This window comes from Actinomadura sp. 7K507 (assembly GCF_004348425.1).
Lineage (GTDB): Bacteria > Actinomycetota > Actinomycetes > Streptosporangiales > Streptosporangiaceae > Spirillospora.
Window position 1 is genome coordinate 1 of record NZ_SMKK01000035.1, and the last position, 48,595, is coordinate 48,595.

Sequence of the window (48,595 nt, forward strand, 5' to 3'; positions counted from 1 at the left end):
GATGGGCCTGAACCTGGGTTTCGGTGGCGCGGATCGCCGTCATCGCCCCACCCGTGGGCAGGGCCTGCATCAACCGGCCCCGCGCCGCCACCAGCACCGCCGCATCCGCCAGCGACCACACCCCGGCGACGTGTGCCGCGGCCAACTCCCCGATGGAGTGCCCGGCCAGGTAGTCCGGCCGCACCCCCCATGCTTCCAGCAACCGGAACAACGCCACCTCGACCGCGAACAACGCCGGCTGCGCCCACCCCGTCTGCCCCAACCCACCGTCATCTTGACCGTCGTTCCACATGACCTGGCGGAGCAGTTCGGGGAAGTGAGTCATGACTTCGTCGAAGGCGTCGGCGAACACCGGGAACGCGGCGTACAGGTCTCGGCCCATGCCGATGCGCTGGCTGCCCTGACCGGAGAACACCACCGCCAACCGCCCACCAACAACCGAACGGCCAGTGACACCGTCCAACCCGGCCAGGAGTTCGTCGCGGTCGGCGCCCAGGACTGCTGCACGGTGCTCCAGATGAGCGCGTCCGGTGGCCAGCGAGAACCCCACATCGGCCGGGTCCCACTCACGGTCCGCCACATGCCCGGCCAGCCGCCGCGCCTGGGCGTGCAGCCCGGCCTCGGACTTGGCCGAGAGCACCCACGGCACCACCGGCAACTCAACCCGCAGCTCAGGCTCAGAGGCGGAGTGCGCAACGGGTGCTTCTTCGAGGATGACGTGGGCGTTGGTGCCGCTGATCCCGAACGAGGAGACACCGGCCCGCCGCGGATGCCTGTTGGGCTCCCAGGGCTGCGGCTCGGTCAGCAACCGCACCGCCCCACCCGACCAGTCCACGTGCGGACTGGGCTCATCCACATGCAACGTCCGGGGCAACGTCTCCGCCTGCATGGCCATGACCATCTTGATCACACCCGCCACACCCGCAGCCGCCTGAGCATGACCGATGTTCGACTTCAACGACCCCAGCCACAGCGGCCGACCCTCGGGCCGGTCCTCGCCGTAGGCGGCGATCAACGCCTGGGCTTCGATGGGGTCGCCCAAAGTGGTGCCGGTGCCGTGCGCCTCAACGGCATCGATGTCATCGGGACTGAGCCCCGCCCCGGCCAGCGCCTGCGCGATCACCCGCTGCTGTGACGGCCCGTTGGGCGCGGTCAAGCCATTGGAAGCACCGTCCTGATTCACCGCCGACCCACGCACCACCGCCAGCACCCGATGACCGTTACGCTCAGCGTCCGACAACCGCTCCAGCAGCACAACGCCGACACCCTCAGACCACCCGACCCCATCGGCCGACGCCGCAAACGACTTGCACCGGCCATCCGGCGCTAGCCCGCGCTGCAGGTTGAAGTCCAAGAACGTGTCCGGCGTCGCCATCACCGTGACACCGCCCGCCAGCGCCAGCGAGCAGTCGCCGCGCAGCAGCGCCTGGCCGGCCCAGTGCATGGCCACGAGGGACGACGAGCACGCCGTGTCGACCGTGACCGCGGGCCCTTCCAAGCCCAGGGAGTATGCGATGCGGCCGGACACGACGCTGGCCAGCGCACCCGTGCCGAGATATCCCGCCACGTCGAGGGGCGCCTGGCCACCCAGGCGGGCACCCCAGTCGTGGTACATGACTCCGGCGAACACGCCGGTCTGTGAGCCCCGCACCGACTGCGGGTCGATACCCGCCCGTTCGAAGGCCTCCCAGGATGTCTCCAGCAGCAACCGCTGCTGCGGGTCCATCGCCAGCGCCTCACGCGGGCTGATCCCGAAGAACCCGGGATCGAAATCCGCCGCGTCGTACAGGAACCCGCCCTCGCGGGTCGCGCTCTTGCCGGGTGTCCCGGCTTCGGGGGCGTAGAGTCCCTCGACGTCCCAGCCTCGGTCGCCGGGGAAGGCCGAGATGCCGTCCTCGCCCCCGGCCACGAGCCGCCACAGCTCCTCGGGAGATGTCACGGCGCCCGGATAGCGGCAGCTCATGCCGATGATCGCGAGCGGCTCGTCGGCGGGCGCCGCGGTCACCCGCGGCGGTGCGGTGTCCGCCGCCGCCGTGCTCAGCAGCCTGGTACGGACGTGCCGGGCCAGCGCGCGCGGCGTCGGATGGTCGAAGATCAGCGTCGCGGGCAGCCGTAGGCCGGTCGCGGTGTTCAGCTGGTTGCGCAGCTCGATCGCCGCGAGCGAGTCGAAGCCGATCTCGTTGAATGCGCGGTCGGGTTCGATCGCCCCCGGCTCGTCGTGCCAGAGGACGGCGGCGACGCGGGCGTTCACGAGGTCGAGGACGGTACGGTCACGCTCGGCCTCGGGCAGGCCGGCGAGCCGCTGGACGAAGGAGGAACGGTGATCGGCCGCATCGCCCGCTCGCGCCGCGTGCCGGTGCGGCCCGGGCACCAGCCCCCTCAGCAGCGCCGGGACTCCGTCTGCTCGCTCGCGCAGCGGTGCCGGGTCTATGCGCAGTGGCGCCACGACCGGCCGTGGCGTGACCAGCGCCCGGTCCAGCTGCGCGAGGTTCTCCGCGACGGTGAGCGCGGGCAGTCCCTGGCGGCCGATCCGCTGCAGGTCCAGTGTGCTGAGCCGGTCGCCCATACCGCCGCCGCCGGTCCACAGGCCCCACACCAACGACCGGGCCGCCAGCCCGTGCGCGTGCCGGTGCTGGGCAAGCGCGTCCAGGAAGGTGTTGGCGGCGGCGTATCCGCCCTGCCCGGGTGCGTCCATGAGCCCGGCGGAGGAGGAGAACAGCACGAACGCCGACAGATCCAGATCGCGGGTCAGCTCGTGCAGGTGCCAGGCCGCGTCGGCCTTGGGCCGCAGAACGGTGTCCAGGCGCTCCGGGGCGAGCGAGGAGATCACGCCGTCGTCCAGCACCGCGGCCGTGTGCACCACGGTCCGCAGCGGGTGCTCGGCGGGGATCCGGTCGAGCAGTTCGGCGAGGGAGTCGCGGTCGGACACGTCGCAGGCCGCTACGCGGACCTCGGCGCCCAGCCCGGTCAGTTCCGCCACCAGTTCGGCCGCGCCGTCGGCGGCGGGCCCGCGGCGGCTGACGAGGAGCAGGTGCCGGACGTCGTGTCCGGTCACCAGATGGCGGGCGACCAGGCCGCCCAGGCCGCCGGTCCCACCGGTGATCAGCACGGTGCCGGCAGGATCCCAGGGCGGCCGCACGGCGGACGCGGAGGTGATCGGCGCCAGGCGCGGGATCCACAGCCGGTCGCCGCGCAGCGCCAGCTCGGGCTCGCCCGATCCGAGGGCCCGCGCCAGCCATCCGGCCTGCTCGCCGGCGCCGATCTCGGCGCCGGCGTCGACATCGGCCAGGACGATCCGGCCGGGGTGCTCCGCCTGCGCTGATCTGGCCAGACCCCACAGCGCGGCGCTCACCGGGTCGGGGATCTCACCGTCGGTGACGGGCATCGCGGCACGGGTGACCACGACCAGGCGCGACGTGGCGAACCGGTCGTCGTCCAGCCAGGTCTGCAGCACTTCCAGCAGCCGGTGGGTGGCCGACCGCAGGCGGTCCGGCACCGCCTCCGGCCCGTCCGAGGGCGCGGTGCAGTCCACCAGCACGACGTCCCCCGCCTCGGGGGCGGCGGACGGCCCGTAGAGGCCCGCGACGACCGGCCGGTCGACCCGGGTGGCCGCCGCGGAGTTCAGCGGCCGCCACTCGACCTGGTGCAGGGGCAGGTGATCCGTACCGGCGGAGGCGTCGAGCTGCTCCGCCGAGACCGGCCGCAGCGCCAGGGACTCGGCCGAAGCGACCGGGGCTCCGAGCCGGTCGGAGATCTCCAGCGAAACGGTGTCCGCACCGGCCGGTGAGATCCGGACGCGTACCGCCGCCGCCCCCAGCGCGTGCAGGGACACCCCGGACCAGGCGAACGGGACGAGCGTCCCGGCGTCGTCGTCGACCGTGTCCAGGGTGAGGAAGTCGGTGGTGTGCAGCGCCGCGTCGAGCAGCGCGGGGTGCAGCCCGAACGCCGTGCCGTCGGCGGAGTCGGTGAGCGCGACCTCGGCGAGGACGTCGCCCTCGTGCCGCCAGGCGGCCCGTACCGCCCGGAACGCCGGGCCGTAGCCGTACCCCTGCCCGGCGAGCGTGTCGTACAGGTCGGTGACGTCGATCGGCTCGGCCTGCGGCGGCGGCCACTGCTGCGCGGACCGCGGCGCGGCGGGTGCCGGTGCCGCGGTGGTCAGCACGCCGGTGGCGTGACGGGTCCACGACGTCCCGTGCGGCGTGTTCTCGGGCCGGGAATGTATCTCCACCGGGCGGCGTCCAGCCTCGTCCGGACCCTCCACCAGCACCTGGAGGGCGATGCCGCCGCGTTCCGGCACGACCAGCGGCGCCTCGATGGTGAGCTCTTCGATGGTCGGGCAGCCGGTCCGCTCGCCCGCGTGCAGGGCCAGCTCCACGAACGCGGTACCGGGCAGCGGCACGGTACCGAGGATCATGTGGTCGGCGAGCCACGGCTGCCGCTGCAGCGACAACCGGCCGGTGCACACCAGCCCGCCCGACCCCGGCAGCGGGACCGCGGCGTCCAGCAGCGGATGGTCGGTCGGCATCTGGCCCAGCCCGGAGGCGTCGCCCGCTTCGGCCTTCGCGTCGAGCCAGTAGTGCTTGCGCTGGAACGCGTACGTCGGCAGCTCGACCCGCCGGGGCTTCAGGTCGGCGAAGACCTCCGGCCAGGCCGGGGAGACGCCGCGGACGTGGGCCTGGGCGATGGCGGACATCAGCTCGGGCTGTTCCGGCCGGTCGCGCCGCGAAGCGGGAACGGCGACGGTGCCGGTGTCCTCCGGAAGGCACTGGCGCGCCATGGACGTCAGGACGCCGTCGGGCCCGATCTCCAGGAGAGTGGTGACGTTCTCGCTGTCCAGGGTCTGGACGGCGTCGTTGAAGCGGACCGTCTCACGGACGTGCCGGACCCAGTAGCCGGGGTTGCAGATCTCCTCGGCGGTGACCGGTGCGCCGGTGAGGTTGGAGATCAGCGGGATGGCGGGCGGCTCGTACGTCAGCACCTGGGCGATGCGTCCGAACTCCGTGAGCATCGGTTCCATCAGAGGGGAGTGGAACGCGTGGGAGACCCGGAGCCGGGTGGTGGTCTCGAAACGTGCGGCGATGGCCTGCACGGCGGCTTCGGGTCCTGAGACGACGGTGCTGCGCGGGCCGTTGACGGCCGCGATGTCCACCTGATCCGTCAGATGGGGGCGCACCTCGTGCTCGGGGGCGTCGACGGCGATCATCGCGCCGCCCGCGGGGAGGGCCTGCATCAGCCGCCCGCGGGCGGCGACCAGCGCGGCGGCGTCTTCGAGGGACAGGACGCCGGCGGCGTGCGCGGCCGACAGTTCGCCCAGCGAGTGCCCGGCGACATGGTCCGGGACGATGCCCCACGACTGCAGCAGCCGCCACAACGCGGTCTGGAAGGCGAAAAGCCCGGCCTGGGCGTAGGCGGTCTGATCGAGCAGCGCCGCCGCGGCCGTGCCGGGCTCGGCCCACATGACCTCGCGCAATGGCTGATCCATCTGCAGGTCCAGGTAACCGGTGGCCTCGTCGAACGCCTCGGCGAACGCCGGGTGCGCCGCGTACAGGTCCCGGCCCATTCCCGGCCGCTGGCTGCCCTGGCCGGAGAACAGCAGCGCCAGCTTCCCGGTCCCGGGCACACCCCGTACCGCGCGCGGGGTGTCGGGGTCGGCGGCCAGGGCCTCCAGGCCCCGGACCAGCTCCGCGCGGTCCGCGGCCAGGACGACGGCGCGGTGCTCCAGCGCCGCACGGGTCGTGGCCAGCGAGTACGCGACGTCCACCAGGCCGCCCTCGTCCAGGAAGGACGTGAGCCGCCGCGCCTGCTCGCCCAGCGCCGGCTTCGTCTTGGCCGACAGGACGAACGGCAGGACCCCGTGGTCCGGCCGCTCCGCGGGTTCGCCCGGTTCACCGGGGCGGGCCGGTTCCCCGTCCGGGACCGGCGCCTCCTCCACGATCACGTGGGCGTTGGTGCCGCTGACACCGAACGAGGACACACCCGCCCGCCGCGGCCGCTCGTCGCGCTGCCACGGCCGGGTCTCGGTCAGCAGCCGCACGGTCCCCGCCGACCAGTCGACATGCCGGGTCGGCTCGTCCACGTGCAGCGTCCTGGGCAGGATCCCGTGCCGGAGAGCCATCACCATCTTGATCACCCCGGCCGCTCCGGCGGCGGCCTGGGGGTGGCCGATGTTGGACTTCAGCGAACCCAGCCACAGCGGCCGCTCCGCCGGGCGGTCCTTGCCGTACGTGGCGATCAGCGCCTGCGCCTCGATGGGGTCGCCCAGCGCCGTCCCCGTGCCGTGCGCCTCCACGGCGTCGACCTGATCGGCGGCGACCCGCGCGTTCGCCAGCGCCTGCAGGACCACCCGCTGCTGCGACGGCCCGTTCGGTGCCGTCAGCCCGTTGGACGCCCCGTCCTGGTTGACCGCCGACCCCCGCACCACCGCCAGGATCCGGCGGCCGTGCCGCCGCGCGTCCGACAGCCGCTCCAGCGCGAGCACGCCGGCGCCCTCGGCCCATCCCGTCCCGTCGGCCGCCGCCGCGAACGGCTTGCACCGCCCGTCCGGCGCGAGTCCGCGCTGCCGGCTGAAGGCGGTGAACACCCCGGGGCTGCCCATCACGGCCACACCACCGGCCAGCGCGAGCGTGCACTCGCCCTGCCGCAGCGACTGGCAGGCCAGGTGCAGCGCCACCAGCGAACCCGAGCACGCGGTGTCGACCGTCAGCGTCGGTCCCTCCAGGCCGAGCGAGTAGGCGATGCGGCCCGACACGACGCTGGGGGAGTTGCCCGTCAGCAGATAGCCGTCGAGCCCGTCCGGCGCCTCATGCAGCCGTACGCCGTAGTCGTGCGGTTCCGCCGCGATGAACACACCGGCCCGGCTGCCCTTCAGTGACAGCGGGTCGATACCGGTGTGCTCGATCGCCTCCCAAGAGGTCTCCAGCACCAGCCGCTGCTGCGGGTCCATCGCCGACGCCTCGCGCGGCCCGATGCCGAAGAAGCCCGCGTCGAAGTGCCCGGCGTCGTCCAGGAAACCGCCCGCTCGGACGTAGGTCCTGCCAGCCTTGCCCGGGTCGGGGTCGTACAGTCCTTCGACGTCCCAGCCACGGTCCGTCGGGAACGGCGAGAGAACATGGCGCTCACCGGCGACCAGGTCCCAAAGCCCATCCGGTGAGGCCGCCCCGCCGGGGAAGCGGCAGCCTATCCCGACGATCGCGATCGGCTCGTCGGCGGTTCCGGCCGGTTGCACGGGCGCGGGTGCCTCGGTCTCCAGACCGAGGACCTCGGCCTGGAGATGGGCGGCGAGCACGCGGGGCGTCGGATAGTCGAAGGCGAGGGTGACCGGCAGTTCCAGGCCCGTCGCGCGCACCAGCCGGGCATGCAGGTCCACGGCGGCCAGCGAGTCGAAACCCAGCTCCCAGAACGGAAGGTCGGCGCCGATCGCGGCCGAGATCTCCGGCTGCATCTTCCGCAATACGCCGGCCACCTGGGCGCACACCAGTTCGAGCAGCACGTCGCCCTGCTCGGACGCCGGCAGCCCCGCCAACCGGTCGGCCAAGCCGCCATGATGAGCGAATCCGTCATCCGCCGCGCCATCCGCTATTCCAGAACCGAATTCTCTGGACTCGCCCATCGTGCACTCCGAATAGTCTCGTCCGCAAGAAAAGAGGGCGCCGGCTGGGCCTCGATCCGGATGGCCTCGATAAGACACCGCATCTGCCCGATGCACGCGACACCTTGGCCCGAGGGTAGAACACGGCGGAAGGCCGCTCTACCCCTATTCCCCCCTATCGGATGATTCCCTCAAGTGGCTCTGGTCAAGGCTTCGGCGGCACGGACGGGGGGATCTCGGCGCTCCGGTAAAGGGGCGATAAGGGTTGTTCGGGTGGTGGCCTCCGCGTAGGTTGACCGCTACGCGGGCCGGTGGCGGCCGCCACTTGTCTCGTACAGGGGAGCTGATATGTGGGACGAGCACTTCGAAATGCTGGTGCGAAAATATCTGCCGTTCTTGCCGGCCGACGAGCCGTTGGCGGCGGACACCGAACTGCGTGAATACGGTCTTGATTCGATCGGCACCACCGAACTGCTGGCCTCGATCGAGAGCGCATATTCCGTGCGCTTCACCGACGACGCGCTGACCTTGGAGACCTTCGCCAGCCCCGGTGTGCTCTGGGCGGCGCTCGCCAAGCTGATCTGATCTGACCCGGCCGTCCGGCCCGGCGAATCCGCCCGATCATCCCTGCCGCGCGATGTCGAGTCACCGGGGAACATGCATGACGCTGAACCGAGAAAGCTACGCTGCCACCCACACCGCAGGCGAGTTCCTGCACGAGTTCATGCTGGCGGCGGGACGGTCGACGCCGGACGCCCCGGCCGTGATCGAGCTCACCGGCGACCGGCCGGACACGTTCACCTACCGCTGGCTGGAGCGGCAGGTCCACGACTACACCGGCGCGCTCGACGAGCTGGGCATGGACGTCGGCGACCGGGTCGTCCTGGAGTCCGACACCACGGCCCACGCGATCGCCGTGTTCCTGGCCTGCTCGGCGCTCGGGCTGACGTTCGTCCCGGTGAGCCCCGAATCACCGGCCAAGCGGCTGAACGCGATCATCGAGAGCACCGAGCCCGCCCTGCACCTGCAGGCCGCCGGAGGCGGTCGCGACGGTGTCCCGGCACCGGTCGGCACCGCCCGGTTCGGGGTGGACGGCCTCCAGGTGGAGCGGGCGCCGGCCCGCCGGGTCCGGCATCGGCGCGAGGCCGCCGTCACCGACCCGGCGTACATCATCTTCACGTCCGGGACCACCGGCCGCCCCAAGGGCGTGGTCATGAGCCACCGCGGGGTGACCTCGTTCTACCGGGCCATGGTGCGGCAAGGGATCGTCGACGCCACCGACCGCGTCGCCAGCACCTCGCCGCTCCAGTTCGACTTCTCCCTGCTGGACATCGGGTTGGCGCTGGGCAGCGGCGCCGCCCTCATCCCCGTCCCCCGGGACCGGCTGCGCTGGCCCCGCCGCTTCATGCGCGTCCTCCAGGACGCGGAGGTCACCCACGTCGACGGCGTCCCGTCGATCTGGCGGCCGGTGCTGCGGCACGAGCCGGAGCTGCTGGCCGGGCTGGCGGACCTGCGCGGCATCCTGTTCTGCGGCGAGGAGTTCCCGCTGCCGGAGCTGCGGCACCTGCAGCGGCTGCGGCCCGGGACCCGGATCATCAACTGCTACGGCGCGACCGAGTCGATGGCCTGCTCGTTCACCGAAGTGCCCGACCCCATCCCGGACGACCTGCGGCGGCTGTCCATCGGCTTCGCCCATCCCGGCGCGGAGATGCTCCTCATCGACGACGCGGGGCGGCCGATCGAGCAGCCGGGCGTCGCCGGGGAGATCCACCTGCGCAGCCCCGCGCTGTTCACCGGCTACTGGGCCGACCCCGAGGCCACGCGCGCCGCGCTGGTGCCCGATCCGCTCAGCCCTCGGTCGGGGCAGCTCGTGCTCCGTTCCGGCGACGTGGCCTACAAGGGCGAGCTCGGCGAGCTGTACTTCTGCGGCCGGGCCGACTCCCAGGTGCAGATACGGGGCAACCGGGTCGAACTCGGCGAGGTGGAGCGTCGGCTGCTGGAGTTCCCCGGCGTCGCCGCCGCGGCGGCGCTCCTCCTACCGCGCGGCTGCGACGAGTCCGCGCTCGCCGCGTTCATCGTCATGGAGTCCGAAGCCCGGGCCTTCGACAAGATGGAGCTGCGCGCGTTCTGCATGGAGGCCCTGCCCGACTACATGGTCCCGCAGGACCTGCACGTCCTGAACGAGCTCCCGGTCACCGCGCACGGCAAGGTCGACCGGACCACGCTGGTCAGGCGTTTCGGGGCCGGGGCCGCATGAGCGGCCGACGGCTGTCGCCGAACCTGGCCCTCAACCAGCTCGTGGCGCGGCGCCGGGCTGACGGCGAGTCCATCGTCCACCTGGGATTCGGCGAGGCGCGGCTCCCCCCGTTCCGGCCACTGGTCGAGCGGCTGGTGTCCGGCGCCGAACGCAGCATGTACGGGTCGGTGGCCGGCGGCGCGGCCGTGCGGGAGGCCGCGGCCGGGTACTTCACCCGGCGCCGCATACCGACCACCGCGGACCGCGTCGCCGTCGCACCCGGCAGCAAGCCGCTGCTGATGGCGCTGAACATGGTCATCCCCGGCGATGTGCTGCTGCCCCGGCCCTGCTGGAACACCTACGCGCCGCAGGCCGCCTACGCGGGCAAGCGCGCCTTCGGCGTCGCGATCCCCGACGAGTGCGGCGGCGTCCCCGAACCCGCCGCGCTCCGCGAGACCGTCCGGGCGGCCCGCGCGTCCGGCCACGATCCCCGCATCGTCGTGCTCACGCTGCCGGACAACCCGACGGGCACCCTCGCCCCGCCGGCGCTCATCCGGGAGGTCTGCGCGATCGCCGCGGAGGAGGACCTCTATCTGATCTCCGACGAGATCTACCGCGATCTGCTGCACGACCCGGCGCAGCCGATGCTGAGCCCCGCCGAGGTGCTGCCCGAGCGCACCGTGGTGACCACCGGGCTGAGCAAGAGCCTGGCCATCGGCGGCTGGCGCATCGGCGTCGCCCGCTTCCCCGGCGGGGCGTGGGGCGCCGACGTCCTGGACGGGGTCACCTCGTTCGCCAGCGAGGTCTGGTCCACGCTGGCCGGGCCGATGCAGGAGGTCGCGGCCTACGCCTTCGCCGAACCGGTGGAGCTGCGCGAGCACCTGGCCGCCAGCGTCCGGCTGCACGCGGCGGTGGCGGGGGCGGTGTACCGGTGCGCGGTCGCGGCGGGCGCCTCGTGCCGCCCGCCGACCGGCGGCTTCTACGTCTATCCCGACTTCGAGCCGGTGCGCGCGGCATTGGAGCGGCGCGGCATCACCGACTCCGACTCCTTCCAACGCCAGCTCCTCGACGAGTTCGGGGTCGCCGTCCTGGCCGGCCACCACCTCGGCGACGACCGGCGGGCGCTGCGCTTCAAGGCCGCGACCGGCCAGCTGTACGGGGAGACGGAGGAGGAGCAGTACCTGGCCTTGAACGCCGAGGCTCCGCTGCGGCTGCGGCACATCACCGACAAGCTGACCAGGATCGAGGAGAGTTTCGCCAAGCTCTGCCGCTAGTGCGGTGACCACCGGGATCCGCCGCGGAGGTCACCGTGCCGGCGCGTGGTCGCCGCCGGGCTGAGCGTGGTCGCTCAGCACCTCGGACAGCCGCTCGATCGTGGCCGCCGGCCTGTCGGCCAGGTAGAAGTGACCGCCCTCGAAGAGCTGGAGGTCGAACGCGCCGGCGGTGTGCTCCTGCCACGCCTTGGCCTCCTCCAGCGTGACTTGGGAGTCGTCGTCGCCGACGAAGACCGTGATCGGGCAGCTCAGTGGGGGAGCGTCCGCGAGGTGGCGGTACGTCTCGATCGCCCGGTAGTCCGAGCGGATCGCCGGCAGCACCATCCGCTGCAGTTCCTCGTCCGCCAGCAGCCGCGGGTCGGTGCCGCTGAGTTTGCGGAGCTCCGCCAGGACCCCATCGTCGTCGCGCAGGTGCACGCCCTCTCCGCGATACCGCGATGGCGCGCGCCTGCCGGAGGCGACCAGCACACGGGGCGGGGTGCCGTGCTCTTCCATCCGCCGCGCGACCTCGAAGGCCACGATCGAGCCCATGCTGTGGCCGAAGAGCGCCGGCCGGTCCGCGAGCCACGGCCGCAATGCCTCGAACACCGCGTCGGCCAGCGAAGGGATGTCGTCGATGGGCGGTTCGTTCCGCCGGTCCTGGCGGCCGGGATACTGCACGGTGAGCACTTCCACGCCGGGGCTCAGCGTGGCCGACACGGGGAAATAGAACGTGGCCGACCCGCCCGCGTGCGGAAAGCACACCAGCCGTGTCGCGGCCTCGGAAGCCGGGTGAAAACGCCGAATCCAGGTGTCGTTGCCGGCGGCCGGCTCCGTCATGGGACTTTCCTCCGCGGTGTCGTGGATATGCGGCAATCGTGCAGTCGGCGCCGCACCCGGTTCAACCCCTAAACCCCCCTTAGGCGCTGAGCCTGGGTCCGCCCCGCCGGACGCGATGAGTTACGGGATGATCGTGGTCCGCTGAGCGTGACGGCGGCGCTGGGCCGGAGCGAGTCGGCTCCACCCGGTGGCTCAGAGGGACCGTTGCCGGTGGTGAGGAGTGGTTGAGGATGGTCGTTCATGCTTGGCGGGAGGACGAACTGGTTCTGGCGGCGGCCGATCTCAGCCGCAGTCCGGCGGACGGTGGGCGGCTCGTCTCCCAGGCGACCTTCCCCAGGCGGTACGAGCACAGGAACCACGACCGGCGCGGGGAGTTCGACGTCGCCCCCGAGTTGGGCACCGCCGTCTACCACGTGCATGGTGGCCTCATCTGCTGCATCGACACCTCGGGCGCTGTGGTGTGGGAGCGGGACCTCCATCCCGCGGACGCTCCGGCGGGCAACACCTTCATGAACGTCGCCTACGACAACGCCGGCCACGTGTGGGCCCTTCGGGCCTTCCGGCGGCGAGCACACGACGCCCACCCCAACGTGGACGAGTGGTGCGTCCTCGACGCGGCGACGGGTGCCGTCCTGGCGCGTTCTCAGGTGGAGGTCGTGGGAGTTGGGCGCACACTGGTCCATCCGGACGGGAGCGTCCTGCTCACCGCAGGAGAAGTCCACCGCGGTTCCTCCGGGCATCACGGACGGATGACCGCCGGCAGGCTCACCGTCGAGGAGTTCGACGGTCCCTGGGAAGGCCGCACCATATGCGACGTGTCGTCCAGCGGGGCCGTCATGGTCAGCACGGGGGAGGCGGGTGGTCACCAGGACGTCCGGGTGCATCGATACCCGGACGGTGAGGTCGTCTCGATCTTCACGCTCGAGGACCTCGTCCGGGACGCCGGCGAACTGGACGAACCCTACATCTCGACGGACGGGGACCCGGGCGGCGCCGGGTTCATCGACGAGCATCACCTGGTGGTCACGGTCGACAGGGGTGATGACGACGTCGAGCACCCCCATGAGGTGGACTGGGAGGTCCACGTCGTCGTCGATCTGCGGACCGGCGGCTCCGCGGTGCTCCCACCGGACAGGACGCATGATCGCGGTGATGCGGCCCGCATCGACTCGGCATGGCGGGCTGCATCACCTTCCTGGCGGTTCGACGGGACCCGCCTTGAGCGGCGACCAGCCGAAGCCCTGAGATCCGGGGCGCCTCACTCCACGGCGCCGCCGACCTGTCGGACGCGACCTGCCCAGTACTCGGCTCGTAGTTCCTTTTTGAGAACCTTTCCGACCGGGCTCTTTGGAAGTTCTCGGACGATGACCCGCTTCGGCGCCTTGACACTGCCGAGCACTTCCTTGCAGGCGGCGACCAACGCGTCGGGGTCGACGTCTGCCCGTTCGACGGGTTCGACGAATGCGGTGACGGCTTCTCCCCAGTGATCGTGAGGCACACCGATGACAGCACAGTCGCGAACCTGCGGCATGGACAGCAGAACCCGCTCGACCTCACTGGGATACACGTTGAACCCGCCGGTGATGATCATGTCGCGGGCGCGGTCCACGATGTAGACGAAGCCGTCCTCATCCATCCGGCCGAGGTCTGAGGTGCCGTGCCAGCCGTTGCCCCGGTCGACGCTCGCCGTCTCCCCAGGGGCGTCGAGGTAGCCGGTCATCCGCAGGTCCGAACGGATCGCGATCTCGCCTACCTCACCAGGCGGCAGTCGGTGGCCGTCGCGGTCGAGAATGGCGACGCGCGCGACGAGAGACTCGCGCCCGGCGCTGGCCAGGCGGCCTGCCTTGGCGGGGTCTTCGAACGCTTCCTCGTGGTCTTGCGGGCTCATGAGCGTGCAAAGCATTGGTACTTCGGACTGTCCGAAGAACTGGGTCATCACGGGTCCGAAGGCCCTGCGGGCCTCGGTCAGCTTCTCGGCGGACATCGGCGCGGCGCCGTACAGGAAGTACTTCAGCGAGGAGAAGTCGTGCTGCTCCAGCTCGGGATGGGCGAGCATCGAGTAGATCGCGGTCGGGGGCAGAAACAGCCGGGTGATCTGGTACCTCTCGATGTCGGCCATGATCGTCGCGACATCCACCCCGCGGTGGATCACCGTGGTCCCGCCTTGCATGAGGACCGGCAATGTGAGGGCGCCGGCCGCGTGCGTGAGCGGTGCGGCCGCGAGCTGGATCGGATGCGCCTCCGGAAGGTGCGCCAGGAAACCGTAGGTCTGCGTCATCAGCGCCCGGTGCGGGATGACGACCGCCTTCGGCTGACCGGTGGTACCTCCGGTTCCGGCCATCCAGGCGGGATCCTCACTGCCCGCGCTGGGCTCGGGCGCGCGGGTGCCGGGAGGAGCGAGGATCTCGTCGAGGACGCGGTCGGGGTGGTCGGTCGCTCCGGGGTGCAGTCGGATCGTGAGCACTTCGTGGGGGACCGCCGCCCGCAGCGACTCCATCTTCGAGATCAGCGCGGGATCGTAGAGGAGGGTCCGGGTTCTCGTCGTCTCCATCAGCGGCCCGAGCTCGTGCGCGGTCGAGCTGGGATTCAGCGGCACGTACACCGCGTCGGCGCGGAGCACCGCCAGCATGGCGATGAAGGCGAGCGGATGGTTCGCGCTCAGCACACCGACGCGATCACCGTGTCCCACCCCCAGCCGACTGAGACCGACCGCGATGCGGTGGGTCATCTCGCCGACGTCGCGATAGGTCCAGGCGTCGCTGCCGTCTGCGGGGAGGAGGCAGACCCGGTCGGCGTGGAGAGCCCAGCCCTTGTCGATCGTGTCAGTCAAGTTCATAGTGTCCGCCCCCGGTGAAGACCGGCGCGCGCGAGGCGCGCGTGGCCGCAAGCGCCTCTCGCGCCTCCGGCAACGGCGCGAGTTCGCAGGTGAGGCTTTGCTCGAAGCGGTATGCCTCTTGCAGTTCCATGAACTCGATCTCGTTCATCGCATGCTTGGCGAACCGCAATGTGGTCGGCCCGTGCCGGGCGATGAGCCGGGCACGGTGCAGGGCCTCGTCAAGGAGGTCGTCGGGCTCGGTCACCGCGACGACGGCGCCGAGGCGGTACATCTCCGCGGCCGGGATCGGCTCGGCCGAGAAGTACGCCCAGCGTGCGACGGGCTGCGGAACCATGCGGGAGAGGTGGGCAGCGGCACCCATCACTCCCACGGAGACCTCGGGTACGCCGAAGCGGGCGTTGGTGGCGGCGACGACGAGATCGGCCGATGCTGCGATGGCCAGGCCGGTCCCCAGCGCGCTGCCGTGGACGGCTGCGATCACCGGTACCGGGCAGTCCTGGATCGCGAAGAAGGCGGCTCGTACCCGGCGCATCCGACCGGGAGCGTTCTCGGCGGTCATGGTGGAGAACTCGTCCAGGTCGTTGCCGGCGCAGAAGTGGCGTCCGGTTCCCGAGAGTACGACGGCCCGCACGTCGGACCCGACCGCGTCGACGTGGCGGAAGAAGTGCTCGATCTCCCGGTACATCGGCTGGTGCACGGCGTTCACCGGCCCCCGGGACAAGGCCACGGTGGCGATCCCGGGCTCGTAACCCACCGTGAGAAACTCGTAGTGCGGTTCGGTCATCATCGGCCCTTCGTCATATCTGCTGGTCGTGGTCTGCCCACAAGGCGTCGCGGAGCTTTCGCTTGAGCAGCTTGCCGGTCGCGTTCCTCGGCAGGTCGTCCGCGAATCGGAAGATGCGTGGGCATTTGAAGCCGGTCAGCCGTGACCGGCAGTACGCCTGCAGTTCGGCTTCCAGTGCCGCTTCCAGTCCTGGGGTTTCGTGGTCCTCGGCCACCACGTAGGCCACGACGATCTCGCCGAACTCCTCGTCGGGCGCGCCGACCACGGCGACATCGACGACCTGCGGATGCTCGTGAAGCACATTCTCGATCTCCGCCGGATATATGTTGACGCCCCCAGAGATGATCATGTCTGTCATCCGGTCGGAGATGTAGAGGAAACCGTCGGTGACGTGGCCCATGTCGCCGGTGGTCGCGAATCCTTCCGTGTCATGCGCATCGCGCGTCTTGTCGGGTGCATTGAAGTACTCGAAGTCCTTGCCCGGCCGGCGAGCCCAGATGACGCCGGTGGTGCCCCCGGCCACTTCGGCCCCCGTGCCGTCCACGATCCGTATCTCGACGCCCGGGATGCCGTGGCCCACCGACCCCGGGTGGGCGAGCCACTCCCCAGCGGTGATCAGGGTGACCAGCCCGGTCTCGGTGCCGCCGTAGTACTCGGTGATCACCGGGCCCCACCACTCGACCATCTCGCGCTTCACCGAGCGTGCACACGGGGCACCTCCGTGTGCGACGACCGAGAGCGAGGCCCCTGAGAAGACCGCCCGGGTCTCTTCGGGCAGCCGCAGGAGACGGACGAACTGGGTGGGCACGAGGTGGACGTTGCCGACCCGGTGCTCGTCGACAAGGTCGAGGATGGACTTCGTGGAGCACCGCGACGGTGTGACCAGCGTCGATCCGGTGACCAGGGGCAGGAGCGCGAACGACCACTGCGCGGAGTGGTAGGCCGGTCCGGCGATCAGCGTGGTCGTGCCCGGCCGCATCGACATCAGGTCGAGGAAGGCCCGCGCTCCCGCGGCGAACTCGGCGGCGGTGCTGAGCCCGTCGTTGTGGAGCACCCCTTTGGGCATCCCCGTGGTTCCCGAGGTGTACATCATCGGCCGGGTGCCGAACGGCGCCTCGGGGTCCGTCGACGGTGCCGTCCGGAGTGCGGCGCCGTATTCGAGCGCCCCGGGACGGTGGTCGCTGCCGATGACGATCAGCCTGGGCGCGGCCGGTCCGAGAGCGGCCAATGCCCGTTCGGCGACCTCGACCTGCTCGGCCCCGGCGAACAGCACCCGCGACTCGCTGTCGCCGAGCACGTAGGCGAGTTCCTCGTGCCGCCAGTGCCAGTTCACCGGGACGCTGATCAACCCGGCGTGGATCGCGGCAAGGGTCGTCTCCCACCATTCGCGCGAGTTGCGCGCCATCAGGGCGATGCGGTCTCCCGGCCGGCACCCGAGCGAGTCGAGGACGTGGATCAGCCGGTTGACCCTGGCGTTGGTCTGCGCCCAGGTCTGGGCGCCGTTGTCGTCGATCAGCGCGATCGCGTCGGGCTTGGAACGGACGTGGGGTTCGAGGAGCTCAGCCACGGGCGCCCTGCCCTTCCAGGTACGGCGCGAGCAGCTCTGCTTCCTCTGCTGCGGTGCGGGGCAGGTGGAATGGGTCGGTGCGCTGGATGGCCGGCAGGTGGCCGGCGACGTCCTCGGCGGTCAGATGTCCGGGACCGCCGTACCAGCCCGGCCCCACTCCAACGAAGACCCGGGCGAACCTCCCGCCGCCGGCGCTGAAGACCTGCTGTGTCACGTGGCTCGCGGGGGAGCACAGGTACGTCACCAGCGGGACGACGTGCTCGGGGTCGACCGCCGCGCCGGCAGCGCCCATGATCTCCGCGGTCATCCGGGTCCGGGCCATCGGTGCGACCGTGTTGCACCGGACGTCCCGGGACTCGCCCTCGATCGCGATCGTGTTCGCGAGGCCGACCAGCGCCATCTTGGCCGCCGAGTAGTTCGCCTGGCCGAAGTTGCCGAAGAGGCCCGCAGCCGAGGTCGTCATCACGATCCGCCCGAAGCCGCGCTCCCGCATCGAGCGGTAGGCCGGGACGGTCACGTTGAAGGCGCCGCGCAGGTGCACGTCCAGCACACCGGCGATCTCGGTGTCCGTGAGCTTTCCGAAGGTCCTGTCCCGCAGGATGCCGGCGTTGTTGACGAGTGCGTCGATCCGCCCGAACCGGTCCAGGGCCGTGCGGACGATCGCTTCGCCGCCCTCCGGGTCGGAGACGGACGCGGTGCTGGCCACGGCCGTCCCGCCGGTGGCCGTGATCTCCTCGACGACCCGCTGGGCCGGGCCGGTGTCGGCGCTGTTCCCGGTGACGTCCGCACCCACGTCATTGACGACGACAGAGGCGCCGCGCCGGGCGAAGTCGAGTGCGTAGGCACGGCCGAGGGCACGGCCGGCGCCGGTGACGACGACCACCCGGTCGGTGAAGTCGATGCGTTCCACGAGAAGTTCTCCTCTGGAGACGGTGATGGGTCAGCGAGCGGCGCCGCCGCGGCGGCCGCTATCTGAGGGGTGAGTACGGCGTGGGCGTGGCGGGGACGGTCGTCCATGGGTCGCGGTACGCCGCCGATACCCTGGTGTGTTCGTCCACGGTGCCGGTGAAGCTTTCCAGCGTGGCCGCCGTGCCGATCACGCGGGTGCAGCCGTGGTCGCCGAAGAGCGTGTCGTAGGCCAAGGCGACGCTGACGCCGTCGGTCGCGTCGATGGCCGCGAGCGCCGTGGAGAGCGCCGCCCGGAACGTGTGCTCCCCGGTGAGCCCGTAGCGGCAGGTGGCGACGAAGTACGGTTCCGCCGACGGCGCCGTGGTCCGCCGTTCCCACCAGCCGCGATCGACGGGATCGATCAGAGGCCGGATGGTCCGGGAGTAGCGGATGCTCGTACCCGTGATCCAGGTGTAGAGCTCGTGGTAAGGGTGATCGGGCGGGAGTTTCGCGATCGAGCGGGCGCTCGCGGTCAGGTCGGCGAGGCCGTCGATCGGGCCGTACAGGTGCAGCAGCTTCGAGCCTTCCGCATCGGCGATGGTCCAGGCTCCGGCGAGTCCGAGGTCCGATGACCGCACCACGGGCAGTTCGACCTCGGCGAACTCGGCGGTGAACTTCGTGATGTCGGCCACGGCGGCGGGTGGGAAGCGCACAAGCCCTTCGACGACGTAGCTCACGGTGTCTCCTCACGCGGGCGGGTGGCGGCACCGGCGAAGCGCGCCAGGAAGTCTGGGTCGATCATGGTGCCGTGGAGTTGCCGGTAGTGGCTGTGACCGAGCTGATGGTGGGCGAAGGCGGTCGCCATCGCCGATGTTCGCCCCCCGGCGTCCTCGGCGGCGTTGACCGACTCCTTCGCCAGGCGCAGCGCCAGCGAGGGGCGGGCCGCGATCCGGCCCGCGAGCTGGAGCGTGCGCCGCATCAGATCGGCGGCCGGCACGACATGGTTGACCATCCCGTACCGGTGTGCCTCCTGCGCGTCGAGCGACCGTGAGGCGAACAGCATCTCTTTGGCGATCCTGGCCGGGAGCTCCCACGGGTGGTGGAAGAACTCGGTGCCCGGGATTCCCATCTCGACGGTGATGTCCACGAACTGCGCATCCTCGGCCGCGACGATCAGGTCGCACGGCCACACGAGCATCAGCCCGCCGGAGATCGCCTTGCCCTGAACCGCTGCGACCGTCGGTTTGGGCAGGTTGCGCCATCGTTCGGACAGGCCGAGGAACAGCTCGTTCTCCTGCGACATCACGCCCTCGGCTCCGGCGGCGTGGTAGCCGCACCAGGTGCCGACCGGTTCCCGACGGTCGAGTTCGGCGACGAACGAGTCCCGCAGGTCGTGCCCGGCCGAGAAGTGGGGCCCGTCGGCGCACAGGACGATGCAGCGCACGGCGTCGTCGCGGGCGGCGACGTCGAAGGCGTCGTTGAGTTCGTAGAGAAGCCTGGCGTTCTGGGCGTTGCGGGCCTCCCCGCGGGCCAGGGTGATCCGGGCGACCCCGGGAGCCGGGAGGTCGTAGCGGATGTGTCGGAACGTCGGGCTCACCACTGCGCCGTCCTCACGGGAGCACCTCGATGATGGTCGCGTTGGCCATGCCGCCGCCTTCGCACATGGTCTGCAGGCCGTAGCGGCCCCCCGTGCGCTCGATCCCGTTGAGCAGCGTGGTCATGAGCCGGATCCCGCTGGCACCGAGCGGGTGGCCCAGCGCGATCGCGCCGCCGTACGGGTTGACCTTCGTCAGCGCTGCGCCGGTCTCGCGCTGCCAGGCCAGGGTGACCGACGCGAACGCCTCGTTGCACTCGAACTGGTCGATGTCGTCGATGCCGAGCGAGGCGCGCTTCAGCACCTTGAGCGTCGCAGGCGCCGGAGCGTCGAGCATGACGACGGGGTCCGAGCCGGCTACGGCGAAGGAGTGCAGGCGGGCGCGCACGCGCAGCCCGAACTCGGCCGCCCGCTCCTGGGACATGATCAGCATTGCGGCGGCGCCGTCGGTGATCTGGCTGGCGTTGCCGGCGGTGACCCTGCCCTCCTCCAGGAACGCGGGCCGCAGGCCGGCGAGGATCTCGGTCGTGGTCCCGCTGCGGATTCCCTCGTCGCGGTTGACCAGGGTCGAGTTGGAACGCTCCCCACCCTTGCGGTGCTCGGGTACGGCGATGATCTCGTTGGCGAACTCGCCGTCCTGGGTGGCGCGGTCGGCCAGCTCATGGCTGCGTACGGCGAACTCGTCGAGGTCGGTACGGGTCAGGCCGTGCCGGTCGGCGAGCAGCTCCGCGCCGATGCCCTGGTGCGGCAGGCCGGTGACGCCGTAGTTCTCCCGGTCGGCGTACCGGGCGGTCGCGGCAGGTCCGACCGGGAACGTGCCCGGGAGCATGGCGCCCATCATCTTGGTGGTGGACATGAGCTCCACGCCGGCGGCGACCACGACGTCGTACGCACCGGCCATCACGCCCTGCGCCGCGAAGTGGACGGCCTGCTGGGACGAACCGCACTGCCGGTCCACCGTCGTGCCGGGGACGGACTCGGGGAAGCCGGCCGCGAGGACGGCGTTGCGCGCGATGTTGGCGGACTGGTCGCCGACCTGGGTGACGCACCCCATCACGACGTCCTCGATCATCTCGGGGTCGATCCCGGTGCGCTCGATCAGCGCCTTGAGCGTCTCTGCGGACAGGTCCGCCGGATGCCAGCCCGACAGGACGCCGTCGCGCCTGCCTCCCGCGGTCCGCACCGCATCGACGATGACTGCACTACGCACTGGTGATCTCCGATCGGTTGGTCGCGGCGGGCCGGCCGGGGCCGGAGTGGCGGGGGACGGTGGCCTGTGCGTGTCCGCGCAGGACGACGGTGCCGTCCTGGTTGGTCACCGTCAGCTCCAGATCGAGGTGGAGCCGGTCGTCGGCGTGCCGGGCGTCGGTGAGGGTCGCCGACGCGGTGAGAGTGTCGCCCGGCCATACGCGCTCCGCGAACCGGGCCGTGTAGCTGCGGAGAGCCGCCGGGCCCACCAGGCGTTGCAGCATGGTGGCCGCGGCCCCCATTGTCAGCATTCCGTGCGCGAACACGCTGGGCAGGCCGGCGGCCGCGGTGGCGTAGACCTCGTCGGTGTGGATGGGGTTGAAATCCCCCGAGGCGCCGGCGTACTGCACGATCTGCGAACGGGGCAGGTTGTCGATGACCACCGTTGAGAAGGTGGTGCCGGGTTCCCAGGTCGCGGGGGCTGTGGCGCTCATTGTGCGGTTCCTTCGGTGACGACACCCGTGGAGGTGGCGGTGACGACGAGTTCGCCGCGCTGGTCGCGGAACTCCTGCACCACCTGGGAGAACGTGAGGACGCCGCCGCGGCGGCCCTGCTTGGTCCAGGTCGGGCCCGCTCTCTCGGTCACGGTCAGCACGTCACCCGGACGCAGGGGCCGGTGGTAGTCGAAACGCTGCTCGGCGTGAAGCAGATGCTTGGCGTCGTCGTCCTCGGCGCTCACCCCTGTCGGGGTGCGCCCGGAGCCCACCCAGGGCCGGCCTGGGTGGGGGCGCAGCGGCCAGTCCTCGTCAAAGTGGACGTAGGCGGCCACGAACGTTGGCGGTGCCGTGATCGACGCGGCGTCGTAGGAGCCGTCGAGCCGGTACATCGGGTGGTCGTCCCCGACGGCGCGGGCGAAGGTCGTGACGTGTCCCCACTCGACGGGGAACTGTCGAACGTTCATGTTTCTGCTCCGGGTTCTACGGTCGGTGTCAGAGCCCGAGGAGCTCGACGATCCGGGTGGTGCGTTCGCTGGGAAGGTCGAGCAGGACCTCGCTGGACCTCGCTCGCTTGACGAAGAGATGGATCGGGTGCTCCCAGGTGAACCCGAGGCCGCCGTGGATCTGGAGGGCCTGAGCCGCGCCACGGGTGAAGTTCTCCGTGGCGGTCCGGTGGGCGATCGCCGCCCACAGCTCCGCATCGGCCGCGCCGGCATCGATCGCCCCGCACGCCTGCATCACGGCCGTGCGGGTCAGCTCCATCCCCAGGTACATGTCGCTGAGCCGATGCTTGATCGCCTGGAAGGAACCGATGGAACGGCCGAACTGGAACCGCGTCTTCGCGTGCTCGACGGCCAGGCGAAGGCAGGCCGCCAGCCCGCCGAGCTGCTCGGCGGCCAGCAGCACCGCCGACCGGGTCGCGAGGGCGCCGCGGAGCTCCGCGCCGGCGTCGGTGCGGCCGATCACTCGCGCGGGGGCGTCGAGGAACGTGATGTGCCCGAGTTCGCGGCTCAGGTCGAGCGCGGCCTCGGGGCGCCGGGGCGCCCGCTCGTGCTCCGCGGGGTCGACTTCGAGAAGGCAGCAGCCGTGCCCGGGGACTTCCGCGACGACCAGCAGGACGTCGGCGCCGGCGCCGTCCACGGTGTGCGGGGCGGTGCCGCGGATCGTCACGGTCGCGCCGTCGTGGACGACCACAGGGTCGGTGGGGACGGCCACCGCGGCGACGACACGGCCGGCGAGCAGCTCGTGCCACCACGACCGCACGTGCTGGGTGCCGCCACAGGCCCGCACGAGCGGTGCGGCGAGTCCCAAGGTGGAAAAGGCGGGTACCGGAGCGAGGCGTTCTCCGAGCAACTCGAAGCAGGTGGCCATCAGCCGGGTGGGGGAGTACGTCCCGTCGGCCTCGTCCGCGGCGACCTCGCCGAGTCCGAAGTCGCCGCAGATCTCCTCCCACAGCCGCCGATCCGGCGTCGCGGCCGTCGGCGAAGCGGGCGGCTGCACGGCCCGGCGGTCCAGGAGGGTGACGAGGGAGGCGCGCAGTGCCGTCTCGTGCTCGTCGGCGCCGTGGATCGTCCAGCTGGTCATCCGCGCCTCGTTTCGCGCCAGGGAACGGCCTTGTCGACCCGGGGTTCGGGCTCCAGGCCGAGGATCCGCTCGCCGATGATGTTCCGGAGGATCTCCGAGGTGCCGCCCTCGATGGAACTGCCGCGGCTGCGGAGGTAGTCGTAGAGGAGATCGTGTTCCGCCTCGGCGCTGGTGTCGGGGCGGGTCATGGGATAGCCGCGTGGGTATTCGAGCGCCCCCCGGCCGAGCAGGCCGGCGGTGAACTCCGCGACGTCCTGGTGCAGCTCGGCGGACAACACCTTGTGCATGGGCCCGGTGCTGCCCGTGGGATCGTCGGCCGTGCGGTTCAGCGTGGCGGTGACCAGGCGGTCCCGGATCCACAGATCGGCCAGGCGGACCTGGTCGACCGGGTTGCGGTGCTCGCACTGATGCCAGAGGCGGACGGCGCGGTCGACCGCGTTGCCACCGGGCCGCGCGACGTTCGACAGGGCACCGCGCTCGGAGGTCAGCGTGGTGATTGCGACGGACCAGCCGTCGCCGACGCCGCCGAGACGGTCGGAGTCGGGGATGACGACGTCGTCTAGGAGCACCTCGTTGAACTCCGCCTCACCGGTGATCTGGAAGAGGGGCCGCACGGAGACGCCGGGAGCGTCCAGGCGGACGATGAAGTAGGTCAGCCCGCGGTGCTTGGGGGCATCGGGGTCGGTGCGGGCGAGGAGCATGGCCCATTGCGCCTCGTGGGCGAGGGAGGTCCACACCTTCGCGCCGTTGACGACCCAGCGGTCGCCGTCGCGGCGGGCGGTGGTGGCGACGTTGGCGAGGTCCGATCCCGCACTCGGCTCGGAGAACAGCTGGCACCAGATCTCCTGGTCGACGTAGATCCGCCGGAGCAGTGGATGGTGGTGGCCGCCGCCATGCGCGACGAGTGTCGGCGCCGCCATCCCACAGGCGATGACCGAGCGCGCGGGGACGGCGGGCAGGCCGAACTCCGCGCTCAGGCGGGCTGTGACCGCGACGCCGGTGACCGGGTCCAGGCCGAGACCGCCGGCGCCGGTGGGGAAGTGCGGCCAGGCCAGCCCGAGGCGGTAGACGGTCGCGCGAATCTCCTGCGGCGTCCGGTGCCCGGCATCGAGCCAGGAACGCAGGTTCTCGATCGCTCCATCCAGGGCGGACGCGGTCGTGGCCGTCATTGGTGCATCCTCAGTCCGGCGTCGATGCGGATGCAGTCGGCGTTGAGGTAGTCGTTCTCCGCTATGTGCCGCACCAGCCGCGCGAACTCCTCGGGGGCACCGGCCCGGACGGGGTAGACGAATTCGCGTTGACGCCGCTCCTTGATGGAGTCCGGCAGCGAGGCGTACATGGGGGTGTCGAACACCCCGGGGGCCACGGCCATGACCCGGATGCTCCAGGGGGCGAGGTCGCGGGCCATCGTGTGCACGAGCGGCACCAGGCCGCCCTTCGTGGCGGCGTAGGCGGAGACGCCCTGGCTGCCGTCCAGGGCCGCGATGGACGAGACATGGACGATGACGCCACGCCCCGATGGGCCGTCATCGTTGCGGGACATGCTGTGCGCGGCCTGGCGCGACACGTCCAGCGCGGCGACGAGGTTCAACTCGGCGACCGAACGCCATTCGTCGATGTCGGTCATCGTGCCGGTGCGCGAGAGCACCCGGCGGGGCGCCGATCCGCCGCCCGCGCAGTTGACCACCACGGTGAGCGGACCGACGTCCTGGGCGGAATCGATCGCGCGTGCGATGTCCTCGGTCCGCGTGATGTCACCGACGACGGTGGCGGCGAGGGGCACCTGGGCCGCCAGGTGATCGAGGCCCTTCTCGTCGCGGTCGAGGGCGACGATCCGGGCGCCGGCCCCGGCGAGGTGGCGTGCGGTCGCCGCGCCCAGTCCGGAGGCCGCGCCGCTGACCAGCACGACCGCGTGCTCGATCTGCATGGACGATCCTTCACTAGCTCATTGCGGGACGGGTGTCACCGCGTTGCCATACGGATGCTAGGAACGTCGGAAGCGGTCACGGAACTTCGGAGAACCCTGCACTTAGCGTTAGGGCGTGCAGGGAACCGATGCCGGGGCGGGGTCGGGCAGGGGAAGCCGGCCCTCGTCGGCGGCTCGGGCCAGATCGAGCCGGTTCTTGCAGCCCACCTTGGCGTAGAGGCGGCTGAGGTAGACCTCGACCGTCTTCACACTGAGTGACATCGCGTCCGCGATCTCCTTGTTGGAGCGGGCGGCCTGCACGAGACGGGCCAGCTGGATCTCGGTCTCCGTCAGGTGGTCGGCACTGGTGCGGGCGCGGCGCGGGACGCGGAACCCGCGCTCGCGCAGTTCGGTGGCGGTCGACCGCCTCCACGGCACCGCGTTGAGGTGACCGAACACCTGCATCGCTTCGGTGAGGTTCGCCTCCGGGTCCACGTCAAGGCGGCCGAGGGCCAGCAGCGCGCGTCCCTCGAAGAGGGTGAAGCCGTGTCCGGTCGCCTCGCGCAGCACGCTCTTCGCGAACTCCGCGGAGCCCTCGGCACGGGCGCGGGCCAGTCGCAGCTCCAGCCGCACCTGACGGCTGGCGGTGCGGACACCGAACCGCTCCTCGACCTCGGCATGGCAATCCGCGATGGTGCCGATGTCACCGCAGGCCGCCGATGCCCGGGCGAGCATGGCGAGGAGCTCGGCGCGCACCTGGCCGGGCAGGGTGTCCTGGCGCAGCGTGTCCGCCAGCCGCCGGGCCGACGCGGCGGCGTTGCCCTCGAGGATCTCGATCTCCGCCACCGCCAGGATGTGCATGGCGGTGATCACATGCGGTGCGGAACCCCGCGCCTGGCTGAGCCTGCGCGCATCGGCCAGTTCGCCGCGGTTGGCCAGGATCCGGGCGCGAAGATTCCGCATGAGGTGCAGGTAGCTGACCGTGCCGGACTGGGCCAGTGGCTCGTCCGCGGCGGCCGCGATCTCCAGCGCATCGTCCCAGCGCCCGCCGGCGAATGCGATCGCCGCCCGCGCATACCGGACGCCGGGCACGTAGACGCCCCAGGTCACGCCGTGGAGCAGCTCCTCGGCGCGGGTGGCCGCGGCGGTGCTGGCGCTCAGGTCACCCTCGACCGACCGCACATGGGCCAGCGTGGCCCACGCGTGCAGCTGCACCTCAGCGGGCGTCTGGTCGACGATCCCCTCCAGGGTCCCGGCGTCCTCGCGGAGTCCGGCGAAGTCACCGGCGATGCACTCGGCGTGGAGGATGTTGCTCAGCATGTTGACCTGGCCGCGAACCGAGCGCCGCGCGAGGGCGGACCGGGCGCGCCGGATCCGCACCCGTGCCTCCACGTCGCGGCCCGAGGTGGCGAACAGGTACGCCGCCTGAGCGTCCAGCAGCTCGTTGATCCCTTCGGCGCCGCCGCGCAGGATGAGCTCGGCGTCCTCGACCGCCAGAGTGGCCTTCATCGCCTCGGTGACGACCGAGAGCAGCCATGGGTACATCTCAGCCGACGCGGTGCCGGGATCGTCGAGCAGCGGCCGGCCGACGTCCACGGTGTCGCCGGGACGTCCCGCGAGAAGGCTGGCGCGGGCGAGTCTCGCGGTGATCTCCGCGATGCGCTCGGGCGGCCCGTCCACGTGGCCGAGGGCCCGCCGGTAGCAGTCTGCGGCCATATCCGGAGCCGTGGCGGTCAGGTCGTCGGCCACGGTGAGGAGCAGGTCGACGTCGGCCGGGCCGCGCGTGCTCGCCTGCAGGAGATGATGGGCGGCCATCTCGTGCTGGACCACACCGCCCGAGGTGAGATGGCCGACGGCGCAACGATGGAGACGCTCGCGCGTCGCCGGTCCCAGACCGGCGTACAGGGCGTCCGCGAGCCACGGCACCGAGATGCGGTAGCCGTCCGCGGGATCGGCGGCGACGAGGCCGGCCTCGACGAGGATGTCGAACTTCCCGGCGGCGGTGGCCGGCGGCACATCGGCGAGCTCTGCGATCAGCGGCAGGTTGTCGAGCGTCACCGGCATCAGGGCGGCCAGCACTGAGGCGACGGCGCGCGCCGCCTCGCCGAACCGGTCCAGGAGCCTGGCGAGGACGACCCGGTCCAGCTCAGGACTGCGCAGGTGGCCGTGCCGGGCCAGGTGGAGGGCCACCAGCGGGTTCCCTGCCGCCGCGGATGCCGAGTGGTCGATCTCGGCGGCGGAGAGCCCGGGTGCGGCGGACGCGACGATTCCCTTCAGGACATCGCCGCCGAGCCGTGGAAGGTGGATCACCCGGAGCCGCGATTCCTCCAGGAGGCCACTGGCGGCGCTCGCCATGGGCCCTGGCCACGTCAGCCCCGCGGTGATGGCGGTGACCACCACCGTCCGCGCGCTAATCGTTGGAGGGGAGACGGTGACACCGGGCGGATACGCTGCCGGGTCCGCCACCGCCAGTGCCGGCCGGTCGCCCCGTGGCGGCCGTCCGGAGCCTGCGGAGGAGAGGAACTCGGCGCCGTCGAGGACCTGCCAGCCGGTGCGGCGGCACTCCTGGACCGCCGACCGCAGTGCGAACGAGGCGCCGAACCCGGGCCCGGCGACGACCACCACCAGGCCTCCGCTCTCGCGGAGACCTTCGATGGCGTCGAGGGCCGGGCTCGTCGTGGAAGCCGGATCCAGATCGGCTTCGGGATCGACGTCGGGGAGCTCGAACCGGACGCTCGGTTCCGTGGGCATCAGGCACCTCCATGCATCCGGAAAGCGTGTCGGGGGATGGGATGCTGGCACCATACGACCAGGTAGTCGGGGTGGGGCACCCCAAACAAGTAGGGACTCCCTACTCGTGTGACCGAGATTACAAGGCCGATGATCGCCCTCAGACCGCTGCCGGTACGAGCGCCGGCAGCCGACGAAGGGATCAGGAGCCGTGGCGGTTCTGAAGACGAGGTCGCGTGCTTCGGCTGTGGCGTTGGTCGCGATGTTGACGCTGGTGGCGTGCGGCGGAGACGGAACAGACGAGGCCGAGCCACAGCCGGGCGGAAGCCTCACGTTCGCCGTGAGCGCCGACGCCCCGGGGTTCGACCCCGTCAGCGACGGGGCGTCGTTCAGCGGCCAGACCTTCACGATGGTGCGGACGATCATCGAGCCCATCGTCGCGCTCGACGAGAACAGCGACTGGCGGCCGTTCCTCGCCGAGAGCGTGGAGCCCGACAAGGACGCCACGGAGTGGACGATCAAGGTGCGCGAAGGGATCACCTTTTCCAACGGGGACCCGCTGGACGCCGAGGTCGTGGTGGCCAACCTCGACGCGCACATCGAGTCCCCGGTGAACGCGGCGACCCTGAGCGCGGTCGAGTCGGTCAAGGCGGCCGATGCGATGACCGTCGTGGTCAGGCTGTCGGAGCCGTGGGCGACCTTCCCCTATTACCTGACCGGCACGCCGGGACTCGTCGTGCCGCTCAGCTCACTGGACAACCCCGAGAAGGCCAGTGACGCACCGATCGGCACCGGCCCCTTCCTGTTCGACGGCCACAGGCAGGGCTCCTCCATGAAGGTCAAGAAGAACCCCGGCTACTGGCGAGCCGACAAGGGACTTCCCCATCTCGACGAGATCGAGTTCCGCATCGTCCCCGACGGACCCCAGCGCACGCTCGCGCTGCAGGCCAACGATGTCGACGGCATGTCGACCCGCGACCCGCAGGACGTGGTGAAGTTCGACGACCCCGCCTACACGACCACGCGCGTGAAGGGGATGGCCGTCACCGAGGGCCTGTTCTTCCTCAACACCGCGAACAAGAAGCTCGCCGACGCCGGGCTGCGGCGCGCGCTCGCGCGCGCCACGGACCAGAAGGCCTTCGTCGACACGCTGCGCGGCGGTCTGACCAGGCCGGCCACCGGCCCCTGGGCGAAGGACACCCCGTGGTACACCGAGACCGACTACCCGACTTACGACCTGGACGCGGCGAAGAAGGCGGTAAGCGAGTACGAGGCGAAGAACGGGCCGGTCGAGCTGTCCTTGATGACCCTCGCCGACCCCTCCGCGGCGCAGAGCGGCCAGCTGCTGCAGGACATGTGGAGCAAGGCCGGAGTGGACCTCAAGCTGGACCAGACCGACCAGGCCACCCTGGTCGAGAGGCTGATCACCGGTGACTACGACCTCAGCGGGGCCTACGAGTTCGGCGCCGCCGACCCGGACATGGACCGGCTGTTGCTCCACAGCAGCGGTGTGACCCCGTTGGGGGAGATCTCGACGGCGATCACCCGGCTCAAGGACCCCGAGCTCGACACCGCCCTCGACGCCGGTCGCGCCACGACCGACAAGGAAGAGCGCGTGAAGGCCTACGCAACGGTGCAGGAACGTCTCGCCGAGCTGGTGCCGATCATCTGGCTCGACCACGCGAACGCCTCGGGCATCATCACCAGCAGCAAGGTGCACGGGGTGGGTGAAGGCGTGCTGCCCACCGGCCAGAAGGAAGCCGGCCCGTTCGGCTCGCCATCGCCGTCGCTCTCGTTCGCCGACGTGTGGATCGAGAACTGAGGTAGCGGATGAGCGCCCATGTCGCGGGTTCGTTCGCGTTGCGCGCAACCCGGCTCCTAGTCGTCCTGATCGCCGTCAGCTTCTTGGCGCAGTTCCTGATCAACCTGCTGCCCGGTGATCCGGCGCTGGCCATCCTGGGCACCGGGGCGACCGAGGAGGCCCTCGTGGAGCTGCGCGAGGCGATGAACCTGAACCAGAACCCGTTGTACCGCTACGGCGAGTGGCTCGTCGCCGCGCTCCAGGGCGACCTGGGGGAGTCGGTGACGAGTGGCAGGTCGGTCAGCGAGGCGATCGGCCAGCGGCTGCCGCTCACCCTCGAGCTGCTGGTCATCTCGATCGTGCTCGCGCTGGCGGTGGCCCTGGCGCTGGCACTGTTGACGGCCGACAAGCCGAGCGGCCTCAGCGCCCGGCTCGCCTCAGGGATCAGCCTGGTGTTCTTGTCGAGCCCGACCTTCGTGATCGGCATCGGGCTGGCGGCCTTGGTCGGTTTGAAGCTCGGCTGGCTGCCAGTGAGCGGCTACAAGCCACTCGAGGACGGACTGGGGCCGCACGTACGGTCGATCATCCTGCCTGTGCTGACCCTGGCGCTGGGCCAGATCGCCTTGTTCTACCGGATGCTGCACGTGGATTTGAGCGCAACACTGAAGGAGGACTACATCGTGCTGGCCAGGGTGCGGGGGTACGGACGCTGGCGCGTGCTGTGGCGTCACGCGCTGCGGCCTTCCTTTACGTCGCTGCTCACCGTGATCGGGCTCAGCCTGGGGGCGATGATGGGGGGATCGGTCATCGTGGAGAGTCTGTTCGGCCTCCCGGGGCTGGGCAGCCTGCTGATCGACGCGAGCCTGTCGCGCGACTTCGTGACCGTGCAGGGCGCCGTCGTGGTGATCGCGTTCGCTTACGTCGTCATCAACCTGAGCGTCGACGTGCTGTACGCCGTGGTCGACCCGAGGATCCGCGGATGAGTGAGACGACTACCGTCGCAGCCAAGCTCGGTGACCTCGCGGACACCAGGACCGCGCGACGCGGTCTGCTGTTCTGGAGCTGTGCGGTCTGGCTGGCCTTCGTCGTCGTGTTCGCGTTGTCGGCCGGGATCCTGCCGCTGGCGGACCCGCTGGAGACACTCGACGGCCCGCCCCGGTCCGGCCCGTCCTGGGACAACCCGCTGGGCACCGACGCATTGGGCAGGGACCTCATGGCGCGGGTGGCCCTTGGAGCCCGGGTCTCGCTCATCGTCGGGCTGGGGGCCACGGTCGTGGCGATGCTCGTCGGCGGCTTCCTGGGCACCCTCGCCGGGTACTGCCGCGGCTGGGTCGACACGGTCGTGACGACCATCGTGGACGCGATGCTGGCCTTCCCCAGCCTGGTGATCGCGCTGATGGTCGTCACCTTCCTCGGCCCCTCCCTGGTGACGGTGACCCTGGTACTGGGTCTGCTGAGCGCACCTCCGGCGGCGCGTCTGGTCCGCGGCAGCACGATCGCGATCCGGGACCGGGAGTTCGTCACCGCCAGCCAGGTCCTGGGCGCCAAGGCCCTGCGGACGATCCGGCGCGACGTCGTGCCGAACATCCTGCGGCCAGTGGTCTCGTTCGCGTTCCTCCTCGTCGGCGTGGTGATCGTCGCCGAAGGCAGCCTCGCGTTCCTCGGGCTCTCGGTCCGGCCACCGACGCCCACCTGGGGCGGGATGATCGAGGAGGGACGGGCCAGCCTGGACGGGAGCGTGTGGGCGACCTTGGTGCCTGCGACCTTCATGGTCGTCACCGTCCTGGCCCTGAACTGGCTCCACGATGTGACCCTGGCGGGCCGGAAGTCCGTTTCCGTCGACGTCGCCGAGCCGGCGGCTCCGCCGGTGGCCGGTGCGAAGGCCCGCGAGAGCGCACTCGACGACCCCGTCGACGACCCTTCCACCTCAGCGTTGTGCCTGCAGGACATGCGGACCGTGTTCGCCACACCCCAGGGGCGGCTCCGTGCCGTGGACCGGGTCTCGGTGCGCGTGGCACCCGGTCGCACGCTCGGGATCGTCGGTGAGTCCGGATCGGGGAAATCGGTGCTGATCCGGTCGTTCCTGAGGATCGTCGGCGGGAACGTGGTCGAAAGCGGCGGGCGCGCGTGGTTCGGCGGCACCGAGGTCACCGGGCTCAGCGACGCCGAGTTCGCGGCGTTCACCCGGTCGCGGGTCGGGTTGGTCGTCCAGGACACATCGGCAGCATTGAACCCGGTCCGCACGATCGGCAGCCAGATGCGCGAGGCGATGCGCCTCCAGTTCGGTATCGGGCGCCGCGAGGCGGATGAGCGGGCGCGGGCGCTGCTCGCGGATGTCGGGCTCACCGACCCCGGGCGCCGGCTCGGGCAGTACCCTCACCAGCTGTCGGGCGGTATACGCCAGCGGGTGCTGATCGCGATGGCCCTGGTCGGTGAGCCGAACCTGCTCCTGGCCGACGAACCCACGACCGCACTCGACGTGACAGTCCAGGATCAGGTTCTCCGGCTGCTGCACGACCTGCGGGACACGCGGGGCGCGGCGATGGTCCTGATCAGCCACGACCTGCCACTGGTGGCCCACTGGGCCGATGACGTCGTGGTCATGTATCGGGGGCGGGTCGTCGAGAGCGGCCCGGCCGAGAACGTGCTGTCCAACCCCCGGATGTGGTACACCCGCGCGTTGCTCGACGCGGTCCCCGACCCTTTCGAGGGCGCTGACGAGCTCCCGGTCATCAGCGGGCAGCCGGCCCCGCCGGTGGGGGACGAGCCCGGCTGCGTGTTCGCCGCCCGCTGCCCGGCGGCGACGCAACGATGTCACCTGGAGTCGCCGCCGCTGGTGCGGGCGCACCCCGGTGCCGAGCAGCGCTTCGCGTGCTGGCACCCGCTCGAGCCCGCGGAGCCGGATCCGCTGGCGATCGGCCCGCGAGAGGAGAACTGACGTGGCTGGTAGCGGACGTGAACACCTGCGCGGCGACGCGGTGCTGCGGGTCGAAGGCCTCGATGTGCGGCACAAGATCCGCCGAGGCGTCACCCTGCAGGCGGTCTCCGACCTGAGCTTCGACATCGCCCGGGGAGAGACACTCGGGGTTGTCGGGGAGTCCGGCTGCGGGAAGTCATCGGCCGCGATGGCGGTCATGCAGCTCGCCAAACGTGCATCCGGCTCGGTGCACCTGGGTGGTGAGGAGATTTCCGGCCGCTCGGCGGGGTGGATGCGTCGGCATCGGCGCGACATGCAGCTCGTCTTCCAGGCACCGCGGGCGTCCCTGAACCCCCGCCGGCGCGTCGGCGAGACGATCGCCGAGGGCATCCGGATCTGGGGTCAGCCCGACGTGGACGGCCGTGTCGAGGCGGTCATGCGGTCCGTCGGCCTCGACCCTGCCCTCCGCGACCGGTTCCCTGAGGAACTCTCGGGCGGCCAATGCCAGCGTGTGAGCATTGCGCGCGCGCTGGCGGTCGAGCCGCGGCTGCTGGTGTGCGACGAGCCGGTCTCCGCGCTGGACGTCTCCGTCCAGGCTCAGGTTCTGAACCTGCTCAAGCGGCTGCGACGCGAGCTGGATCTGTCGATGATGTTCATTTCCCATGACCTCGGCGTGGTCAACTTCCTCAGCGACAGGATCCTGGTCCTCTACCTCGGCAAGACCTGCGAGCTGGCACCCCCATCGACCCTGTTCGCCGAGCCGCGTCACCCGTACACGCACACGCTGATCTCGGCCCTGCCGGCTGCGGCCGCCCGGGGCATCGTCAGCAAGGTGGCGCCCAGGTCCGAGGTCCCCTCGCTCATCTCGCCCCCGGCCGGCTGCAGGTTCAACACCCGCTGCCTGCTGGCAACCGACCGGTGCCGCGAAGAGGAGCCGAGGCTCCGCAACGTCGGCCCGGACCACTGGGTGGCCTGTCACCATCCGGTCTCGTCCGAGGCCGTCACGCCAACTTGGCCTCGGGCTTCACCGGACGGTGGGCCGGGAGTGACCGTTTGACAAGACGAGACAAGACTACGTCGGTGCCGCGAAGTGGATCGGGCGTTAAGGAAGTGTGCACGCACCGTCAAGGAGGGTGCGTGCGGGTCGCAGGATACTGAAGCCAAGCTGGCGGGGGCTCGGCCTACGACCATGCGGCGATCCCGCCAATCAGCATGCGGCACCGTCGTGTGGGGGCGGCTCCCGCCGGAGCGGATGTAACCGGCGGGAGGACCCCTCATGTCTCGGATGTACCAGCGCGTACTCGTGCGGTTCGGTTTGGCTCTCGGTCTTGCGCTCGCCTCGATCACCTTCGTGGCCTCGCCCGCCTCGGCGCACACGCTGGGCCAGGCCGTCGTTTCGGAGCTTGGGTGCGGCTGGCCGAACGGCGCATACAAGACCCTCACCAGGGAGGATCTCTGGGATGACGGCAACAACATGCCCTTGGGCGAGGTCTACGTGCTGTGGAACGGCACCTATCAGGAGAACTGCGTGGTCACCCTGAGGGTCGGCCGGGCGGACGGTGTCGCCAGCTACACGGAGGCGGTGCTGGAACGTCAGGGGATGAAGACCATCAAGGACGAGGGGAACTACGCCCACTACGCGGCGGCCAGCGGCTACGCCCCCGGTACGTGCATCAGGTGGACGGGCTCCATCAAGGCGATCTATGGCGGCGGGATCTACGGCACCACCACGACGCAGTGGAGGTACTGCGGCTAGGAGGTCGTCTCGTGAGGCGGCGGTAGGGCGCGATCCGGTGGACGCCGGTCCGCGGACGGAGTGAGCGTCAGTTGTCGGCCGCTTGGATCAGGGTGGCGATCTCGTCGGGGGTCCACGGCGGGGAGGTCTCGTGGTCTCGCCAGCCGAGGTACTGCTCGGCCGGGCGGGGGAACTCGCCGATGTAGCCGCCCGCGCCGGCGAAGACGCGGCCCGTGACGGCGGCCGACTCGGTGGTCGCGAGGAAGAGGTAGAGCTGCGCGACGTACTCGGCGGGAGGCGGTGCCTGCGCGCCGGCGTGCATGAGGTCGTCGAGGATGCCTCGCCGGTGCAGCCGTTCGATGTTGGCCTCGTAGTCCGGGCCGCTCGACAGGCGCGTCTCCGCTCCGGGGCATACCGCGTTCACCCGGACACCGTGTTCGCGTAGTTCGGCCGCGAGTGCGTAGGTCAGGCTGGTCACGGCTCCCTTGCCCGCCGGGTAGCCGGTCCCTCCGAAGGCCCCGGTGAACGCGTGCGAACTGGTGTTGACGATCCAGCCCCGTCCCGCCTCGGCCATGAGCGGCGCGAAGGCCCGGCAGGTCAGGAAGGTCGCGTGGAGATGGGAGTCGATGAGCGAGCGCCAGTCGTCGACCGCGATGTCCAGGATGGAGGACGCGGTGGGTTCGGGGGTGCCCGCGCAGTTGACGAGGATGTCGGGAGTCCCGAGCTTTCGCGCCGCGTCGAGGAGCGAGTCGACGACGCCGGGGTCGGCGGCGGAGCCGGTCACGCCGACGACGCGTCCTGATTCGTCCAGCGCGGTGACGGCGTCGTCGACGGCCGCCTGATCACGTCCGTTGATCACGACGGACGCTCCCGCGCCCGCCAGCGCGCGGGCCACCGCGAGACCGATGCCGCGCGACGATCCGGTGACGACGGCGACGCCGCCGCCGTCCGCGAGCGACCTCATGAGAATCCCCTTCCGGTTGCGGCCACGACGGGCAGAGGCATAGCGGTCTCTATGTCAGCCGTCGGCGGTCGGTGTCCCCGCCGGCTGGATGAAGATCCCGTCGGCCTCGACGGTCACCCCGTCGGCGTCGGAGATCGTTCCGGCCACGAACACCTTGCGCCGCTCCTCGCCGGCGATGTGCGCTTCGAAGCGCAGCGGGCCGAGGGGAGTGCCCCGCCGGTACCGCGTGGTGAGGGTCCCCGTGAAGGTCGTCCGGCGCATCCCGGACGCCGTCTCTCCCATGATGTGGTCGAGGAGCATGGCGGAGACTCCGCCGTGCACCAGGCCGGGGGGACCCTCGTAGGCCGCGCCGAGGACCACGTCGGCGTGGCATCCGGACGGGCCGTGGACGACGTTGAGGGGCGGAGCGATCGCGTTCGCCGCGCCCATCACGGCATTGCCCCAGTTCCAGGATCGGAGTTCGGAGTTGTACCTGATGCCGGCGGGACCGGGCAGCTGGCCGGTCCGCAGCCGGGCGACGAGTGCGTCCAGGTCGTCGCGGACCCGGTGCACCTCGTCGTCGTCGACGGTCGTGCGGATCGTGGCGTCGATCAGCTCGCGGACGGTTCCGGTCAGCGACTCCAGCACCGCTTCGCGCTGGTTCACCTCGTCGGTCGGCGTCTCGTCGCGGACGAAGCCGCCGACGCCCACGGCGGCTGCTTCAGGGAATTGGCGGCTCGTCATGCGCAGACCGTATACCGGAAGCGGTGAGGCCACCAAGCGTTACATAGACATATCTATGTCGAGCCCTCCTCGCCATGGCGCCCGATCTACAATCGCTCCGTGACCGAACCCCCGATCGACCCGGCCGCGGAGCCGCGGGCCGCGGACCGGGAGGGCGCGACGGGCCCCGGCGTCGCCGGCAGCCCGCTGAACGCGCGGGGAGCCCGGCTCAACCGGCGCGGCCTGGAGACCCGTGCCCGGGTGATCGGAACCGCGATCGACATGCTCGCCGACAGCGAGCACGGTGGCGACGTCAGCGCCAACCTCGTCGCGAAGCGCGCCGGAGTCACATGGGGCACGGTCCAGCACCAGTTCGGCGACGTCGACGGGCTCTGGGCCGCGGTCCTCGAAGAGCTGGGTAGCCACGGGGACATGCTGCCGTGGAAGGAGATGGACGACGGGTCCGTCGCCGAGCGGATGAGCCGGATCGTCGACGCCCTCTGGTCCGGTCTCGACTCGCGCCCCGGCCGGGCGGTGGCGTCGCTGCGAAGCCTGCTGCCCCGCAACACGGCCGAGTTCACCGAGACGTACCCGCGGACGGCCGAACAGCTCAACCGCTGGGACCGGCACTGGCGGCGCGCCTACGCGCGGTCGTTCCGCGGGCTCGTCGTCGACGCCTACCGGCTGGAGCGCGTGCGTCACCTCCTGCCGGCCGCCGTCCGCGGCCTCTACCTGGAACAGCACCTGAGCACCTGGACCGACATCGACGAGGCGCGCGCCGTGCTGGCCGAATCGATCGCCGGCTACCTCGAACGCCGGCACTGAGCACGCGGCCGCCGGTGCGGGCCGGACCCGCGGCTCCTCCGCACCGGTCTCTCCACCGGCCCCCGCTCCAGCCGTCGGGGGACGGCTGGAGCGGGGGCACGCGGGTCAGAAGGTCAGGTCGCGGCGGCGGAAGGCGGCCAGGCCGGCCGCCGTCAGGGCGGCGGCGCCCGCGGCCAGTGCGGCCAGGGGCAGCAGGGTCAGGTCGGACGACGGCAGGGCCGGGGTGTGGGTGAACGGGGACAGGTTCGTGGCCCATTGCGGCAGTTCCAGGATCGGGCCGACCTGGCCGATGAGCAGGCACACGGCCAGCGCCGTCCAGGAGATCGCCACCGACCACTTCGGCAGCAGGCCGATCGCCGCCACGGCGAAGCCGGCCAGCGCCAGCGTCGCGGGCAGCTGCACCATGGACGCGCCGAGCAGCGCGGGCACCTTGTCGAAGGAGCCGGCCGCCGCCGCGTACGCCAGGCCGCCGGCCAGCCCGTTGACGGCGAGCACGGCGGCGGTCCCGAGCATCGCGCAGGCGATGTGCGCGGCCATCCACCGGGGGCGGCTCACCGCCGTGGCCAGCACCCCCTCCAGCGGGCCGGTCTCCTCGGCCCGCATCCGCAGCAGCGCCTGGACGGTGTACCCGGCGATGATCACGCCGGTGAGGCTCAGCATCGCGGAGAAGTAGGCGTCCACCAGGTCGCCCGAGCCGCCCAGCCGGCCGATGATCTCGGTCAGGTCGTCGCTGGTGCCGAGCAGTTCCTCGGCCTGGTCGCCGACCGCGCCCAGCATCCCGCCGACCACCAGCATCCCGGCGGCCCAGCCGTACAGGACGCCGCGCTGCAGCCGCCAGGCCAGGCCCAGCGGGCTGAGGAGGCCGGGCGGGGCGGTGGCCGGGCCGCGGCGTACCGGCAGCATCCCGGTGCCCACGTCGCGGTGGTCGGTGAGCCGGTACGCCGTCGCGACCAGCACGATCAGCAGCGTGGCGTGCAGGAGCAATGGCCAGGGCCGGTCGGCGGCGAACGGCTCGGTGCGTTGCGCCCAGCCGAGCGGCGAGAGCCAGGACGGCCACAGGCTGGTTACCCGCAGGGCGCCGGCCTCGGCCGGGGCGAGGCCGTCCCCGAGGCCGCGCAGCAGGTAGGTCAGGCCGAGGACGGCGGCGGCGATGCCGTTGGCGGCGCGCGCGCTCTCGGTGATCTGCGCGGTCACGGCGGCGACGCCCGCGAAGGAGGCGCCGGTCGCGCCGATCGCGGCGCCCAGCATCAGCGATCCGGCGGCGGGCAGCCCGCCGGCCGCCAGCGCGGCGGTCACCAGCGCCGCCAGCAGCGCGTTGGCGCCCAGCGTGACCAGCAGCGCGGCCGACAGCGCCGCGTGCCGCCCGACGATCATCGAGCCGATCATCTCGGCCCGTCCGGTCTCCTCGTTCTGCCGGGTGTGCCGCACCACCATCAGGATGCTCATCAGCGCGGTGAGGATGGCGACGAGGCTGTATGTCTCGGCGACGACGATGCCGCCCTGGTTCGCTTCCGGGACGACGCCGTTGAACACCCGGGAGACCGCGCTGGAGACGTTCGACCGGGCGTAGGCGGCCTGCTCCTCCTCGGTCTGGTAGAGGCCGGAGATGCTGGAGGCCACCAGGCCCGTGACCGCGGTCAGGCCGAGCAGCCACAGGGGCAGCTGCACGCGGTCGCGGCGCAGCGCCAGCCGCGCCAGGCGGAAGGTCGCGGTGAACGTCGTCATCGGACGCTCTCCACCGTGGCCGCGTCCTGGTCGCCGTAGTGCCGCATGAACAGTTCCTCGAGGGTGGGCGGATGGCTGGTGAGGTCCCGCACGCCGTGCTCGGCGAGGTAGCGGTGGACGTCGGCGAGCGCGCCGGTCTCCACCTCGAAGGTCGCCCTGGTCTCGTCGCCGTCCTCGATGCGCAGGTCGTGCACGCCTTCGAAGCGGTCAAGCTCGGTGGGCGGCAGCGCGGTCCGCACGGTCATCGTCGTGCGGGTCAGGTGGCGCAGCTCGGCCAGCGTGCCCGACTCGACCGTGTGGCCGTCGCGGATGATGGACACGCCGTCGCACAGCTTCTCCACCTCGGCCAGGATGTGGCTGGAGAGCAGGACGGTGCGGCCGCGTTCCTTGGCTTGGCCGACGCAGTCCTGGAACACCGAATCCATCAGCGGGTCCAGCCCGGACGTGGGCTCGTCCAGGATGTAGAGCTCCACGTCGGACGAGAACGCCGCGACCAGCGCCACCTTCTGCCGGTTGCCCTTGGAGTAGGTGCGGCACTTCTTGGTGGGGTCGAGCTGGAAGCGCCGGACGAGCTCGTCGCGGCGGGCGCGGTCGAGCCCGCCGCGCAGGGAGCCGAACAGGTCGATGGCCTCCCCGCCGGACAGGTTGCCCCACAGGTTGACGTCGCCTGGGACGTAGGCCAGCCGCCGGTGCAGTTCGACGGCGTCCCGCCAGGGGTCGCCGCCGAGCAGGCTCACCTCGCCCGAGTCGCGGCGCAGCAGGCCCAGCAGCACCCGGATGGTGGTCGACTTCCCAGCGCCGTTCGGGCCCAGGAAGCCGTGCACCTCGCCCGTCCGGACGGTGAGATCCAGCCGGTCCAGCGCCCGCACGTCGCCAAAGCTCTTGGTCAGTTCGCTTACACGGATGGCTTCGGTCATGGCGCGATGGGTCCCCTTTCCTCATGGTCAGCCGTCCCCGCCGGTGGGCGTTCAATTACTGACCTCCGGTCAGTATCGATGGTAGAGGGTGCCCCCGCGCGGGGCCAAGCGGGTTACGTTGAAACGGTGAACGAGAAGAAGTGGCCGGATACGCGGGGTCGGATCCTGGAGACCGCGCTGGACCTGTTCTCCGAACGCGGCTACCAGGGCAGCTCGATGCGGGAGATCGCGGACCGCCTGGACATCACCAAGGCCGCCGTCTTCTACCACTTCCCGTCCAAGGCCGCCCTGCTGGCGACGCTGTGCGAGCCGCTCACAGAGGAGCTGGAGGACGTGCTCGCCCACGCATCGCGCGTCGAGGACCGGGTGCAGGCCCGGCGCGAGCTGATCGAGGGCGCGCTCGACGTCTACATCCGCAACCGCAAGCTGCTGTACGTGATCGTGCAAGACCTGGCGATACTGACGCAGGACGGCACGTTCCTGCAGTTCATCTCCCTGATGCAGCGGGTCCATGACGACTTCGTCGGACCGGACCCCGACATCAGCGTCCGCGTGCGCGCGGTGCAGATCTTCGCGATGCTGGGCGATCCGGTCTTCTTCTGCCGTGACGTCCCGATCGACCGGCTGCGCGCGGAGATCCTGGCCGGGGTGTGGGCCCTCCTCGACGATCCCACCACGTCCGGACTGGTCACGCGGGAGGAAGCGGAACTGGGGCCGCGCACCCCTCCGCCCGCCAAACGGCGGGCGGGCCGGCCGAGCGTGATGGACGAGGCCAAGGCCGAACTCGCCCGGCGCATGTACGCGGAGGGCGGCCACAGCGTCGGCCAGATCGCCGAGCGGCTGGGCGTCTCCCGCGCCACGATCTACCGTCACCTGGGTGAGCGCGCCGCATCCGGGTGATTTTGAGTCGGTTGTGAGACGGTTTCGAAACATATTTTGAGACGGCTCCTCCGCCGGCGCCGTCCGAGGTGAGAGCCCCGCGGACCGCGGTGGCGCCCTCCGGGTGGCCGCCGCGGCGGCCCGGCCTGCGCTGAACGCGCTCCTCGCGTGCTCCCTCGACCGGCCTCCGTCACGGCGGTGAGGAGTGCGGCGCCCGGTCTCTCCTGACATGTACATTCTCAATTCTGAATGCTTGATTTGCTTGCAGTGAGAATGTAGTTTCCAGCCATCGAGGAGGCGGGATGCGATGTCTGGACGCAGGGCGAGGGGGCCGGCCGGGCCCCGGACGCCGCGACCGCTCAGGCCGGCGCGCGCCCCGCTCCCGCGACGTCATCGACTCACGGCTCGGCTTCGCTCCCGAATTCGCCGCCCAGGCCGAGGAGACCCCAAGGGCCCCGGCCCGGACCGGGACCGCGCACGCGCCCTCACAGCGGTGGACGCGGTCACCTGATCACCGACATCGGGGTTCGGTTCACGAGGAGGAATGTTGAGACCTTTGATCATCGGGCTGCTCGTCATCGCGCTCGCCGGATGCGGCGCGCGAGGCGGCACCGAGAACGACGGCGGCGATTCGGCCGCGGCCGTCCCGAAGCAGGACCTCGGCACGCTGAAGAACGTTTGCGGGCCGGGTGAGCCCAAGCCGTCCGGCGCCCAGGGCGTCACCGACTCCGAGATCAAGGTGGGCGTCTTCACCGACATGGGCTTCAGCAAGAAGCCGGAGATGGTGGACGCCGCCAAGGTGTTCACCGAGTGGTGCAACGCGGCCGGGGGCATCGACGGGCGCAAGATCGTCCCCGTCACCCGCGACGCCAGGCTGATGGAGGTCCGCCAGCGCATGACCGAGGCGTGCAAGAGCGACTTCGTGCTCGCCGGCGGCTCCGCCGGGCTGGACGGGCAGGGTGTCGAGACCCGGCTGACGTGCATGCTTCCCGAGTTCCCCGCGCAGTCGAGCCAGGCGCAGGCACGCGGCGCCGACCTCCAGGTGATGGCGAACGGCGCCGCGCTCGGCTACAACGACTACGCGGGCTTCTACAGCTGGCTGATCAACGAGAAGTACCCGTCCTCGAAGAGCGACGTGGGCGTCATCGCGGGCGACTCGCCCGTCACCAAGGTCATGATCGGCCAGCACACGGAGACCGTCGCGGGAGTCGGAGGCAAGGTCACCTACACCGGGCTGTACCCGGTCAGGGGCGTGTCGGACTGGACGCCGTTCGCGCAGGCCATGAAGGACAAGAAGGTCAAGGGCCTGGTCTTCCTCGGGCAGCTCGACCATCTGGCCAAGCTGGTGCAGTCGCTCACCAGCATCGGCCACAAGCTCGACTGGATCGACACCACCAACAACGCCTACGGTCCCCAGTTCATCCAGCTGGCAGGCGCGGCCCTGAAGAGCCAGCCCTCGTACGCCGACATCAGCGGCATGCACCCGCTGGAGAAGGCCGCCGCCAACCCGGCGACCCAGCAGCTCGTCACCATGTTCAAGCAGTACGCGCCGGACGCCGAGGTCAACCTCCCGGTGCTGCGCTCCTTCTCGGCCTGGCTGCTGTTCGCCAAGGCGGCCGGGGCCTGCGACGAACTGACCCGCGCGTGCGTGCTCGAGAACGCCAAGAAGGAGACCGAGTGGACGGCGGGCGGCCTGCGGGCGCCGCTGGACCTGTCGGATCCGGCCTCACCGCCGAAATGCTGGAACGCCGTCCACGCGACGCCCGACGGCTGGGAGCCCGCGGACTTCGGAGCCAACAGCGGCGCCTACCGGTGCGAGGACGTCTCACACAAGTACACCGGCGAATACCCGAGCCCGCTGACGCTGAAGGACGTCGGCAAGACCATGGCGGACCTGAAGTAGGACCGGCCGCGATCATGGACAAGTTCCTCACCTTCGGGATCGTCGGTCTCAGCACCGGCGGCATCTACGCGGTCATCAGCAGCGGGCTGGTCCTGACCTACACGACCACCGGCATCTTCAACTTCGCCCACGGCGCGGCGGGGATGCTGGCGGCGTTCGCCTACTGGCAGCTGACCGGAGGGTGGGGCCTGCCGGTCCCGATCGCGCTCGCACTGGTGCTGCTCGTCCTCGCCCCGCTCTTCGGCCTGCTGGTCGAGCGGGTCATCATGCGCCCGGTCCAGGGTGTGGGCGAGGTCGAGCGGCTGGTGGTGACGATCGCCCTGCTGACGGGGCTGATCGCGATGGCCCGGTGGATCTGGGACCCGAACGTCGCCCGTCCGCTCATGCCGTTCTTCGCCGACCGGCCGGCGATCCGGCTGGGCCCGGCGACGATGACGTGGCACCAGCTCGTCACGCTGGTGGTCGCGGCGGTCGTGGCGATCGGGCTGTACGCGGTCCTGTACGGCACGCGGCTCGGCGTCGGGATGCGCGCGACGGTCGACGACCCGGCCCTCGCGCGGCTCAACGGCGGCGACCCCGTCGTGTCCGCCCAGGCGGCGTGGGTACTGGGCACGGTGCTGGCCGCGCTCGGCGGCATCCTCATCGCGCCGAGCATCCCCCTGGACGCCGCCAACCTGTCCCTGCTCATCGTCAGCGCGTACGCCGCCGCCATCTTCGGGCGGCTGCGGAGCCTGCCGATGGCTTTCGTCGGCGCCATGGTGGTGGGCTGCACCGAGAGCTACCTCACCGGCTACCTTCCGCAGAACGAGTACCTCCCCGGGCTGCGGATCGCCGCGCCGGCGCTGCTGCTCTTCGTCGTCCTGCTGCTGTTCCCCAACCCCCGGGTGCGGGGGAGCGTCCGGATCACCCGCTCGCTGCCCACCCCGACGATCAAGGGCACGCTGGTGTTCGGCGCCTGCCTGATGGTGTTCGCGGCCATCCTCGCCACCACGCTCAGCGACCCCGACGTGATCACCTACGGGCAGATCTTCCCGATGTCGGTCATCGGGCTGTCCATCGTCGTCCTGACCGGCTTCTCCGGGCAGATCTCGCTCGCCCAGCTCGGCCTGGCCGGCATCGGCGCGGTCGTCTGGGCCGGCGTGGGGGCGAGCGGCAACCCCCTCGCGCTGCTCGCCGTGGTCGCGGTCTCGGCCGTGGTGGGCGCGCTGATCGCGATCCCGGCGCTGCGGCTGTCGGGAATCTACCTGGCCCTCGCCACCGCCGCGTTCGCGCTGATCCTCGACGGCTGGATCTTCACGATGCCCGTGGACTGGCTGTTCAGCGGGGGCAGCAACGAGGTGACCCCGATCTTCTCGGGGCAGCGCGTCCAGATGATGTTCGCCGCGGCCGTGCTCGCGGCGCTGTGCCTGCTGGTCGCCGCGGTCCGCCGCGGCTTCTTCGGGCGCCGCCTCATCGCGATGCGCGACAGCGAGGCCGCCTGCGCCACCCTGGGCGGACGGCTGCTGGTCACCAAGGTCGCGGTGTTCGCGCTGTCGGCGGCGATCGCCGGGCTCGGCGGCGCGCTGTACGGCATGCAGGCGCGCAGCATCACACCGGACCACTTCACCCTGGTGGCCGGGCTGCCGATCTTCCTGCTGGTGATCATCGGCGGGATGGCCGCGGTCGGGTCGGGCTTCTTCGCCGGCGTGAACCTGGCCGGGATCATGCCCGCGGTCACCGCGCTGTGGCCCGGGGCGCACCACGTGTCGTCGCTGCTGGTCGGGCTCGCGGGGATCGGCATGGGACGGCATCCCCAGGGCGTCGTCCCCTACTTCCGGGATTCGTGGGACCCGCTCCGCCGCTTCTGGGCCCCGCTCGCCGCGATCGTCGGGACGCTGTGGGGGCTGCGCCTGCTCGACGTCGTCGACGGCTGGGTGCTGGCGTTCGGGTCGGTCGCCGCGATCCTCGCGCTGCGCGAAGCGGTCAGGCCGCGGCCGCCGAAGACGCCCGCCGACGTGCCGCTGGAGTGGCGCGGCGTCCGGCGGCCCTGGAAGCCCTCAGACCGGGAGGAGATCCTCGATGGCCTTGCTCGAAGCTAGGGCGGTGACCGTCCGGTTCGGCGGCAACGTCGCCCTGTCGGAGGTGGACCTCGCGGCGGAGGCCGGTCAGGTCACGGGACTGATCGGCCCCAACGGCGCCGGCAAGACCACGCTGTTCAACGTGGTCTCCGGGCTCGTCCGGCCCAAGTCGGGACGCGTCGTCCTCGACGGGACGGACGTGACCCGGCGCGGCCCCGCCGCCCGGTCCCGCCGCGGCCTCGGCCGCACCTTCCAGCGGCTGGAGGTCTTCGGACACCTGTCCGTGCTCGACAACCTGCGGGTCGCCGCCGAGTTCCGGCGCGGGGGCCCGCCCGTCGACGGGATCCTGCGCAGGCTCGGCCTGGAGGACATCGCCGACGTGCGGGCCGACGCGGTGCCCACCGGCCGCGCGCGCCTCATCGAGCTGGGCCGGGCGCTCGCCGTCCGGCCCAAGGTCCTGCTGCTCGACGAGCCGGCCTCCGGCCAGGACGAGCACGAGACCGGGCGGTTCGGGGAGCTGCTGCGCGAGCTGGCCGCCGGCGGGCTCGCGGTCGTCCTTGTCGAGCACGACATGCGCCTCGTCATGGCCGCCTGCGACGTCGTGCACGTCCTGGACCTCGGCAAGGTGATCGCCAGCGGCCCGCCCGACCGTATCCGCGCCGACTCCGCGGTGCTGGACGCCTACCTGGGGACCGCGTCATGACGGATCGCCGCCGCGGCCTGCTCGAACTTTCCGGCGTCCATGCCTCCTACGGGCGCATCAGCGTGCTGCACGGCGTCGACCTGTCCGTGGGCGCGGGGGAGATCGTGGCCCTGCTCGGCCCGAACGGCGCGGGGAAGAGCACCACCCTGAACATCGCGGCGGGCCTCCACCCGGCCGACCGCGGTGAGGTCCGCGTCGGCGGGCGGGCCCTGACCGGCGCCGACCCGGTCGAGCTGGCGCGGCGCGGGGTGTGCCTGATCCCCGAGGGGCGGGGCGTCTTCCCCAACCTGACCGTGCGCGAGAACCTCTGGATGATGACCTGCGCCGGCGTGGACCGGGCCACCGTGGAGGAGATCGCCTACACCCGGTTCCCCAGGCTCGCCGAGCGGCGGCGGCAGGCCGCCGGGACGCTGTCCGGCGGTGAGCAGCAGATGCTCGCGCTGGCGCGCGGGCTGGCGGCCGACCCGGCCGTCCTGCTGATCGACGAGCTGTCCATGGGCCTCGCCCCGCTGGTGGTCGCCGAGTTGTACGGGCTGGTCGTCGAGATCGCGCGGAGCGGCGTCGCGGTGCTCGTGGTCGAGCAGTTCGCCAGCACCGTGCTGGAGATCTGCGACCTGGCGGCGGTGATGGTGAACGGCCGGATCGAGCGCGTGGACGCCCCCGGCGACGACCTCCTGGCCGATCTGTCGGCCCTCTATCTGGGAAGTGCGACATGACCGAGACATCGACGAAGTCCACGACCGAGCCGCCCGCGGCCGGGACGGCCGGTAGCGGGGCGGTGGAGACCCGCGCGGACCGGTTCGTCCGCCAGATGGCCGAGCTGCGCATCCCCGACCCGTCGGCCGGCCGGGCCCGGCTGTGGCTGCGGTCCGGCGTCGTCCTCATGGTCGCGGGCCTGGTGGCGGGGGTCGCCGCCTACCTGCTGTCCATGAGCACCACCGACGCGCTCCGCCAGCGGGACGCCCTGGCGATGGGGCTGGGCGGCATCTGCGCCTGCATCGTCGGCAGCGCCCTGTACGTGCGCTACACGCTCACCGACGTCCTCCGATTCTGGTTCGCGCGCCTCACCCTGTCGGTGGAGGCGCCGCCCGAAAGCGGCGAGGCGGCGACGGCCGAACAGCCGCGGCAGGACGAAGACTGACCGGGTTCCTCCGTCGCCGCCGGGCGGGCCGCTTCAGGCACTGGCGTCCTCACCGTGATCACCGTACCCTGGGGCCCGCGGCTATTGGCGAGGTGCCAATAAGTGGCCGCGCGACGAGGAGGCTGGAATGAGCATCTACGAGTCGATCGGCGGAGAAGAGGCCCTGACCACGGTGGTGGACGGCCTCTACGAGAAGATCATCGCCGACGAGATGCTGAACCCGTTCTTCGCCGGGATGAACGTCGGCAAGCTGAAAGGCCGCCAGGTCGAGTTCTTCGGCCAGGCGCTCGGCGGGCCGATGGTCTACCAGGGCGGCACGATGAAAGCGGTCCACCTCGGGCTGGGCATCGAGCGCCGGCACTTCGACCGGGTCGCCGAGCACCTGGTGGCCTCACTCGCCGAGGCGGGCGTTCCCGAGGAGACCATCGCCGAGATCGCCGCGGTGGTCCTGCCGCTCGCCGACGACATCGTCGCCGGCACGACCTCCCCGGAGACGGTCGCGGCGGAGTGAGCGGCTCGACCGGCTGGTCGTGCGCTCCGTCCCCGGCGTGTACAAGGCCGTGAAGCGGAACGGCCCGCCTTGATCAGGACTTCGAGGACACCCACGCGAAGTCGTCCGGGTCGGTGAACGGGCCGGCCTCGCTGCCGATCCGGAGCCGGTGCGATCCGCTGCCCTCGGGGTCGACGCCGGCGACCTTGGCGAGGCCGCGGCGCTTGTACAGCGACAGCTTGACGGGACTCGACGGATCGGAGAACTCGACGTACTTGCCGCCGTAGCTCTTCGTCGCTTCGAGGCCCTGGTCGACGTAGAACCTCTTGCTCGCGGCGACGTCCTCGACCCCGAGCTGGAGCACGATGTCGTCGATCTTCCGGGAGGCCGGGCCGGTGTCCTTCTTCGACGAGGACGCGACCGTCCAGACGGTCCCGTCCGGGGCTCGCACGGCGCCGCCGTAGCCCCAGAGCGACTTCTTGGCCGGTTTCAGCGAGGTGGCTCCGGCGTCGAGGGCGGCGTCGATCAGGGCGTCGCCGTTGGCCGGCTGGGCGACGATGATCGACATCGTGAACCCGCGGAAGCCGCTGGTCGGTGCCTCCGAGGAGTCCAGCCGCACCCGGTCGTCCAGATCGAGGGCGTTCGCGTAGAAGTGTCCGGCGGCCGTGAGGTCGGTCACCTCCAGGGTGACGAATTCGACGTAAGCCATGCGGCCATGCTAGGCGCGGGCATCGGGGACGCACTTCTCGAATCCTGATCGTTTCCGGTCATGATTCGGAGGACGCTTCGTAGCGTGCGGCGATCGCGGCGGCGCGGTCGCGCAGGGAGCTGCGCAACCACTGCGGAGCCAGGGCTTCGGCGTTCGCGGCGAGCTGCCACAGAGCCCATTCGGCGTGTCTCGGATCCTGGAAGGTCACCGTGAGCCGCAGTCGGCCGTCCGCGTCGGTCTCTTCGGCCAGCACGGCCAGCGCCGTGTCCAGCAGGTCTTCCCGCCGTGCCGGGTGCAGCCGTACCAGCACGGTGACTCGGTCGCCGCCGGTCCGGAACCGCGTGCTGCGTTCCTGCCAGGTCCGGTCCAGATCGACCCGGTCCGGGCGCTGTGCGGGTTCGTCGAGTTCCCGGGCGGCCAGGATGCGGGACAGCCGGTAGGTGCGGTCCGCGCCGGATCTCGTTGCCAGCAAGTAGCCAAGGTCGCGCACGGTGACCAGGCCGATCGGGTCGACCGTGCGCCACCGCGGCTCCTGGTCCGTGGCCGCGTAGCGGATGCGCAGCCTGTGTCCGGCGAACACCGCGCGCCGGACCTCGGCCACGATGGCGTCGGGCACCTCCTCGGCGGCCACGCGGCGCGACAGCAGGTCGGTCTCGGGGTCGATCAGCAGCCGCTCGGCCACGCCGGCCGCGGCGTCCCGGTGAGTCTCGGGCAGCGCGTCGACCACCTTGAGCATGGCCGAAGCGAGCGCCGACCCGAGCCCGAACGCCTGCGCGCCGCGCCGCGATCCGGCGATCAGCAGGGCGAGGGCCTCGTCGTGGCTCAGCCCGATGAGCTCCGTCCGGAAACCGGGCAGCAGCGCGAAACCGCCGTGCCGGCCGCGTTCGGCGTAGACCGGGACGCCGGCCGCGGACAGTGCCTCGATGTCGCGCAGCACGGTGCGGGTGGACACCTCCAGCTCGCGAGCGAGCGTGGCCGCGGACAGCCGGCCGCGCTGGCGCAGCAGCAGCACCAGGGAGACCAGCCGGTCGGCGCGCATACGAGAACTTAACAGGAATACACGACACAGGATGTCGTGATTCGTTGGGAGGCTCTCGACACGACGTCGGAACAGGCGGCTACCGAGCCGATGGACATAAGTGTCGTCGACGAATCGAATGGAGCTGGTGTGGCTATGGAGCGAACGGCGGTCAACCCGTGGACGTGGTCGGCGGAACTGGGGTACCACCAGGGCGAGATCGTCTCCGGGCACGCCCGGACCCTGTACTGCTCCGGGCAGACCGCGATGAGCGGCGACGGCAAGCCCCAGCATGACGGTGACATGGCGGCGCAGCTGGCGCTGACCCTCGACAACCTGGAGGCCGTTCTCGGCGAAGCCGGCATGTCCCTGGCGGACCTCGTCCGGCTGAACGTCTACACCACCGACGTCGACCTGCTCTTCCAGCACTACGGCGTGCTGGCGTCGCGGCTGGGCGCCGCCGGGGTGGCGCCGGCCACCACGATGCTCGGGGTGACGCGGCTGGCGATCCCCACCCTGATGGTCGAGTTGGAGGGGACCGCCGTCGCGTGATGCGACCTCGCCTCCTGCCCTGCTCGCGCCGGTTCGACCGGTACGAGCAGGGCAGGAGGCGAGGTC

39 protein-coding genes are annotated in these 48,595 nt (G+C 71.2%); 17 read left to right on the forward strand and 22 right to left on the reverse strand.

Going from position 1 to position 48,595, the window contains the following annotated elements; all coding sequences use genetic code 11:
* Positions 1-7,534 (reverse strand): type I polyketide synthase (locus tag E1285_RS47245; RefSeq protein WP_279510046.1); only part of this gene is annotated, 7,534 nt, incomplete at its 3' end.
* 402 nt (positions 7,535-7,936) lie between these two features.
* Here E1285_RS47245 and E1285_RS10720 point away from each other — a divergent pair.
* The 3 genes from E1285_RS10720 (at position 7,937) to E1285_RS10730 (ending at position 11,098) form a co-directional block, all read left to right on the forward strand.
* On the forward strand, positions 7,937-8,173 hold the full coding sequence (locus E1285_RS10720; RefSeq protein ID WP_132150697.1) for an acyl carrier protein: 237 nt from the start codon (positions 7,937-7,939) through the stop codon (positions 8,171-8,173).
* A 76-nt stretch (positions 8,174-8,249) separates the two neighbouring features.
* Positions 8,250-9,845, forward strand: coding sequence for an AMP-binding protein (locus E1285_RS10725; protein WP_132150699.1), 1,596 nt, complete (start codon positions 8,250-8,252; stop codon positions 9,843-9,845).
* Positions 9,842-11,098: a pyridoxal phosphate-dependent aminotransferase gene (locus E1285_RS10730; protein WP_132150701.1), complete on the forward strand. Its 1,257-nt coding sequence runs from the start codon at positions 9,842-9,844 to the stop codon at positions 11,096-11,098. Before E1285_RS10725 ends, E1285_RS10730 begins: the two co-directional genes overlap by 4 nt.
* A gap of 30 nt (positions 11,099-11,128) precedes the next feature.
* On the opposite strand, the gene E1285_RS10735 is transcribed toward E1285_RS10730, so the two are convergent.
* The 15 genes from E1285_RS10735 to E1285_RS10800 all read right to left on the reverse strand — a co-directional run bounded on the left by E1285_RS10735 (position 11,129) and on the right by E1285_RS10800 (position 27,512).
* Positions 11,129-11,917 (reverse strand): alpha/beta fold hydrolase, encoded by a 789-nt coding sequence (locus E1285_RS10735; protein WP_132150703.1) that lies wholly within the window; start codon positions 11,915-11,917, stop codon positions 11,129-11,131.
* Between the two features lie 68 nt (positions 11,918-11,985).
* Positions 11,986-13,059 (reverse strand): hypothetical protein, encoded by a 1,074-nt coding sequence (locus tag E1285_RS45470; RefSeq protein WP_165966546.1) that lies wholly within the window; start codon positions 13,057-13,059, stop codon positions 11,986-11,988.
* A 116-nt stretch (positions 13,060-13,175) separates the two neighbouring features.
* Entirely contained in the window at positions 13,176-14,747 is a 1,572-nt protein-coding gene (locus tag E1285_RS10740) for an AMP-binding protein (protein ID WP_165966547.1), read from the reverse strand.
* A complete protein-coding gene (locus E1285_RS10745; protein WP_132150707.1) occupies positions 14,740-15,540 on the reverse strand; it encodes an enoyl-CoA hydratase-related protein in 801 nt (266 codons plus the stop codon). Before E1285_RS10745 ends, E1285_RS10740 begins: the two co-directional genes overlap by 8 nt.
* Positions 15,541-15,550: 10 nt before the next feature.
* Positions 15,551-17,104: an AMP-binding protein gene (locus tag E1285_RS10750; protein WP_132150709.1), complete on the reverse strand. Its 1,554-nt coding sequence runs from the start codon at positions 17,102-17,104 to the stop codon at positions 15,551-15,553.
* Positions 17,097-18,014: an SDR family NAD(P)-dependent oxidoreductase gene (locus tag E1285_RS10755; protein ID WP_207946522.1), complete on the reverse strand. Its 918-nt coding sequence runs from the start codon at positions 18,012-18,014 to the stop codon at positions 17,097-17,099. The genes E1285_RS10750 and E1285_RS10755 overlap by 8 nt, the downstream gene beginning before the upstream one ends.
* 58 nt (positions 18,015-18,072) lie before the next feature.
* Positions 18,073-18,729: a hypothetical protein gene (locus E1285_RS10760; protein WP_132150711.1), complete on the reverse strand. Its 657-nt coding sequence runs from the start codon at positions 18,727-18,729 to the stop codon at positions 18,073-18,075.
* Positions 18,726-19,589: an enoyl-CoA hydratase gene (locus E1285_RS10765; RefSeq protein WP_207946523.1), complete on the reverse strand. Its 864-nt coding sequence runs from the start codon at positions 19,587-19,589 to the stop codon at positions 18,726-18,728. Before E1285_RS10765 ends, E1285_RS10760 begins: the two co-directional genes overlap by 4 nt.
* Positions 19,590-19,602: 13 nt before the next feature.
* Positions 19,603-20,796, reverse strand: a complete 1,194-nt coding sequence (locus tag E1285_RS10770; protein WP_132150713.1) for a thiolase family protein — start codon at positions 20,794-20,796, stop codon at positions 19,603-19,605.
* Positions 20,789-21,268 (reverse strand): MaoC/PaaZ C-terminal domain-containing protein, encoded by a 480-nt coding sequence (locus E1285_RS10775; RefSeq protein WP_132150715.1) that lies wholly within the window; start codon positions 21,266-21,268, stop codon positions 20,789-20,791. Before E1285_RS10775 ends, E1285_RS10770 begins: the two co-directional genes overlap by 8 nt.
* Positions 21,265-21,735, reverse strand: coding sequence for a MaoC family dehydratase N-terminal domain-containing protein (locus E1285_RS10780; protein ID WP_132150717.1), 471 nt, complete (start codon positions 21,733-21,735; stop codon positions 21,265-21,267). Before E1285_RS10780 ends, E1285_RS10775 begins: the two co-directional genes overlap by 4 nt.
* Before the next feature lie 28 nt (positions 21,736-21,763).
* Entirely contained in the window at positions 21,764-22,855 is a 1,092-nt protein-coding gene (locus E1285_RS10785; RefSeq protein WP_132150719.1) for an acyl-CoA dehydrogenase, read from the reverse strand.
* Entirely contained in the window at positions 22,852-24,024 is a 1,173-nt protein-coding gene (locus E1285_RS10790; RefSeq protein WP_132150721.1) for an acyl-CoA dehydrogenase family protein, read from the reverse strand. Before E1285_RS10790 ends, E1285_RS10785 begins: the two co-directional genes overlap by 4 nt.
* Positions 24,021-24,782 (reverse strand): SDR family NAD(P)-dependent oxidoreductase, encoded by a 762-nt coding sequence (locus E1285_RS10795; RefSeq protein ID WP_132150723.1) that lies wholly within the window; start codon positions 24,780-24,782, stop codon positions 24,021-24,023. The genes E1285_RS10790 and E1285_RS10795 overlap by 4 nt, the downstream gene beginning before the upstream one ends.
* A gap of 108 nt (positions 24,783-24,890) precedes the next feature.
* Positions 24,891-27,512, reverse strand: coding sequence for a LuxR family transcriptional regulator (locus E1285_RS10800; protein WP_165966548.1), 2,622 nt, complete (start codon positions 27,510-27,512; stop codon positions 24,891-24,893).
* Positions 27,513-27,753: 241 nt separating this feature from the next.
* Between E1285_RS10800 and E1285_RS10805 the strand changes: the two genes are divergently transcribed.
* The 5 genes from E1285_RS10805 to E1285_RS10825 all read left to right on the forward strand — a co-directional run bounded on the left by E1285_RS10805 (position 27,754) and on the right by E1285_RS10825 (position 33,965).
* The gene (locus E1285_RS10805) at positions 27,754-29,313 is read left to right on the forward strand and encodes an ABC transporter substrate-binding protein (protein ID WP_132150728.1); all 1,560 of its coding nucleotides are present in this window, start codon (positions 27,754-27,756) and stop codon (positions 29,311-29,313) included.
* A gap of 8 nt (positions 29,314-29,321) precedes the next feature.
* Complete coding sequence (locus E1285_RS10810) at positions 29,322-30,275, forward strand: ABC transporter permease (protein ID WP_132150730.1); 954 nt, start codon at positions 29,322-29,324, stop codon at positions 30,273-30,275.
* A complete protein-coding gene (locus tag E1285_RS10815; protein ID WP_132150732.1) occupies positions 30,272-32,230 on the forward strand; it encodes a dipeptide/oligopeptide/nickel ABC transporter permease/ATP-binding protein in 1,959 nt (652 codons plus the stop codon). Before E1285_RS10810 ends, E1285_RS10815 begins: the two co-directional genes overlap by 4 nt.
* A gap of 1 nt (position 32,231) precedes the next feature.
* A complete protein-coding gene (locus E1285_RS10820; protein ID WP_132150734.1) occupies positions 32,232-33,266 on the forward strand; it encodes an ABC transporter ATP-binding protein in 1,035 nt (344 codons plus the stop codon).
* Between the two features lie 219 nt (positions 33,267-33,485).
* Positions 33,486-33,965: a hypothetical protein gene (locus E1285_RS10825; protein ID WP_132150736.1), complete on the forward strand. Its 480-nt coding sequence runs from the start codon at positions 33,486-33,488 to the stop codon at positions 33,963-33,965.
* Between the two features lie 67 nt (positions 33,966-34,032).
* On the opposite strand, the gene E1285_RS10830 is transcribed toward E1285_RS10825, so the two are convergent.
* Positions 34,033-34,908 carry an SDR family oxidoreductase gene (locus E1285_RS10830; protein ID WP_132150738.1) on the reverse strand — a complete coding sequence of 292 codons (876 nt, stop codon included), beginning with the start codon at positions 34,906-34,908 and terminating at the stop codon, positions 34,033-34,035.
* Positions 34,909-34,962: 54 nt separating this feature from the next.
* Positions 34,963-35,631, reverse strand: a complete 669-nt coding sequence (locus tag E1285_RS10835; RefSeq protein ID WP_132150740.1) for a PaaI family thioesterase — start codon at positions 35,629-35,631, stop codon at positions 34,963-34,965.
* Positions 35,632-35,730: 99 nt separating this feature from the next.
* Here E1285_RS10835 and E1285_RS10840 point away from each other — a divergent pair, with 99 nt between their 5' ends.
* Positions 35,731-36,435, forward strand: coding sequence for a TetR/AcrR family transcriptional regulator (locus tag E1285_RS10840; RefSeq protein WP_207946524.1), 705 nt, complete (start codon positions 35,731-35,733; stop codon positions 36,433-36,435).
* Positions 36,436-36,540: 105 nt separating this feature from the next.
* Here the strand turns inward: E1285_RS10840 and E1285_RS45475 are convergent, their stop codons facing one another.
* Both E1285_RS45475 and E1285_RS10850 read right to left on the reverse strand, forming a co-directional pair.
* Positions 36,541-38,160 carry an anibiotic ABC transporter gene (locus E1285_RS45475; RefSeq protein WP_165966549.1) on the reverse strand — a complete coding sequence of 540 codons (1,620 nt, stop codon included), beginning with the start codon at positions 38,158-38,160 and terminating at the stop codon, positions 36,541-36,543.
* Positions 38,157-39,077, reverse strand: coding sequence for an ABC transporter ATP-binding protein (locus E1285_RS10850; protein WP_132150742.1), 921 nt, complete (start codon positions 39,075-39,077; stop codon positions 38,157-38,159). Before E1285_RS10850 ends, E1285_RS45475 begins: the two co-directional genes overlap by 4 nt.
* Before the next feature lie 126 nt (positions 39,078-39,203).
* On the opposite strand from E1285_RS10850, the gene E1285_RS10855 reads away from it, so the two are divergent.
* The 7 genes from E1285_RS10855 (at position 39,204) to E1285_RS10885 (ending at position 46,271) form a co-directional block, all read left to right on the forward strand.
* A complete protein-coding gene (locus tag E1285_RS10855) occupies positions 39,204-39,977 on the forward strand; it encodes a TetR family transcriptional regulator (RefSeq protein ID WP_165966550.1) in 774 nt (257 codons plus the stop codon).
* 523 nt (positions 39,978-40,500) lie between these two features.
* Positions 40,501-41,859: an ABC transporter substrate-binding protein gene (locus E1285_RS10860; protein WP_132150746.1), complete on the forward strand. Its 1,359-nt coding sequence runs from the start codon at positions 40,501-40,503 to the stop codon at positions 41,857-41,859.
* 14 nt (positions 41,860-41,873) lie between these two features.
* On the forward strand, positions 41,874-43,937 hold the full coding sequence (locus E1285_RS10865) for an ABC transporter permease (RefSeq protein ID WP_132150748.1): 2,064 nt from the start codon (positions 41,874-41,876) through the stop codon (positions 43,935-43,937).
* On the forward strand, positions 43,918-44,619 hold the full coding sequence (locus tag E1285_RS10870; RefSeq protein WP_132150750.1) for an ABC transporter ATP-binding protein: 702 nt from the start codon (positions 43,918-43,920) through the stop codon (positions 44,617-44,619). Before E1285_RS10865 ends, E1285_RS10870 begins: the two co-directional genes overlap by 20 nt.
* Positions 44,616-45,335 (forward strand): ABC transporter ATP-binding protein, encoded by a 720-nt coding sequence (locus E1285_RS10875; protein WP_132150752.1) that lies wholly within the window; start codon positions 44,616-44,618, stop codon positions 45,333-45,335. Before E1285_RS10870 ends, E1285_RS10875 begins: the two co-directional genes overlap by 4 nt.
* Entirely contained in the window at positions 45,332-45,760 is a 429-nt protein-coding gene (locus E1285_RS46545) for a hypothetical protein (RefSeq protein ID WP_207946525.1), read from the forward strand. Before E1285_RS10875 ends, E1285_RS46545 begins: the two co-directional genes overlap by 4 nt.
* 127 nt (positions 45,761-45,887) lie before the next feature.
* Positions 45,888-46,271, forward strand: coding sequence for a group 1 truncated hemoglobin (locus E1285_RS10885; protein ID WP_132150754.1), 384 nt, complete (start codon positions 45,888-45,890; stop codon positions 46,269-46,271).
* 73 nt (positions 46,272-46,344) lie between these two features.
* Here E1285_RS10885 and E1285_RS10890 read toward each other — a convergent pair whose 3' ends face one another.
* Together E1285_RS10890 and E1285_RS10895 are read right to left on the reverse strand one after the other, a co-directional pair.
* Complete coding sequence (locus E1285_RS10890; protein WP_132150756.1) at positions 46,345-46,959, reverse strand: glyoxalase; 615 nt, start codon at positions 46,957-46,959, stop codon at positions 46,345-46,347.
* A 58-nt stretch (positions 46,960-47,017) separates the two neighbouring features.
* Positions 47,018-47,998 carry a WYL domain-containing protein gene (locus E1285_RS10895; RefSeq protein WP_132150758.1) on the reverse strand — a complete coding sequence of 327 codons (981 nt, stop codon included), beginning with the start codon at positions 47,996-47,998 and terminating at the stop codon, positions 47,018-47,020.
* Positions 47,999-48,133: 135 nt separating this feature from the next.
* Between E1285_RS10895 and E1285_RS10900 the strand changes: the two genes are divergently transcribed.
* Positions 48,134-48,529: a RidA family protein gene (locus tag E1285_RS10900; RefSeq protein ID WP_132150766.1), complete on the forward strand. Its 396-nt coding sequence runs from the start codon at positions 48,134-48,136 to the stop codon at positions 48,527-48,529.
* The last annotated feature ends 66 nt before the right edge of the window (positions 48,530-48,595 follow it).

What these genes read in the sequence shown, in the direction of transcription:
- E1285_RS10720 (WP_132150697.1), top strand. Translation starts at nt 7,937, where the DNA reads ATGTGGGACGAGCACTTCGAAATGCTGGTGCGAAAATATCTGCCGTTC.
- E1285_RS10725 (WP_132150699.1), top strand. Translation starts at nt 8,250, where the DNA reads ATGACGCTGAACCGAGAAAGCTACGCTGCCACCCACACCGCAGGCGAG.
- E1285_RS10730 (WP_132150701.1), top strand. Translation starts at nt 9,842, where the DNA reads ATGAGCGGCCGACGGCTGTCGCCGAACCTGGCCCTCAACCAGCTCGTG.
- E1285_RS10735 (WP_132150703.1), bottom strand. Translation starts at nt 11,917, where the DNA reads ATGACGGAGCCGGCCGCCGGCAACGACACCTGGATTCGGCGTTTTCAC.
- E1285_RS45470 (WP_165966546.1), bottom strand. Translation starts at nt 13,059, where the DNA reads ATGCGTCCTGTCCGGTGGGAGCACCGCGGAGCCGCCGGTCCGCAGATC.
- E1285_RS10745 (WP_132150707.1), bottom strand. Translation starts at nt 15,540, where the DNA reads ATGATGACCGAACCGCACTACGAGTTTCTCACGGTGGGTTACGAGCCC.
- E1285_RS10775 (WP_132150715.1), bottom strand. Translation starts at nt 21,268, where the DNA reads ATGAGCGCCACAGCCCCCGCGACCTGGGAACCCGGCACCACCTTCTCA.
- E1285_RS10780 (WP_132150717.1), bottom strand. Translation starts at nt 21,735, where the DNA reads ATGAACGTTCGACAGTTCCCCGTCGAGTGGGGACACGTCACGACCTTC.
- E1285_RS10785 (WP_132150719.1), bottom strand. Translation starts at nt 22,855, where the DNA reads ATGACCAGCTGGACGATCCACGGCGCCGACGAGCACGAGACGGCACTG.
- E1285_RS10790 (WP_132150721.1), bottom strand. Translation starts at nt 24,024, where the DNA reads ATGACGGCCACGACCGCGTCCGCCCTGGATGGAGCGATCGAGAACCTG.
- E1285_RS10795 (WP_132150723.1), bottom strand. Translation starts at nt 24,782, where the DNA reads ATGCAGATCGAGCACGCGGTCGTGCTGGTCAGCGGCGCGGCCTCCGGA.
- E1285_RS10800 (WP_165966548.1), bottom strand. Translation starts at nt 27,512, where the DNA reads ATGCCCACGGAACCGAGCGTCCGGTTCGAGCTCCCCGACGTCGATCCC.
- E1285_RS10805 (WP_132150728.1), top strand. Translation starts at nt 27,754, where the DNA reads ATGTTGACGCTGGTGGCGTGCGGCGGAGACGGAACAGACGAGGCCGAG.
- E1285_RS10810 (WP_132150730.1), top strand. Translation starts at nt 29,322, where the DNA reads ATGAGCGCCCATGTCGCGGGTTCGTTCGCGTTGCGCGCAACCCGGCTC.
- E1285_RS10815 (WP_132150732.1), top strand. Translation starts at nt 30,272, where the DNA reads ATGAGTGAGACGACTACCGTCGCAGCCAAGCTCGGTGACCTCGCGGAC.
- E1285_RS10825 (WP_132150736.1), top strand. Translation starts at nt 33,486, where the DNA reads ATGTCTCGGATGTACCAGCGCGTACTCGTGCGGTTCGGTTTGGCTCTC.
- E1285_RS10830 (WP_132150738.1), bottom strand. Translation starts at nt 34,908, where the DNA reads ATGAGGTCGCTCGCGGACGGCGGCGGCGTCGCCGTCGTCACCGGATCG.
- E1285_RS10835 (WP_132150740.1), bottom strand. Translation starts at nt 35,631, where the DNA reads ATGACGAGCCGCCAATTCCCTGAAGCAGCCGCCGTGGGCGTCGGCGGC.
- E1285_RS45475 (WP_165966549.1), bottom strand. Translation starts at nt 38,160, where the DNA reads ATGACGACGTTCACCGCGACCTTCCGCCTGGCGCGGCTGGCGCTGCGC.
- E1285_RS10850 (WP_132150742.1), bottom strand. Translation starts at nt 39,077, where the DNA reads ATGACCGAAGCCATCCGTGTAAGCGAACTGACCAAGAGCTTTGGCGAC.
- E1285_RS10860 (WP_132150746.1), top strand. Translation starts at nt 40,501, where the DNA reads ATGTTGAGACCTTTGATCATCGGGCTGCTCGTCATCGCGCTCGCCGGA.
- E1285_RS10865 (WP_132150748.1), top strand. Translation starts at nt 41,874, where the DNA reads ATGGACAAGTTCCTCACCTTCGGGATCGTCGGTCTCAGCACCGGCGGC.
- E1285_RS10870 (WP_132150750.1), top strand. Translation starts at nt 43,918, where the DNA reads ATGGCCTTGCTCGAAGCTAGGGCGGTGACCGTCCGGTTCGGCGGCAAC.
- E1285_RS10875 (WP_132150752.1), top strand. Translation starts at nt 44,616, where the DNA reads ATGACGGATCGCCGCCGCGGCCTGCTCGAACTTTCCGGCGTCCATGCC.
- E1285_RS46545 (WP_207946525.1), top strand. Translation starts at nt 45,332, where the DNA reads ATGACCGAGACATCGACGAAGTCCACGACCGAGCCGCCCGCGGCCGGG.
- E1285_RS10885 (WP_132150754.1), top strand. Translation starts at nt 45,888, where the DNA reads ATGAGCATCTACGAGTCGATCGGCGGAGAAGAGGCCCTGACCACGGTG.
- E1285_RS10890 (WP_132150756.1), bottom strand. Translation starts at nt 46,959, where the DNA reads ATGGCTTACGTCGAATTCGTCACCCTGGAGGTGACCGACCTCACGGCC.
- E1285_RS10895 (WP_132150758.1), bottom strand. Translation starts at nt 47,998, where the DNA reads ATGCGCGCCGACCGGCTGGTCTCCCTGGTGCTGCTGCTGCGCCAGCGC.
- E1285_RS10900 (WP_132150766.1), top strand. Translation starts at nt 48,134, where the DNA reads ATGGAGCGAACGGCGGTCAACCCGTGGACGTGGTCGGCGGAACTGGGG.